Source organism: Falsiroseomonas sp. HC035 (assembly GCF_050563525.1).
GTDB lineage: Bacteria > Pseudomonadota > Alphaproteobacteria > Acetobacterales > Acetobacteraceae > Falsiroseomonas.
The window spans coordinates 55259-109883 of the sequence record NZ_JBNXUN010000007.1; the positions used below are offsets into that span (position 1 = coordinate 55259).

Genomic DNA, 54625 nt, shown 5'->3' on the forward strand with positions numbered 1-54625 from the left:
TGCGAACTGGAAGCTGCTGCCCTTCCTGGTCGCGATGCGCGCGGTGCATGACGAGTTGCGGACCAATCCCGCCTTGCAGGATGCGGATTACGAACCGCCCTTCTCGGACTTCAACCTGATCCTGGACAACCACGGCACCGCGGTGAACGTCACCGTCGCCAAGGCCACGGCGCAGATCAAGTTCCGCTACAGTGCCAAGGTGGACCCGCAGCCGATCCTGCACGCCGTGCGCCAGGCGGCCCGCGAGGCCGGCATCGACCTGGCGGAGCAGACGGAGGGGTTTCCGCCCGAACTGCCGACGACGCACCCCTTGGTCGGGCTGGCCGTGCAGTTGACCAACCGGGCACCGAAGACCGCGCCCTACGGCACGGATGCCAGCCAGTTGCAGGCGCTGGCGCCCTGCGTGGTGCTCGGCCCCGGCGATATCGGCACGGCGCATACGCCGCATGAATGCGTCCGCGCGCAGGACCTGCTGGATGCGGTGCCGGTGTTCGGGCGGGTGTTCGCGGCGGCGGTTCAGTAGGCGACCGCCAGCGCCGCCTCCGCGAAGCCCACGCGCCGCGCCGGTGGCACTGGAGACCTGCCGGCTGCACGCTCCAGCGCCAGCTTCGCATCGCCCATCCGCCCGGCCTTCATGGCGGAATCCACGAAAAGCTGCTCCAGCACGTCCTGCTGCGCGTGGCTGCCGCCCAGGCGGTGCAATGTGCCGAGCGCCGGGCGCAGCACGGCACAGGCCTCGTCGTAGCGGCGCTCGGCATGCAGCGCGACGGCGCGGGTGGCGGGCAGGGCCGCGTCGCGCAGTACGGCGGCATGCGGCGTATTGCCACGTGCGGCGTCCTCCAGCGCCGCCAAATGGCGCTTCGCCGCCTCGCCGCGCCCGGTCGCCGCCAGCGCCATCATCCAGTGCGGCTGGGTGAAGGCGGACAGCGTGTCGCCGATGCGCGCTTCCGCCTTGTCCGCCAGTTCGCGCCAGCGGTCGCCGACGGCGATGCCGCGCAGCTCCAGCCGGAACAGCATCGAGGCAGCATTCTGCATGTCGATGTAGAGGTCCGGCTGTGCCTGCGTCACCTTGGACAGTGGGTCGCGGAAGCGCCGGTCGTACAGGCCCAGCACCGCGTCGAAATCTCGGTTCTCCAGGTGGAACAACGCCTGGTGCCACCAGAGGTGGTGCATCAGGTTGTTGCCGCCGTCCCAGTTCGGCTCCAGCGCCGCGATCCAGTCCAGGCCCTCGCTGCGGCGGCCCTGCATTTCCAGCACATGCGCCACGCCATGCGCGGCCCACAGGTCGCCCTGGTCGATGTCGATGGCAGCGCGGCCCGCAGCCTCCGCGGTGGTGTAGAGCCCGGCTTCCTCATGCGCGAAGCAGAGGCAGGCGAGCACGCTGCCCCAGCCCGGAATCTCGGGCGACCAGCCGGGCATCACGCGCTCCACGGAGCCCACCATGCGGCCGGGGGCGCCCATCCAGAAGGCGCAGAAATGATGCAGCCGGAAGGCCAACAGGTCGCGCGGCGCCTCGGCGTTGATGCCCTCCCAGATCGCCAGCGCGCGATCCGGGCGCCCGTCGATCCAGGCGGCCAGGGCGGACATGTGCGCCCGTTCCCGCGCGGTGCCGCCGAGTGCCTCCGCGCGGCCGAGGCAGGTGGTGGCACGGGCGAGCATGCCGTGGTCGTAGGCCAGCATGGCGAAGCAGCCGGCCATCACCTGGCCGAGCGGCGCGGTGGGGTCCAGCGTCAGGAAGGCCTTCAGCCGCAGGCCAGTGTCGAAGCGGTACTTGAGGAACCCCTCGATGACATGGTCGTAGGCGCGTGCCGCCTCGGCGGAGGCGACGGTGAGGTCGTTGCCCTGGGCGTCCTGATACATCGGTGCTTCCTCAAAAAGTCTCGACCCACGGCCGCAGCTCGATCTCGGCGGACCAGGCGCTGCGGGGCTGGCGGATGGCGGCCAATGCCGCGGTGGCGATGGCGTCGGGATCCAGCAGGCTGTCCTGCTTCGGGTCCGGCCGCTTCTCGCTGCGGATGCCGCCATCGACCACGATATGCACGACATGGACACCCTGCGGGTGCAATTCACGGGCGAGCGACTGGCCCAGCCCGCGCAGCGCGAATTTTCCCATGGCGAAGGGGGCGGACCGGGCAAAGCCCTTCACACCAGCGGAGGCCCCGGTCAGCAGGATGGTGCCGGACCTACGCCTCAGCATGTGACGGGCAGCCTGCTGCGCCACCAGGAAGGCGCCGAAGGCGCAGACCTCCAGCGTGCGACGCACATCCTCGGGCTCCAGCTCCACCGTCGGGCCACGGACGCGGAAGGAGGCGTTGTACAGCACCACCTCGGCCTCCGAGGCCTCCGGCGCCGCGAACAGGGCGGCAACCTGGGCCGGGTCGCTGGCGTCGCAGGCATTCAGGCTGGCGCCGGTCTCGGCGGCGAGGTCCGCGAGCTTGGCGGTGTCCCGCGCCGCCAGCGCCACGGCGTAGCCCTCCGCCGCCAGCAGGCGGGCGAAGCTGGCGGAGAAGCCGGGGCCGGCGCCGACGATCAAGGCTCGCTGCATGATCCTCTCCTACCCGGGGCGCGGCGCGAACAGGATGAGACCCGCCCCCGCCAAACATACCAGCATGCCGAGCGCATCGTAGCGATCCGGCCGCGCGCCCTCCACCACCCACATCCAGGCGAGCGAGGCGGCGATGTAGACGCCGCCATAGGCGGCGAAGGCGCGGCCGGCGAAGGGGCTGTCGATCCGGGCCAGCAGCCAGGCGAAGACGGCCAGGCACGCCAGCCCCGGCAGCAGCCACCAGACGCTGCGCCCGTCCCGCAGTACCGCCCAGGCGGCGAAGCAGCCGGCGATTTCCGCCAGCGCCGCCAGGGCATACAGGCCGAGACTGGTCAGTCGATGCTCTCCAGCAGGCCGCACAGCGTGGTGCAGCGCGCCGAAAGGTCGCGCCACAGGATGTGCTCATGCGGGGCATGTGCCCCGGCGCCGGTGCAGCCCAGGCCATCCAGCGTCGGGATGCCCAGGGCCGCGGTGAAGTTGCCGTCGGACCCGCCGCCGCGATGCTGCTTCGGCAGGTCGTAGCCGGCGGCCGCGGCCAGGGCCTTCGCGCGGTCGTAGAGGCCCAGGATATCGGCCGATTCGGCGAAGGGCGGCCGGTTCATCCCGCCGGTGATGCTGATGGAAATGCCGTCCTGCTCGCCGGCCAGGCCCAGGATCAGCGCCTCCAGCCGCTCGCCCTCCGCGACAGTCGGCACGCGCAGATCCACCTCCGCACCCGCCTCGGGCGGGATGACGTTGGGGCGGGTGCCGCCCCAGACCGGCGCGACATTGGTGGTGATGCCGGCCTGCAGGTCCGTCAGCTCATGGATGCGCAGCACCAGGCGGGACAGCGCGACGACGGCGCTGCGGCCCTCCGCCCAGTTGCCGCCGGCATGGGAGGAGATGCCCTGGATCTTGATCTCGAAGCGACCGACGCCCTTGCGGGCGGTGACGCAGGCGCCGCCGGCGCCGGCCGGTTCCGGGATCAGTGCGGCGCGGGCGCCCCTGGCCGTCGCCTCGATGATGTCGCGGCTGGTCGGGCTGCCGACTTCCTCATCCGGGGTCAGCAGCAGGGCCAGCGGACGCTTCGTCGGGGTCTTCTGGCGCAGGATCTCCCGCACCGAATGGAAGGCCATGAAGCTGCCGGCCTTCATGTCGTAGATGCCGGGGCCATAGGCCTTGTCGCCATCCACGCGGAACGGCATCGAGGCGGCCAGCGTGCCATGGTCCCACACCGTGTCCAGGTGTCCCGCCACCATGACCGGCGCGCCTTCGCCGGGCGTGCGGCACAGCAGCGTGTCGCCGTAGCCATCCCGGCCCGGCATCCGCGTCACGGCCCCGCCCACGGCGCGGAGGTCGGTCTCGCAACGGTCCATGAGCTTGTTGACGGCGCCGGCATCGGTGGTCGGCGTTTCCTGCTCCACCCAGCCACGCAGTTCCTCCAGAAGCCGTTCCGGGGTGCCGATCTTCGTTGCGGGCATATCGGGTTCCATGCGCTTTGAGGGGAGTGTTGTGGCAACTGGGGCGGGCCTTGTCGATCCGACGGGGCACGGCTAACGCAGCCCTGTCGCAGCGCAGCAATCGGGGAAGATTTCGTGACCAGACCGAAGCGGGTGTGCGTGTTCTGCGGCTCCATGGTCGGTGCCCGGCCCGAATATGCCGAGGCGGCGCGGGAGCTGGGGCGGGAGGTCGCGCGCCGCGGCCTCGGGCTGGTCTATGGCGGCGGCGCCGTCGGGCTGATGGGCATCGCGGCCGATGCCGCCCTGTCCGCCGGGGCCGAGGTGATCGGCGTGATCCCGCATGGCCTGCTGAAGCGCGAGGTCGGCCATGGCGGCGGCGTGGAGATGCACGTCGTCGACACGATGCATGAGCGCAAGGCGATGATGGCGGACCTGTCCGATGGCTTCATCGTGCTGCCCGGCGGCTTCGGCACGCTGGAGGAAGCGGTGGAGGCGCTGACCTGGGCGCAGCTCGGCATCCAGGCCAAGGGCGTTGTGTTCCTGGACACCGAGGGCTTCTGGACCCCGTTCCTCAACGTGCTGGACTTCATGCTGGCCGAGGGCTTCGTGCGGGAGACGCAGCGGCCGCTGGCGATGCGGGCGACCACGGTGGCGGAGGCGCTGGACAAGTTGGCAGCATTTGCACCGCCACCCGGGACACAGCCCTGGCTGCGGCCGGAACAGGCGTGACGCCGATTCCGGTTCAGCAGCCGGCTGTCGTCCAGGACTGGCACGGCATCCCGCCCGGGCTGCGTGGCGCCACGGTGGCGCTGGGCAACTTCGATGGCGTGCATCTCGGCCACCTCGCCGTGCTGCGCGCCGCGCATGCGGCCCGGCCGGACCTGCCGCTCGCCGCCCTGACCTTCGAGCCGCATCCGCGCGAGCATTTCCGGCCGGAAGACCCGCCCTTCCGCCTGACGCTGCTGCCCGCCAAGGCTTCGGCACTGGGCGCGGCCGGCGTGCGAACCGTGTTCGCGCTGCCCTTCGACGCCAGGCTGGCGGCGATGCCGGCGGAGGCTTTCGTGGAACAGGTCCTGCACCGCGAACTCGGCGCGCTGCACCTGGCCTGCGGCGCGGACTTCGCCTTCGGCCATCGCCGCGGCGGCGATGTGGCCTTCCTGGCGCAGCAGGCGGAATCGCGCGGCATCGGGCTGACGGTGGTGCCCCCGGTGGTGGATGAGGGAGGGCCGATCTCCTCCACCCGCATCCGGCGCGCCCTGCAGGACGGCTATCCCGACCGTGCCGCCGCCGAACTCGGCCGCGACTGGGAGGTGCGCGGGGAGGTCTTCCACGGCGACAAGCTGGGCCGCGAGCTCGGCTGGCCGACCGCCAACATCCTGCTCGGCCGGCACCTGGAGCCGGCACGCGGCGTCTATGCGGTGCGGGTGGCGCTGGGCGATGGGCGTCTGCTGGCTGGCGTCGCCAATGTCGGCCGCCGGCCGACGCTGGGCGGCGATCCGGTGACGCGGCTCGAAACCCACATCTTCGACTTCGCGGGCGACCTGTATGGCCAGGAGATCGGGGTGCGGCTGGCGCATTTCCTGCGGGCGGACGCGACCTTTGCGGGCCTGGACGAACTGAAGACGGCCATCGCGGCGGACGCTGTTGAGGCACGGCGAGTTCTCGCGGCGTAATACACGCAAATGGTTGGCGCAGCGGTCCGGTTGCGCTAAGCGTAGTCCCAATTCGGTTGACGGGATACGCGACTTTGGAATGGCCAGGCGCTGTTGAGGGTATGCTTCGCGCCGCCGCCCGGGATCTTCCTGGGTCGTGAGGGCGGAGCCCTCCGCCGGGCCGGTCTTCGGCTCCCTTGTCGCGGCGCACGGGCAGCCGCGCCGCGTCGCGGCCCGGGCGACCGCGCCCAGCGCCGCCCCGCTGACGCCGGATGGCTCCGGCTTGCTGCCGATCGATTTCGTGGTGACCGCCATGCTGCGCCGGCGACTTCTGGCCGGCGCCTTCCTGCTGCCCTGCCTGGCGGGCCTGGCGGCCGCCGCGCTGGTCGAGACGCGTTTCAACGCCCAGGCTGTCCTGGTGGCGCTGACGGCGCGGGAGGGGGCCGGAACGCAGGGCCTTTCCGGCTTCGGGCCTTCCGTCGTGGCGGTCGAGATCACGAAGGCGGTGCGCTCCGAGGCCGAGATCCTGCGCAGCGTGCCGGTGGTGCAGGACGCGGTCGCGGCGGTCGGCCCCGCGCGGCTGTATCCCTCCATCGGCGAAGGCGGGCTGCTGTCCTGGCTACGGCCGGCGGCCGGAGAGGCGGAACGGGTGGCGCTGGCCGCCGAACGCTTCGCGCGCAACCTGCGGATCGACACGGAGACCGGCAGCAACGTGCTACGCATCAGCTTCCCCTTCCCCGACCGCGCCCTGGCGGTGGAGGCGCTGGAGGCGCTGCTGGCCGCCTACTACGAACGCCGCCGCGAAACCTTTGCCGAGGACGGCGCGCGGCTGGTCGGCGCGGAACTCGCCCGCCGCGACGAGACGCTGCGGGCGCTGGAGACGCGGATCCAGCAGGTGAAGACCGAATTCGGCGTGCTCGACATCGGCCAGGAGATCAGCCTGACCGCGGCGCGGCTGGATGGGCTGGGGCAGCGGGAGGACCGGGCGCGCGAGCAACAGGCGACCTCCTCTGCGCAGCTCGCCGCGGCGCGGACGCGGCTGGCGGCGCAGCCCGGCCGGGTGCTGGCCTCCGAGGATACCACCAACGTCCTGCCGAACGACGACGCCCGCAACCAGCTGACCCGGCTGCTGCTGGAGCAGCGGCAGATGGCCAGCAACTACCAGCCCGACTACGCGCCGCTGCGCGAGTTGGAACGGCGGATCGAGGTGGCGCGCAACACGGTCGAAAGCGCCGCCCGCACCAACCTGTTCACCCGCCGCCAGGTGCGCAACCCGACGGTGGAACTGCTGGCCGGTCGCGTCGCGGTGCTGGAGGTCGAGACCGATGCCTGGCGCGCGCAGGCGGGCGAATTGCAGCGCCAGCGGGCGGAGCTGGAGGCGCGGCGCCTGGCGCTGCTGGAAGCCGAGCGGCGGCTGCGCGCGCTGGAACGCCAGCGCGGCTCGCTGGAAGCGGTGACACGGCAATTTGTGGCGCGGGAGGCCGGGACGCGACTGGACGAGGCGGCGCTCAGCGAGCAGCCGCCGAGCGTGCGGACCGTGCAGGCGCCGACCGCGCCGTGGCAGGGGCAGAGTCCACGGCTGATGCTGGCGCTCGGCGGCGTGGTAGCCGGGCTGATGTTCGCCGCCGGCGTGCTGATCGCGCTGACGCTCGGCCGCCGCAGCCTGGCGACGCCCTCCGAGGCCGAGCGCGGCCTGCGCCTGCCGGCGCTCGGCGTGTTCGGACGGCTGGAGACGGCGCCGGCGCGCATCATCACCCGGCCAGAGGCGGCGGATTTGGCGGCGCTGCTGCTGGATGCACGGGTCGGTGCGCATCGGCCGCAGATCATCCGCTTCGTGGCGCCGGCCGGCACGGTGGACGAAGGCGCCGCGCTGCGCATGCTGGCGGTGGAATTCGCCCGCAACCGCGGCTTGCAGACGCTGCTGGTGGATTTGCAATCGGATGGCCGCGGGCACCTGGCGGCGCTGGGGTCCAGCCCGCTGGAGGTGGAGCGGGTTCCCGGCCAGGTGCTGACCTTCAGCACCGTGATCCCGAACCTCTGGGTCTCCTACGAGGCGCGCGAGTCCCGCCTGCTCGACCCGCAGGCGTCGCGGGAGCAGGTGGAGCTGCTGACGGCGCAGCTGCGGGATGCCTTCGACGTGGTGATGGTGCTGGGGCCGGATGGCGGGGAGGATACCTACGCCATGGCCCGGCTGAGTGCGCTGGTGGATGCGAACGTCATGCTGCTGCGATCCGAACAGACCAACGTGCAGGCGGCGCGCGCCGCGCGGGATTTCGTGCAGGATGCCGGCGGCCACCTGCTAGGCTTCGTGGTGACGGAACAGCGGCAGTTGGTGCCCGCCGCCCTGGGGCGGCTGCTCTGATGGACCGCCCTGGGGCGGCTGCTCTGATGGACCGCCCTGGGGCGGCTGCTCTGATGGACTGCCCTGGGGCGGCTGCTGTGATCCGGCGCACCGCCCTTTTGGGGCTGTTGGCGCTCGCCGGGTGCAGTTCCGCGCGCATCACGCCGGTGCCGCACCGCGCGGTGGAATTCCAGCCCTGGTCGGACGCGGCGCCGGCCTATCGCTTCGCGCCCGGCGACAAGGTGCGCGTGCAGTTCCTGCGCACGCCGGAGATGAACGAGGTGGCGCTGGTGGCGCCCGATGGCGCCATCGGCCTGCGCGCCGCCGGGCGGGTGCAGGCCGCGGGGATGACGGCGGAGGAATTGCAGGCGGCCGTCGCCACCGCATCGCAGCGCGTGCTGATCGCGCCGGTGGTCACGGCGTCGCTGGAAGAAGCCAGCGGATCGCTGGTGATGGTCGGCGGGTCGGTGAACCGGCCCGGCGCCTATCCGCTGGCCGGGCGGCGCGGCGCGCTGGAACTGATCCTGCTGGCCGGCGGCTTCGACGCCGAGGCGCGGATGGAGGAGGTGGTGCTGATCCGCCGCGGCCCGGGCGACCGGCCGATGGTCCGCACCATCGACGTGCGCAACTTCGTCCAGGGCGGCGACACCACCGGCGATGTTCCGGTGCTGCCCAGCGACATCGTCTTCGTGCCGCGCAGCCGCGTTGCGGAGGCCAACCTGTGGGTCGACCAGAACCTCAACCGGATGCTGCCGTTCAGCCGCAGCTTCGGCTACGCGATCAATTCGGGGCGGGTGAACGGGTTCTAGCAGGACCCCAACCCGCGGCAGATGGCGCCGGCCATCGCCGCGACGAAGGGCGCGCCGCGGCGGTCGTGCGGGGAGGCCATCTGCAGGCTGTAGAGCATCATCCCGCCGCTCTCCCGCGCCGCGCGCCGCGCCAGGCCCTCGACCTGCGCGAGGCGCTGGCTCGGCGGCAGCGCGGAGCCCTGCACCGAGACGCCGAGCAACAGCGGGCCGGGGAAGACGGCGCGATAGGCGCCGAACGCCTCGGCGGGGTTGTAGCGAGGGCCGGCGTCGTAGCCCATGATCGACACCAGGTCGATCTCGCGCGCCGCCGATGACCGCAGCAATGCCAGCGCCATGCCGGTGTAGGGGCTGCTGGGGCGGGCGTCGCGCCACGCGCCTTCGCCATAGGCCCCGACGCTCCACAGCGCCACCGTCAGCAAGGCGGGGCGCGGCAGGGCGCGGCGGAACGACTCGATGATGGCGATGAAGCGGGCGTCGGAGGCGCAGCGGATGCGGCCGGTGGACAGGCGGCAGGCCGGGTCGGCTGGCTCGAAATCCACGTCGACGCCATCGAGGCCGAGGTCGCGCACCAGCCGCGCCACCGCCGCCACGTCGAGCGCGGGCCAGTTCGGGTAGGTGGCGCCGCCGACCGAGAGCAGCACCTTCGTCCGCGGTGACCGCAGCCGCAGCGCCGCCACGGCATCCCGCGCCACGGCGCCGGCGAAGGGGAAGCCGAGGCCGATGCGGCGCAGATCGAGGCCGCCGGCATAGGCGAGGTCCGGCCGTGCGAAGGCCAGCATCACCAGGTCCAGGCCCGAGGGAAGCAGCGCCAGCCGCGTCGCCTCCGGATCGGTGGTCGCGGCCTCCGCCCAGGTCTCGTGGTAGCCGGCGAAGCGCGGGGGCTCGGCGGTGGCGGCGGCCATTGGCACCAGCAGCAGGGCAAACAGCAGTCGGATCATGCCGGCGCGGCCCGCGCCTGGCGTTGCAGGTAAACGAAGATGGCGAGCAGCGCGCAAACCTCGCCCGGCGCCCAGATCGCCGACAGCACGGGGGAGGCCAGCAGCATGTAACGCAACCCATCCGCCAGCGCCGGCACCAGCGCGTCCCGCGGCGCGGACGGCGTGCGCAGCCCCTCCCGCAGCGCGGCGAGATAGACGGCCAGGATCAGCACCGCGCCGAGCAGCCCATATTCGAAGACGATGCCGAACCAGCCGAGGTCGGCGAGGTAGAAATTGGCGTGGTTGAAGAATTCGTGGAAGCTGATGTCGCTCGCCCGCGTCAGCGCCCCCAATCCCAGCAGCCAACCCAGTGGGTTCTGGTTCAGGAAGCCGACAGCGAGTTCCAGCGTCAGTTCGCGCACCGAAAGCGACCCGCCCAGGAAGTCGAGGCTGAGCCCACCCTCGCGCATCGCCAGGGCCCCGGCGAGCACCGTGCCGGCGACGGCGGCGCCATAGCCAAGCACCACGCGCAGCGCCAGGCGCGCCTCGCTGAACAGGATCCAGCCGAGCACGGCGACCAGGCACAGGATGACGGTGCGCTGCTTGTAGGCGACCAGCAGCAGCAGCACGCCCAGCACCACCACCACCAGCCGCAGCACCTCCGCCCGCCGCATCGCCAGCCGGGCCTGGAGGAACAGGAACAGGATACCGAAGACCAGCGGCAGCACGATGCGGTTGCCGCGCTCAATATCCCAGAGGAACAGCAGGGAGGCCGCCTCCCCCGGGACGTTGGTGCGGTAGGCGCTGTCCGGCATTACCACCCACAGCACGGCCAGCAGCAGGAAGCTGGCTCCGCCGAGCAGGGTGAAGGCGCGCGCCAGATCCTCCGGCCGAGGCCGCAGCCAGCCAAGCAGCCAAAGGATGGAGAAATAGTAGGTGAAGGGCAGCACCTTCAGCGTGGCGGTGATGGCGGAAGGGTAGCCCTGGTCGAAGTAGATCATGCCGAACAGCGGCGCGACCAGCACGGTGTAGGCCAGCACGGCCACCAGCAGCCCTGCGTAGCGCGGCCGCTGCAACAGCCCGAGCAGCGCGATCGGCAGGGTCAGCAGCGGCCATGCCTTGGACAGGACATACAGCGGGTAGATGTCCGTGACGTAGTGGAAGCTCTGCAGGTACAGCGGCAGCAGCAGCAGCAGAACGGCCAGCGTGCCGGTCCGGCTGGCCTCGGCCGGACGCGGCGCGGCGCGGGCGCCGGCGGTGCCGAAGCTGATCACCGCACCGCGCCGGCCGCGTGGCGCGGGCGTGACATGGCTCCGCTCATCGGCGCCACGCCCGCCGCGCGATTTCGGGCGCCGCCAGCGCCAGCAGCGGCAGCGATTCCACGAAGACGCGGCGCCACATGCGGCGGGGCTCCTGCACCAGGCGGTGCAGCCATTCCAGCCCGGCACGGCGCATCCAGGCGGGCGCGCGGCGCCGGGCGCCGGTGATGAAATGCAGCGAGCTGCCGATGCACAGGCCGATGCCGGTGGCGCCGCCACGTGCCGCGATGGCGGCGGCGAGCCGTTCGCTCTGCGGTGATCCGGTCGCGAGGAAGGTGAAGCGCGCCGGGTGGAGCAGTGCGAAGTCGAGGCAGGCCTGCATCGCCGCGGGGTTCGCGGCCAGGCCCATGGGCGGGTTGTGGTGCGCGATACCGAGGCGTGGGACATGCGCGCGCAGGCGTTCGATCACCTCCGGCTCGCAGCCGATGACGGTGATGCGATCGCCCGGTTGCAGCACGCGGGCGAACAGCGCCGCCGTCAGGTCGCTGCCGGCACACAGCGGCAGCTCCTGTCCGGCCAGCGCCGCGAGGCGCCGCACCACCTGGCTGTCGCAGGTGCAGAGCCAGGAGTCGCGATGGTAGATCGGCGCCCATTCGGCTGGCGCGCGGTTCAGCAGCACCACGTGCTGCGCGTTCGGCGTGACGATGAAGGCGAAGGGCGCTGCCGGTTCGCGGGCAGCCGCCAGGGCGAGCGCATCCTCCAGCCCCACCGGGGTGAAGTCCACGCCGAAGACGCGGCGGCGAGGTGGTGCTGCGGTGGCGGGGATGGTGGCTGTCGCCAGCATGGGGAACCCTGCGATGGCCGGCGGGCGGCTCAGACGGCGTCGCGGCCCGACAGCAGCATGCCGATGGTCCGCCAGATGATGAGCAGGTCCAGGCGGATCGACCAGTTCTGGATATACTCGAGGTCCATGGACACCGCCCAGGCCGCCTTGTCCAGCGTGCGGATTCCACCGCGGGAGCCGTTGACCTGCGCCCAGCCCGTCATGCCGGGCTTCACCTTGTGGCGCTCGATGTACTGCGTCACGGCTTCCGCATAGCGGCGGTCGCCCACCCGCATGTTCACCGCCTGCGGCCGTGGGCCGACCAGGGACATGTCGCCCTTCAGCACGTTCAGCAGTTGCGGCAACTCGTCCAGGCTGAAGCGGCGCAGCACGCGGCCGGTGCGGGTGACGCGCGGGTCGTCCGGCAGGGTACCGCCGACGCCTTCCTGGTCCGGCGCATCGTTCGTCATCGTGCGGAACTTCAGCACGTCGAAGACCCGGTTGTTGAAGCCGATGCGCTGCTGGCGGAACAGCACGCCGCCCGGGCTGTCCAGCACGATGGCCAGGGCGATCAACGCCAGGAAGGGCGCGCCGAGGGTGAGGATCACCATCGCCAGGGTGATGTCGATGGCGCGCTTGGCCGCCTTGCCGAAGCCGGACATCGGCCGTTCGACCAGGCGGGACAGATGCGCGCCGGCCAGCCAGATCGCATCGCCGGACCCACGAAGGGGCTGGACCTCCGGCTCGAAGGCCGCCTCGTTCAGGATGACGATATCGACCGGCAGCGACCGCAGCCGCGCCGTCAGCTCGCTGATCCGGCCGGTGGCGCTGGAGGGCAGCGCCAGGATGATGTGGTCCAGCGGGTTTTCCCGCGCATAGGCGATCAGGTCGTCGACCCGGCCGCTGATGGTGAACTGCGCATCGTTCTCCCGCCGCCCGCTGCGATCGTCGAAGATGCCGAGCAGTTCCACCGGGCGCCGGGACTCGAACACCAGCTTCTGCGCCAGGCGGTCCGCCAGGTGGTTGGCGCAGACGATGGCCACGCGCTGCGGCACGGCGACGGATCGCCGGAGCGTGTTCCAGGCCGCGTCCATCCTGCGCAACATCGAGAACGCCTCTGCAGGAAAGGGATGGCCGTTGGGGTTGGCCTGCTGCACTCGCATGGAGATTGATGACCGATCCGGCACCCGGCGGGATCCCGGACACCATGACACCGCCAGAATATTGCGGCGGCATGCGTGTACGCTTGAGGTAAGAGACTGTCAATAATTTATGTTATAGTTGATTTTAAAGACACCCGAGACATTTCTGGACGATGCGGCTGGGTCTGCCGGGCGGTGCGACGCAGCCGGTGCCCCACGCGCCAAGGCTCGCCAGCCTGATCGTCCCGGGCCACTCTGGCGCAGGACAGCAAGGGACCAAGCGCCAAGACCCAGGACGTGATCGCCGCCGTGCAGGCCTGGCAGCCGGAGCTCGCCGCCATCCGGCAGGACATCCACGCCCATCCCGAGATGGGGATGGAAGAACACCGCACCGCCGCGCTGGTCGCCACCCGGCTGCGCGACTGGGGCGTGGAGGTGGCGGAGGGCGTGGGCCGGCTCGGCGTCGTCGGCACCATCCGCGGCACCCGCCCCGGCCAGCGTGTGATCGGCCTGCGGGCGGATATGGACGCGTTGCAGATCCCGGAAGCGACCGGAGTGCCCTATGCCTCCACCAATCCGGGCGTGATGCATGCCTGCGGGCATGACGGCCACACCACCATGCTGCTCGGCGCCGCGAAGTATCTGGCGGAAAACCGGGATTTCGCCGGCACCGTCCACCTGATCTTCCAGCCGGCCGAGGAAGGCCGCGGCGGCGCCCGGGCGATGCTGGCGGATGGGCTGTTCGAGCGGTTTCCCTGCGATGCCGTCTACGGCCTGCACAACAAGCCGACGCTCGCCGCTGGACGCTTCGCGACGCGCAAGGGCCCGGCGCTGGCGGCGACCGACAGCTTCGCCGTCACCTTCCGCGGCACCGGGGGACATGGCGGGTCGACGCCGCACCTCGCCACCGACATCACCATCGTGCAGGCGCATTTCGTCTTGGCCCTGCAGACCATCGTCGGCCGCAACGTGCCGGCGGTGGAGGCGGCCGTGCTCAGCGTCGGCTCGATCCAGGGCGGATCGCCGGTCTCGCCCAACGTCATGCCGGCCGAACTCACCGTCACCGGCACGTCCCGCAGCTATGCGCCCCGGGTGCGGGACCTGGTGGAGCGACGGATCGGCGAGCTGGCCACCGGCCTCGCCGCGGCGCATGGCTGCACGGCGGAGGTGACCTACCGCCGCGGCGTGCCGGCACTGGTCAACCACGCCGAGCAGACCGACCTGGCGGTGGCGGCGGCCGCCAGGCTGGTCGGCGGCGACGCGGTGGATGCGCAGTTCCCGCCGGTGACGGGCGGCGAGGATTTCGCCCTGATGCTGGAGGCGCGGCCGGGCGCCTTCATGTTCATCGGCGGCGGCAGCGGCCCGGACGGCACATCCCCCAACCTGCACACCCCACATTTCGACTTCAACGACGCGATCATCCCGATGGGCGTCGCCTACTGGGTCAGCGTGGTGGACCAGGAGCTGGGCGCGCAGCGGCCGGCTGCCGGGCGCTGAAGAAAAGGGGGTGCGGCATCCCGCCGCAATGCGCTAGCGTCAACGCCACAGGGGTTCGCGGGCAGCCGGGCGGTCGCAACAGACCCGGTGCCAGGTGGGCAGTTCGGCTTACGGGAGAGTTTCGGGATGAATGAAGACAACCTGCGCCAGTTGATCGGGCGCGTGCAGCGCGGCAGCCTCTCGCGCCGCGGCTTCGTGAAGCGCATGGCGGCGGTGGGGCTGACGGCGCCGATGGCGACGCAGCTTCTGGCGATGGCCGGTGCCGCGCCGGCCGCCGCGCAGACGGTCACGCCCTATCCCGCGCGGCGCGGCGGTGGCGCGCTGAAGGTGCTGTACTGGCAGGGTGCGACGCTGCTGAATCCGCATTTCGCGGTCGGCACCAAGGACCAGGACGGCAGCCGCGTCTTCTACGAGCCGCTCGCCGGCTGGGCGCAGGACGGCACGCTGGAGCCGGTCCTGGCCGCCGAGATTCCGTCCCGCGAGAATGGCGGCCTGGCCGAGGATGGCCGCTCCGTTACCTGGAAGCTGAAGCGTGGCGTGAAGTGGCATGACGGCCAGGATTTCTCGGCCGACGACGTCGTCTTCAACTGGGAATACGCCAAGGACCCGGCCACCGCCTCCGTCACCACCGGCAGCTACCGCGACGTCAACGTGGTGAAGGTGGACGACCACACGGTGCGGGTGGAATTCACGCGGCCGACGCCATTCTGGGCGGACGCCTTCGTCGGCTCGCGCGGGATGATGATCCCGAAGCACCTGTTCAAGGACTACACCGGCGCCAAGTCCCGCGACGCCCCGGCCAACCTGCGCCCGGTCGGCACCAGCGGCTACAAGTTCACGGATTTCCAGCCGGGCGACATGGTGCGCGGCGAGGCGAACCCGAACTACCACATGCCGAACCGGCCGTTCTTCGACACGCTGGAGGTGAAGGGCGGCGGCGATGCGGTGTCCGCCGCGCGCGCCGTGATGCAGACCGGCGAATTCGACTACGCCTGGAACATGCAGGTGGAGGATGAGATCCTCAAGCGATTGGAAGCCAACGGCCGCGGCAAGGTGAACATCGTGCCCGGCGGCGGCATCGAGTTCATCCAGCTCCACACCCGCGATCCCTGGACCGAGGTGGAGGGGGAGCGCGCGCATATCAGCACCACCCACCCGACGCTGTCCGACCCGGCGGTGCGGCAGGCCATTGCCCTGCTGTGCGACCGCAATGCGCTGGAGCAGTTCATCTATGGTCGTGGCGGCCCCGCCACCGCCAACTTCCTGAACAACCCGCCGCGCTTCCGGTCGGAGAACATGAAGTTCGAGTTCTCCATCGCCAAGGCGAACGAGATCCTGGACGCCGCCGGCTGGGTCCGCGCGCGCGACGGCATCCGCGCCAAGGACGGCAAGCGCCTGAAGTTCGTCTACCAGACCTCGATCAACACGCCGCGCCAACGCACCCAGGCCGTCATCAAGCAGGCGGCGCAGCGGGCCGGCATCGACATCGAGGTGAAGGCCGTCACGGCTTCGGTCTTCTTCTCCTCGGATGTCGCGAACCCGGACACCTACACGAAGTTCTGGACCGACATCCAGATGTACACCACGACGATGCCGCAGGCCGACCCGCAGCTTTTCATGAACCAGTACGTGTCGTGGGAGATGTCGACCAAGGCGAATTCCTGGCAGGGCCGCAACATCGTTCGCTGGAAGAACGACGAATACGATGCCGCCTACCGCGCCGCGGAAGGCGAGCTGGACCCTGTGAAGCGGGCCGCGCTGTTCATCCGCATGAACGACCTGATCGTGGGCTCCAACCACGTCATCCCGCTGGTCGGCCGGCCCACCGTCTCCGCCAGCCTGAACACGCTGCACCACAAGCTGAGCGCATGGGATCTGACCTTCGGCTTCCTGCACGACTGGCACCGCGCCGCCTGATCGTCGCACGGACGTGACGAACTACGTCGTTCGGCGCCTGCTGATCGCGATCCCGAGCCTGCTCGGGATCAGCCTCATCCTGTTCACCGTGCTCGCGCTCGCGCCCGGTGACCCGTTCGAGGAGCTGGCGAGCAATCCGGCCATCCCGCCCGACGTGCGGGCGGCGCTGCGGGCCAGCCTGGGGATGGATGACCCGGTCTGGACCCGCTACTTCAGCTGGCTGACGGCCATGCTGCGCGGCGACTGGGGCTTTTCCTTCGTCAGCCGCGTGAATGTCGACCAGCTGATCTTGGCGCGGCTGCCGACCACGCTGGCCATCATCGGCCTGTCGCAGCTGCTGGCGCTGGCGATCGCGCTTCCGGTCGGCGTGATGGCGGCGACGCGGCCCTATTCGGTATTCGACCAGGTGGCCAACACGCTGGCCTTCATCGGCTTCTCGCTGCCCACCTTCTTCTCCGGCCTGCTGCTGATCCTGCTGTTCTCCATCACGCTGGACTGGCTGCCCTTCGTCTATCGCGCCGACCTCAGTTCCACCGGCTTCACCTGGCTGTGGGAGCAGGCGCGGCAATCCATCATGCCCATCGCGGTGCTCGGCCTGTTCCAGGGCGCCGCCTGGACGCGCTTCGTGCGGTCCGCCGTGCTCGACGTGGTACGGCTCGACCACGTCACCACGGCGCGCGCCAAGGGCCTGCCGGAGGGGCGCATCACCACCCGCCACGTGGTGCGCAACGCACTGATCCCGGTGGTGACGCTGGTGGCGTTGCAGATGCCCACCGTGTTCGGCGGCGCCATCGTGACGGAGCAGATCTTCCGCATCCCCGGCATCGGGTCGCTGCTGATCAGCGCCATCCTGGCGAACGACACGCCGGTGATCATGGCGGTGACCTTCGTGTTTGCCTGCCTCGTCATCTTCTTCAACCTGTTGGCGGATGTGATCTATGGCTGGCTCGACCCTCGCATCAGCTACAGCTAGCGCACCCGCCGCCCCGCGGCCGCGGGTGACACCGGGCGGCGAGGCGTGGCGGCGCTTCCGCAAGCACAAGCTGGCTGTGGTGAGCCTTGCCGTGCTGAGCCTGCTGGTGCTGTCGCTGGTGTTCGGGCCGATGGTCTGGACACTGCCGATCGACGAGATCGATTTCACCGCGCGCCTGCAGGGGCCTTCCTGGGAGCACCCGTTCGGCACGGATGATCTGGGGCAGGACATCCTGGCGCGCGTGCTGCATGGCGGGCGCATCTCGCTGGCGGTTGGCGTCGCCGCCATGCTGGTCGCGGTGTTCGTCGGCGTGCTGGTCGGCGCCATCGCCGGCATGTCCCGTGGCCGCGTCGATGCCGCGCTGATGTGGCTGACGGACCTGTTCCTGTCGCTGCCCGAACTGCCGCTGCTGCTGCTGATCATCTACCTGTTCCGCGACGGGCTGGCCGCCATCGTGGGACCCGAGACCGGCGTCTTCATCATGATCGTCGTCGTCATCGGCGGCTTCCGCTGGATGCCGGTGGCGCGCCTGGTGCGGGCGCAGTTCTTCTCGCTGCGGGAGAAGGAATTCGTCGAGGCCGCGCGGGCGCTCGGCGCCTCCCGCCCCCGCCTGGTCGTGCGGCACATCCTGCCGAATGCATTGGGGCCGGTGATCGTGGCGGCCACCATCGACGTGGCGGCGGCGATCATCGCGGAAAGCACGCTGTCCTTCCTCGGCCTCGGCTTCCCGCCGGATATCCCGACCTGGGGACGGCTGCTGTTCGACGCCAAGGACAATCTCGATTTCGCGCCGCATTGGGCGCTGTTCCCGGGGCTCGCCATCTTCCTTACCGTCCTGACCATCAACTTCATCGGCGACGGGCTGCGCGACGCGCTCGACCCGAGGCGCATCACGTGAGTGGAAGGCTGCTCGAGGTCGAAGGCCTCAAGGTTCATTTCAAGACGGATGACGGCATCGTCCGCGCCGTCGATGGCGTCGACCTTGCCGTGGATCGAGGCGAGACGCTGTGCGTCGTCGGCGAATCCGGCTGCGGCAAGACCGTCACCGCCATGACCATCCTGAAGCTGGTGGCGATGCCGCCCGGGCGCATCGCGGCGGGGCAGATCCGCTTCCAGGGCCGCGACCTGGTGCCGCTGCCGCCGTCAGAGATGCAGAAGATCCGCTCGAAGGAGATCGGGTTCGTCTTCCAGGAACCGATGACCTCGCTGAACCCGGTCTATACCGTCGGGCACCAGATTGCGGAGACGGTGCGCCAGCACGAGGGCATCTCCCGCCGCGCCGCGATGGATCGGGCGGCGGAGATGCTGCGGCTGGTCAACATCCCGAACCCGCAGCGCCGCGTGAACGACTACCCGCACCAGTTCTCCGGCGGCATGCGCCAGCGCGTGATGATCGCCATGGCGCTGTCCTGCAACCCGAAGCTGCTGATCGCGGACGAACCCACCACGGCACTCGACGTGACGATCCAGGCGCAGATCCTGGACCTTTTGAACGAGATGAAGCAGCGCCTCGGCATGGCGGTGCTGCTCATCACCCACGCGATGGGCGTGGTGGCGGAAACCGCGCAGCGTGTCGTCGTGATGTATGCCGGCAAGGTGGTCGAGGAAGCGACGGTGGAGGAGTTGTTCGCCAACCCGCGCCACCCCTACACCCAGGGCCTGATCCGCTCGATCCCGCGCATCGACCTGGCGGCGACCACGCATCGGCGGCTGGAGGCGATTCCGGGCACCGTGCCGTCCCTGCTCAACCCACCGGTCGGCTGCCGCTTCGCCGCGCGCTGCCGCCACGCCATTCCGGACTGCACCGCGGCGGAACCGGCGCTCCGCGAAGTGGCGCCAGGCCACAAGGCCGCCTGCATTCTGACACCGGAGCCGGTCGCATGAGCACGGAACCGCTGCTCAGCGTGCAGAACCTTGAGAAGCGCTTCGCCGTGAAGGGCGGGCTGCTGCGCCGCACGATCGAGGAGGTGCACGCCGTCTCCGGCGTCAGCTTCGACATCGCGCAGGGCGAGACCCTCGGGCTGGTCGGTGAATCCGGCTGCGGCAAATCCACCACCGGCCGGCTGATCCTGCGGCTGATCGAGCCCAGCGGCGGCACCGTCCACTTCGAGGGTCGCGACGTCACGGCGCTGGACCGCAACCAGCTCGGTACGCTGCGGCGCGACATGCAGATCATCTTCCAGGATCCCTTCGCGAGCCTGAACCCGCGCATGACGGTGGGTGCGATCATCGGCGAGGCGCTGGTGATCCACAAGCTCGGCAGGACGCGGCAGGAACGCGAGGACCGGGTGGTGGAGCTGCTGGAGACGGTGGGCCTCAACGCCGACCAGATGCGGCGCTTCCCGCACGAATTCTCGGGCGGGCAGCGCCAGCGCATCGGCATTGCCCGCGCGCTGGCGGTCTCCCCCAAGCTCGTCGTCTGCGACGAGCCGGTCTCCGCGCTGGATGTGTCGATCCAGGCGCAGGTGGTGAACCTGCTGGAGGACCTGCAGCAGAAATTCGGCCTGACCTACCTGTTCATCGCGCATGACCTGTCCGTGGTGGAACACACCAGCGACCGGGTGGCGGTGATGTATCTCGGCCGGATCGTCGAGATCGCGACGGCGCGCGACCTCTACACCAACCCGCTGCACCCCTACACGGAAGCACTGCTGTCCGCCGTGCCGATCCCGGACCCGACGGTGAAGCGCCAGCGCATCATGCTGAAGGGCGATGTGCCGAGCCCGCTGAACCCGCCGAGCGGCTGCCACTTCCACACCCGCTGCCCGATCGCCAGGCCGGGGGCATGCCAGGAAGTGGTGCCGGAACTGCGGGAGGTGGCGCCGGGGCATCGGGTGGCGTGCCACTGGCGTGGTTAGAGCATTTTCAAGTCAGGCCTCTACGCCTGACCGCTCGGGAAATGCGCCAGATCGCCCTAGCGGCCGCCCAGGTGGTCGAAGGTCACCGCCTTCAGCAGCGCCCATACCGACATCCCCGGCACCAGCCCGAGCCGTGAGACGCTGTCCTGCGTAACCCTCGCCAGCACGATGCTGGGGCCGATGGACAGGCGCAGGAAGCGTTCCTGCGGGCCGCTGCCGGCGCTGATTTCCCCGAGCGTCGCGGGCAGGACGTTGCGCGTGGACAGGCCGCGGGGTTCCTCGGTCGCCACCGCCACGTCGCGCGCGCGGATGCGGATGCGCAGCGTGGTGCCGATGGGCTCGGGCCGGGATGTCGCCACCAGCGTGCCGCCGGCGAAGTCCAGGCGGGTCAGGCCGCCGTCCGCGTCATGCGCCGCCACGGTGCAGGACAGCAGCACGCCGGCATCGCGCCGCGCCGCCAGCGGCAGGTCGGTGCGGGCCGACAGCGCCTCCACCGCGCCCTCGGCCAGCACGCGCCCGTCGCGCAGCAGCACCAGGCGGTCGGCGAGCGCGTCCACCTCCTCCAGCGCATGGGTCACATACAGGATGGGCAGGCGCGTCGCGTCGCGCAGGCGGGCGAGGAAGGGCAGCACCTCCGCGCGTCGTGCCGCATCCAGCGCGGCCAGCGGCTCGTCCATCAGCAGCAGGCGCGGCCGCGTGAGCAGGGCGCGGCCGAGGGCGACGCGCTGGCGTTCCCCGCCCGAAAGCCCGGCCGGGCGGCGCGGCAGCAGGGGCGCGATGCCGAGCAGGTCTACCACCTCCTCGAAGCCCGGCCCTTCGGCGCCGGCGGGGGCGCGGCGCAGGCCGTAGCGCAGGTTGGTCTCGACGCTGAGATGCGGGAACAGCCGCGCATCCTGGAACACAACGCCGCAGCGCCGGCGTTCCGGCGGCAGGTCGATGTTTCCCGAACTGTCCAGCAATACGGCATCGTCCAGCTTGACGTGTCCCCAATCCGGCCGCAGCAGCCCGGCGACCGCGGCCAGGATGGTGGATTTGCCGCAGCCGGAGGGGCCGAACAGCGCGGTGACGCCGGCCTCCGGCACCTGGAACGCCGCATCCAGCGCGAAGCCATTTCGCCCGAGGCGGTGCCGCAGCGCGACATCCAGCATCTCAGGCGCGGCCGAGCAGCAGGTGCATGCGCCGCGCGATGAACTCGGCCAGCAGCAGCAGGACCACGGCCAGTGCGAGGGAGATGCCGGCCAGCCGCGCGGCCAGTGCTTCCCCGCCCGGGGTCTGCGTCGCGGTGTAGATCGCCAGCGGCAGGGTCTGCGTCTCGCCGGGGATGTTGGAGGCGAAGGTGATCACGGCGCCGAACTCGCCGAGGCCCGCGGCGAAGGCGGTGACGGCGCCGGCCAGGATGCCGGGCGTCATCAGCGGCAGGGTGATGGTCGCGAAGCGGTCCCAGCGCCCGGCACCGAGGGTGCGGGCGGCGGCCTCCAGGCCCGGGTCGATATTCTCCAGCCCCAGGCGGACCGCGCGGACGATCAGTGGGAAGGACATCACGGCGGTGGCCAGCGCGGCGCCCTCGGTCGTGAAGACCAGCCGGATGCCGAACCACTCGTGCAGCGGCGCGCCGATCGGGCCGCGCAGGCCGAACAGCATCAGCAGCGCCCAGCCGACAACCACCGGCGGTACCACCAGCGGCAGGTGCACCAGCGCATCCAGCAGGAAGCGTCCCGGCGGAAACCGACGGAAGCGGCCGCGCGACAGCAGCACTGCGACGGCCACGGCCGGCACAAGGCCCACCAGGACGGAACGCGAGGCGACCTCCAGGCTCAGCCGCACGGCCTGCCAGGCTTCGGCATCCATGCCCCTTGGCCTCAGCGCGCCAGGGCGAAGCCGAAGCGCTGCCAGGTGGCGGCCGCCTCCGGCCCGGCGAGGAAGGCGAGCAGCGTGGTGGCCTCGGCACCGGCACGGCGGGTCAGGGCGAAGGGGTAGGTGATGGGCGGGTGGCTCTCGGCCGGAAAGCTGCCGAGCACGGTGACGCCAGTGGAAGCGGCGGCGTCTGTCGCATAGACGATGCCGAGCGGCGCCTCCCCGCGTTCCACCAGCAGCAGGGCGGAGCGCACGTTGTCGGCGCGGGCCAGGCGCGGAGAAACCGCCTGCCACTGGCCCATCCATTCCAGCGCCGCCCGGGCGTAGCGGCCGGCCGGGACATGCGCCGGGTCGCCGGTGGCGATGCGGCCGCCAGCGGCCAGCGCCAGCAGGTCCGTGTTGCGCGCCGGGGTCACGGGCGGACGGGCTGGCGTGGTGGGGGCGACCAGCACCAGCGCATTGCCGACCGGGCTGACGCGGCTTTCCGGCCGGATCAGGTCGCGGGCCTGGAGGTAGTCCATCCAGGGCTCGTCGGCGGACAGGAACAGGTCGGCGCCCGCCCCCTGCTCGATCTGGCGCGCAAGGGCGGAGGAGGCGGCGAAGGACAGGCGCGGCGGCGAATGGCCCTCCGCCGCCCAGTCCCGCGCCAGGGCGCGCAGCGCATCCGTCAGGCTGGCGGCGGCGAAGACGGTGACCGGTTGCTGCGCGACGGCGCCACCGCCCAGCAGCAGGGCCGGCGCGGCGAGGATCAGGCGGCGATGCATGGGCGGACCCGGGCGTTATCTGTCGCCAACGATATCGTCCGTAGCGGATAGATCAAGCCGCGCATCCGTGGTTCCCTGCCGCCATGTCCGCCGACCTTCGCATCCGCCTGCTGCTGGCCGAGGGCCTGCCCTTCGGCCCCGGCAAGGCCGACCTGCTGGAGGCGATCCGCGACACCGGCTCCATCGCCGCCGCCGGCCGCCAGCTCGGCATGTCCTACCAGCGCGCCTGGGACCTGGTGACGGCGATGAACGGGCATTTCCGGGAGCCGGTGGTGACGCCCGCCAAGGGCGGCCCGCGCGGCGGCGGCAGCGCCCTGACACCCTTTGGCGCCGAGGTCCTGGCCGCCTACCGGGAGGCGGCGGCGGCGGCGGAGGCGGCCTGCGCCGGGAAGCTCGCCTGGCTGCGCAGCCACCTCGCCTGACGCGTCAGCGCAGCCAGGCCAGCGGCGCCAGCGCGAAGCCGCCCAGGATCAGTAGCCCCCAGGTCGCGCCGCCGCCGCCAGCCAGCGCGGCGCCGAACAGTGCCGGGCCGAGACAGGCGCCGCCATAGATCATCGTCATGGTGCCGGAGGTCGCGGCCGCCACCTGCCCGGCCGGCGCCATCCGCGCCGCCTCGGCCAAACAGATGCCGTTCCAGCCGAAGGCGGCGAAGCCGAACACGCCCGCCACCATGTGCACCGCCAGCGCCGGCGTGCCGGGCCCGAGCGCGAGGCCCGACAGGCAGGCCGCCGCCATCGCCACGCCCAACCCGGCCAGCACCCGCGCCGGCGCCACCCGGTCCGCCACCCAGCCCAGCGCCAGCCGGGCGGCGATGCTGACCAGCAGGCCGGTGGTCAGCACCACGCCGGCGGCGGCGATGGTCCAGCCGGCGACGCCGACCAGCACGGTCACCAGGAAGGCGGAGAAGCTGAACTGCACGCAGGCGAAGCACAGCCCGGTGGCCCCGAGTCGCAGCGGCGCGCCGCCCTCGGCCAGCGCCGTGAGCGGCGCCCACAAGGCGAGACGCGGCCCGGAGGCGGCGCCAGCGCCGGCATCCAGCCGCCGCCGCCAGGCCTGGATCACCAGTGCGGCCACGGCCAGCAGCAGCCCGAGGCCGGCGACACTCGCCTGCCAGCCGAAGGCCGCCGCCAGCACCGGCACCAGCACCCCGGCCGCGGCGCCGCCGATCGGCACCGCCACCTGCTTGATGGAGAAGACCCGGTTGCGCAGCCGCGCCGGCGCCAGCCTTGCCAACAGGGCGGAACTCGCCGGATTGGCCGGCCCGTAGGCGAGGCCGATCATCACCGCGCCGGGCAGCAAGGCCGCCGCCTGGCCGGAGGCGATCGCCAGCAGCCCCGATCCCGCGAAGGCCAGCATCGCCTGGTGCACCCGCACCGGCCCGAAACGGGCAACCAGCGGCGGCGTCACCAGGGTGGAAATGGCACCGGCGCCGAACAGCGCGGCCGCGTACCAGCCCAGCGCGGATTGCGGCAGCCCCATCGCCGGCAGCACCAGCGCGCCGATCACCGGCAGCACCAGGGAGGCCAGCACCACCAGCGCCTGTGCGCCGAGGGTGACCCCGACGGCGGCGGGCAGCAGGGTGGCGGGATCTGGCCTTGAATGTTGCGTCATCGCCACTCCGGAGCGTCCTGGCATGCCGGGAATGCGGGTCCGAGTCCACCGCCGCCGGGTTGGTCGGGGGTGGGGCCAGGCCTATACCGCCCGCCTTGCATCCCTTCCTGGCTCCGACGCCGGTCCTGGGTTGCCCTTCGGAGGATTCTCGTGGACGGCCATGCATCGCCTCGGCCGGGACCCGCTTCGCGTCTCGACTCCCTGCGCCCGAAGCTGCCAGGCCTGGCACTGTGCCTCGGCATCGCCGTCGCCGCCGTCTGGCTGCGCCGTGCCTCCGGCATCGCCGCGTTGAACCCGGTGGTGCTGGCGCTGCTGGCGGGGCTTGCGATCCGAGCGGCCTGGGGCCGGCAGACATTGCTCGACCCAGGCCTGTCCTCCGCCATCCGGCCGATGCTGCGCTTCGCCATCGTGCTGCTCGGCCTGCAGGTGACGCTGGCGGAGGTGCTGGCGCTCGGCCCGGGGGCGCTGGCGCTGGCGGTCACCGTGGTCGCGGTGACGGTGCCGGCGGCGGTGTGGCTCGGCGCGCGGATGGGGGTGCAGCCGGGGCTGGCGATGCTGCTTGGCATGGGCACCGGCATCTGCGGCGCCTCCGCCATCGTCGCCGCCAACCAGGTGGTGCGCGCGAAGGACGAGGACGTGACCTACGCGCTGGCCGTCATCACGTTGTGCGGATCGGTCGGGCTGGTGCTGCTGCCGGTGCTGGCGGCGCCGCTGGGCCTGACCGCGCCGCAATACGGCATCTGGGCCGGCGCCGCGCTGCATGAGGTGGTGCAGGCCGTGGGCGCCGCCGCGGCGGGCGGGCCGGAGGCGGCGCAGGCCGGCACCGTGACCAAGCTGGCGCGCGTGATGCTGCTGGCGCCGGCCATCATGGCGCTGGGCTGGTGGGTGGCACGCGGCGCGGCGGCGCAGGGCACCGCCACCAAGGTGCAGGTGCCGTGGTTCGCCTTCGGCTTCCTCGGCATGGTCGGCCTGGCCTCCACCGGGCTGGTCCCGGCGCTGGCCACCGATGCGTCGCGCTGGCTGGTGCCGCTGCTCATGGCGGCGAGCGTGGCGGCACTGGGCCTGGCGACAGACCTGCGGGCGCTGGGCCGGCGCGGGCTGCGGCCGCTCGGCCTCGGCATCGTGCTGTCGCTGCTGATCGCGGCGGTGGCGTTGGCCGGCGTCAGCCTGCTTTGACCGCAGGCCGGCCCTGAGCCGGCCTCAGCCCGCCTTCGCCCCGGCCTTCGCCCCGGACCTGGCACGATCCGGCTGCACCCGCCCGCCCCGGCCGCGCCAGGCGGCGTAGCCGCGCCGGATCAGCCGCTGCGCCGGGCGTTCCACCCACCACGTCAGCACGGTCGCGATCAGCAGGGACGCCGCCAGCGCCGCGCCGACGGAGGCATTCGCCGTCCAGCCCGCATCATCCTGCAACCGCAGGATCAGCGCGCGGCCGGCGAAATTATGCACCAGATACAGGCTGTAGGAGATGGCGCCGAGCCAGATCAGCACGGGCTGCCGCAGGAAGCCAGCGCGCCCGGTCAGGACCAGCGCGAAGGCCGCGATGGAGACCAGGGCGGCGCCCAGGAACTCCAGCGGATGCAGCACCGTGATGCAGGCCAGCGCCGCCAGGATGACCAGCATCGCCATGCGCGGACGTTCCTGCATGTAGATGCGGTACAGGCCGATGCCGATGACGAAGAATGGAATCTGGTTGAAGACCAGTTCGAAGGTGGTGGTCAGGTTCCAGCCCCAGAAGCCGCCGCCGCCCAGTTCTTCCCCGGCCCACCAGACCATCGCCGCGCCCAGGCCCACCAGCAGGAACGCCTCGATGTGGCGCAGCAGGCCGAGCGTGAACAGCGCGAGCACGGCGACGTAGAACCAGAGCTCGACATACAGGGTCCAGTAGGCCCCCTCGATGTCGTCGGCCGGGATGACGGACAGCTTCTGCAGCATGGTAAAATTCATCACCACGTCCAGCATCGGGCGCTCGTAGAAGGCCACGTCGAGCCCGCGCACCGTCAGCGTCGTCACGATGATCGCGACCCAATAGCCCGGATACAGGCGGGAGAAGCGGGAGACGACGAAATCCATCGGCCGCTGCGTCCGCTGCAGCGTCATGAAGATGACGAAGCCGCTGATGACGAAGAACAGCTGCACGCCGCGCGCGCCCCAGGGGATGTAGAACAGCGGCTCCGTCACATGGCTGTGCAATTCGTCGTAGCGGTCGAGGTAGTGGAACAGCACGACGGCAAGGGCGGCGATGCCGCGCAGGGCATCGAGTTCGCCGATTCGCGGGGAGGAATGCGGGGATCCGGGACGCTGATCTGCCATTCGCGAGTGACCTATTGAAACCAGACGAAAGCGAAAGCTTGCACGCTGAAGGGATCATTGAACTAAAGAGATCATTGAATGTCGGTGCGGCCTATGCACGAAGGTGCTAGCTCCGCGCCTCGTGTAGGCGGGGCCACCAGACGCGGCCGGGCGCGACTCGGCCGCCGGAGACCGCGGCGGCAACGGAGCCCGGCAGCAGCGTCACCAGCTGCGCCAGGACGATTCCGACCAGCACCGCCAACGGCGCGGCCAGCGCATCGAAGACGGCTTCGGGCGCCCCCATGGCGCGAAGCCCCAGGTCCAGGAACCGCAGCGTCCACCAGTGTGACAGGAAAATCATGAAGCTGTAGCCGCGGCCCCAGTCGGACAACCAGGCTTCCGGCCGCAGCCGCTGCGCCAGCCCGAGGACCAAGCCAGCGAAGACCACCAGCGTTCCGATCTCGAGCAGGGAGGGGTCGCCCCACCAGGTGCTGCCGAAGGCCCAGGCCGGCAGCACCGCCAGGGCTCCGAGCGCCAGCGGCAACGTCCAGCGGGCACAGGCGGCAAGCGCACCGGGAAACAGATGCAGGCCGATCCCGACCAGGAAGAACAAGGGAATGGTGTCGCGCAGGATGATGCGGCCATCGAAGCCGAGGACGTAGTTCGCCAGCACCACCGCGAAGACCACCGTGTAGCCGCCGGCGCTGGCGACAACGCGGCGCAGCAAGGTGAATGCCAGCACGCACAGGAACAGGTCGCGCAGGAAATACAGCGGTGCGTTGCCTGGCGCGCCATGGAAGGCGGTCAGGCTGTTGACCAGCCGGTAGGTGCTCTGCCGGGCCAGATCCCATTCCGGCCAGAAATGCCAGATCTCGTTCGCCACCAGCAGCAGCAGGACGGCGGCGGTGTTCCAGACCAGGAAGGGCAGGATCAGGCTGCGCGCCTTGCGGCCCACCAGGTCCAGCAGCTCGATCCGGCGGGAACTGACCAGCAGGTAGCCCGAAAGCACGCTGAGCGCCGGCACCGCCGCACGGGTCAGCGCGACGATGCCGCGTTCCAGCGCCGAGCCCTCGACCCGGACATCCTCCTGCATGATGAGGACGTGGTTCAGCACGACCAGCACGATCAGGATGAAGCGCCAGGCATCGAGATTGGCGCTGAAGGTCGCACTGGCGCGAGCAGGAACTCGCGGCGCTGGGTGGGGCGGTGCGATCTTCATCAGCAGCCAACGGTCGGGCTGGCCGCCGGGTTTGCTGCGGCGCGGCGGGATGAACGCCTTTACATCAGTTGCGTTTCTTCAACGGATCGTGACCCCAGTTCATCAGGCTGTACCGCCAGCGGGAGGATTCGACCCCCTCCGCCGGCCCGCCCTGGGTCAGATGGCGGTGCACGTAGCCGGTGACCTTGCGCATGTGGGCAAGGTCGTCCTCCGTCAGCTCCGCTTGGCGGCGCCGCAGGATCTCGACGATGCGGCGGCCGGATTGGTGGCCGACGGATTCCGTCTCGCCCTCATGCTGCCAGCCGACGGATTGGCTTTCCTCGGTAGCCAGCCAGCGTTCCAGTTCGGCCGTCGTCATGTTCACCGCATCGCGGAAGTCGCGGCGGATGGAGTCGGGATCGGGCTGCTGGGTCATGCCGGCGAAAAGCCCCAGCGCCGCGCGGGTTCCACTCGATGTTGACGCGGGATGCGCGGGCGGGGAATCTGCCGCGCATGCACGACGCACGCGAAACGGATGTCCTCGTCATCGGCGGCGGCCCTGCCGGGTCCACCGCCGCCGCGCACCTCGCCATGGCCGGCCGCCGGGTCGTGCTGCTGGAGAAGGGGGCGCATCCGCGCTTTCACATCGGCGAGAGTTTGCTGCCACGCAATCTCGATGTGCTGGAACGCCTCGGCGTGCTGGAGGAGGTGCGGCGGATCGGCGTGCACAAGCCGGGCGCCGAATTCGTCTCCGACCGCACCGGCCGCAGCGCGGCGTTTCCCTTCGCGCAGGCGCTGAACAAGGCGCGCACCCATGCCTGGCAGGTGAAGCGCGCGGATTTCGATGCGCTGCTGTTCACAAATGCGCGCAAGCGCGGCGCGACGGCGATGGAAAACACCAGGGTCACCGACGTCTCCTTCGGCGCAGCAGGCGAGCGTGCCACCGTCACGGCGCAGGATGCATCGGGTGCTTCCGTGCAGTTCCGCCCGCGCTACGTACTGGATGCGTCGGGCCGGGACACTTTCCTGGCCGGGCGGATGCGGGTGAAGGAGACGAACAAGTACAACAACACCGCCGCCGCCTACGCGCATTTCCGCGGTGTGCAGCGGCGGGAAGGCGAGTTGGACGGCTACATCAGCATCCACCTGGCGGAGGATGGCTGGTTCTGGCTGATCCCGCTGCCGGACGGGCTGATGAGCATCGGCTTCGTCGGCAACCAGGATGCCTGGAAAGGCCGCCGCGGCACCGCCGCCGAGCTGTTCGCCGCCCGCATCGCCGGTAGCCCGACCGTGGCCGCGCGGGCGCAGGGTGCCGAGATGGTGTCCGAGGTCTATTCCACCGGCAACTACAGCTACCGGGCGCGGCAGGGCCATGGCGAGGGCTTCCTGATGATCGGCGACGCCTTCGGCTTCGTCGACCCGATGTTCTCGACCGGCGTGCTGATGGCGATGACGGCGGGCGAACTGGGTGCCGAGGCCGCCGATGCCTGGCTGGATGATCCGATTCGCGGCCAGAAGCTGGCGGCGCGCACCAATCGGGAACTGGCGCGCGCGATGGACCGCATCGGCTGGCTGATCTACCGGATCAACGACCCGGTGATGCGGTCCCTGTTCATGGCGCCGCGCAACACGCTTTGGATGCGCGACGGCATCATCAACATGCTGGCCGGAAACCTGCGTGGCGATCCGCGCGCGGTGGTGCCGATCCTGTCCTTCAAGGCCGTGTTCCACGTGCTGTCGGCGCTGCACCGCTTCGGGCTGGGCCCGGCGATGCCGGAGAAGCGGCCGACGCCCGTTGCCGTCGCGGCCGAGTGAAGCAGCGGGTTCTGCCAACACCCATCACGGAGACTCCAGCACCATGCGCCCCATTCTGCTCGCCACCCTCTGCCTGGTGACGCTGGCCGCCTGCGAACGAAGCCGCCCGATGGCACGGACCGGAGAGGCGCTGGACCGTGCCGGCAGCCGCACGGGCGAGGCGGTGGGCCGCGCCGCCAACGACACCGGCGCCGCGGTCGGCCGGGCCGGCGACTGGGTCCGCAACCGCACGCAATGAAGTGTCCGGTCGCGTGATTCAGACTTTTCGGCCGTAACGGCCTCAAGTCATCACGCCCCCGCTTCAACCCAACCCGCCACCCACCGCGATGGTCTGCCCGCTGATGTAGCCGGCGCGGTCGGAGGCAAGGAAGCCCACCAGTTCCGCCACATCCTCCGGCCGTCCCGCGCGCCGTGCCGGCACCAGTTCCGCGATGCGGGCCGCGGTCATGGCGCTGGCCACGGCGGGGCTTTCGATGATCCCCGGCGCCACGACATTCGCGGTGACGCCGCGGGAGGCATATTCCAGCGACACGGACTTCACCGCCCCGATCAGCCCGGCCTTGGCTGCCGCGTAGTTCGCCTGGCCGCGATTGCCGAGCAGGCCGGAGATGGAGGAGATCGCGACCACGCGCCCCCAGCGCGTCGCGATCATCGGCAGGATCAGCGGGCGCAGCGCGGCGAAGAAGCCGTTGAGCGAGACATCCACCACGCCGCGCCACTGCTGCTCGGACATGCCGGCCAGCGGCACATCGTCATGCGTGCCGGCGTTGTGGACCATGATCTGAACCGGGCCGGCCACCAGCAGCGTTTCGAGGCAGGCCGCGGTGGCGGGCATGTCCGTCAGGTCGCAGGCGAAGGCGCGGGCCTGGCCGCCGCCGGCCTGGATGTCGGCGGCCAGCGCTTCGGCGCGGTGCAGGCCGGCATGGGCATGGATCAGCACCTCATGCCCTTCGGCCGCAAGGCGGCGGCAGATGGCGGCGCCGATCGGGCTGGCGCCGCCGCTCACCAGGGCGCGGCGGGGCATCATGCGGGGACCGCCAAGGGAGAGGACAGGATGATGGCGGCCTGGCCGTGCAGCAGGGCCGAGCCGGCATGGGAGATGGCGAAGCGGTAGATGAAGCCGCCGGATTCGGCGACCAGCGCCGCGGCCTCGATGCGCAGCGGGCCCGGCAGGTGGTCCAGCCGCACGGCCTCCAGCGCCACCTCGCGCAGGCTGCTGACGAAGCCCAGCGGCTGCGCGGCGCCGGCCGTCAGCGCGCCATGCAGCGCCATGGCCTGGAGGGCGAATTCCACGCCGCAGACTGCCGGCAGGATGCCGTCGCGGCGCAGCGGGTTCGCCGGGTCGCGGTGGCGGTCGGTTTCGCACAGGATGGACGTGGCGTCCCAGGACAGCGCGCGGTCGAGCAGACACATGGCGCCCTGGTGCGGCACCAGGCGCGCGATGGCGGCGTGATCCGGCATCAGCATGGCGTCACGCGCAGGTCCAGATGCGCGTCGGGCAGCAGCGACAGGCGGATGCGCGCGGCGCGGCAGGCGGCAACCGCGCGCATCAGCGGCAGGGCGCGGGCGGCGGGGTTGCCTGGGGCGAGCGCATCCAGCGCATCGGCGGGGGTCGGCTCCGGCGCCGGTTCGGCGACGTAGCGCAGGTCCAGCATCGCCTGCGCGCCCTCCGCCGCCGGGCGCAGCAGGCATGCGGTGGCGAACGGGAAGGCCGTAGTCCGCACGTCGGACAGCGGCGCGGTCATCGGCGTGTCGTAGGCGACCAGCAGCACCGGCCGCCCGCGCGTCGCCACCGCGCCCATCGCCGCCAGCAGCCCCGCCGCGAAGGCGCCGTCATGCCCGCCGAGGCTGACGGAGGGCATCGTGGAGCCCACCGCGATGTGCCAGTAGCCGGCCGCCGCATTGTGCACGGAGTTGTGGAACTGCGTCGGGGAGACCACGCCCTCCGCCTCGTGCAGCGCATCCAGGATGCCGCCCACCACCGCGCCATCGCCGTTGCCGCTGGCGAAGAAGGTTTCCAGCGCGGCACGGTCCGGCTCGGCCTCCGTGGCCTCGGAGGCGGCGGCCAGGGCGAAGCGGGTGGTGGCACCGGCGCGGCGGCGGTCGCCGGGGGCGAGGATGGCGGGCGCGGGCGGCAGCGCTTCCGCCATCGCCCAGGGTTGCGTCCCGGCCAGGATGGGCCGGCTAGCGGCCCAGCCGGGCAGGCCGGGACCGAAGACGGAGACGGCACCGAGGAAGCACCTCATCCGCCGCCGATCACCAGGCTGCAATTGCTGCCGCCGAAGCCAAAGGAATTGCTCATCACCCGGCGCACGGACGTGCGGCGGTTCGTGGTGGCGACGTCGCTGCGGAATTCCGGGTCGGCGGCGTCGATGCCGAGGCAGCCGGGCACCAGGCCGTCCTCCAGGCAGATGGCGGCGACCAGCGCCTCGATCGCGCCGGAGGCGCCGAGTGCATGGCCGGTCCAGCCCTTGGTGGAGGAACAGGGCACGCCGGCGCCGAAGACATGGTGCATGGCACGGTCCTCCATGGCGTCGTTGGCCCGCGTGCCGGTGCCATGCAGGTTGACGTAGTCGATCGCGCCGGGTGCCAGCCCGGCGGCCGCCAGCGCCGCGCGCATGGCGCCGACGGCGCCGAGGCCCTCGGGGTGCGGGGAGGACATGTGGTGGCCATCGCTGCTGGCGCCGGCGCCCAGCAGCAGCGGCCCGTCCGCCGCCGCGTCGGCGCGTTCCAGCAGGACCAGGCCGGCGGCCTCGCCGATGCTGATGCCGTCGCGATCCCCGGCGCAGGGCCGGCAGGGGCCGGCGCTGAGCAGTTCGAGCGAGGCGAAGCCGTGCAGCGTCAGGCGGCACAGGCTGTCCACGCCGCCGGCCACCGCCGCATCCACCACCCCTGCGGCAATCAGGCTCGCGGCTTCCATCAGCGACCGGGCGCCGGAGGTGCAGGCGGTGGAGACGCACAGCGCCGGGCCGCGCAGGCCAAGCCGGGCGCGCAGATAGGCCGGCAGCGCCTGCAGGTCGTGGGTGCGGGCGTAGTCGAAATCGGCCGGCAGGTCGGGCGCGCGGGCGGCAAAGGCCTGCTCGGTGCGCTCGATGCCGGCGGTGCTGGTGCCGACCACCACCGCGATGCGATCCGCGCCATGGCGGCGCACCGCGCCGGCGACCGCCCCGGCGAAGCCATCGCTGCGCAGTGCCAGCTCGGCCAGGCGGTTGTTGCGGCAATCAAAGCCAGCGAGGTCCGGCGGCGGCGCGGCCTGGTCCAGCCCCGCCACCGCACCGGTCCAGATGCCGGGCGGCGCACCCGGAAACCTGTTGGGCGCCAGCCCGCCGCGCCGCGCATGCAGCGCCGCGCGCATCGGCGCGATGCCGGCGCCAAGCGCCGAGACGGCGGTGCCGGCGCTGATCCGTAAGGGAAACATCATGCGCGCATCGTCCTGGGCGCCAGCGCCAGCGCCAGCAGGAAGGCGGCCGCGACGCCGGCGGCGACGGTCAGGCCGATGCCGTGCAGGACGGGCGTGGCGCACAGGGACAGCAGGCCGAAGGTCAGCAGGGTGGACACGGCGCAGTTCAAGACGGCTCCTGCGGATTCATCTTCGGACGCGACGAACAGGGCATAGTCGATGGCCAGACCCGCGAGCAACAGCAGCGCCGCCAGATGGAACAGGCTGATCGCCTCTCTCGCCATGGTCAGGACCGCCAGCGCCACCAGCACGGCGCCCGCGATCGGCGCCGCCACCGCCACGGCGCGGCGGGCGCTGCCGAGGCCGAGCGCCAGCAGCCCGGCCACCAGCACGCCCCCGGCCAGCGCCCAGCCCAGCGTCGCGCGGCCATAGCCGGCCAGCAGGCGGTCCATCTCCAGCTTCACGTCGAGGAACAGCACGCCGGGCAGGCCCAGCCCCGCGGCGGCCCGTTCCAGGGCCAGCGGATCGGTGACGCCGGTGGCCGGCGCGAGTCCCCAGACCTCGGCGCCGTGCCGGGTGATGAGCGGGTCGAGCCGCGCGGCGATGGTGGGCGCGCCGGCGGCCAGCGCGGCGAGGTCGAGCGGCGGCAGGTCGCGGCTCGCCGCCACCGCCTCGGTGAAGCGGCGGAAGGCGGTGTCGCGGAACGGCAGTCCGGCGGCGGCCTCGCGCAGCGCGGCGTCCAGCGTCGCGGAATCCGGCAGCGCGGCCTGGCGGGCAAGCTGCGTCGCTGGGCTGGGCAGGTAGCGGCTGGGCAGGTCGAGGCCGGTCAGCAGGCCCTGGGCGACCAGCGGCTGCACGGCGGCGGCCAGCGCCTCCGACAGGCGCAGCATTCCGGCCTCGGAAGTCGTGGGGCCGAGGACGAACAGGCTGCGCACATCGGGCGCGCCAAGCTGCCGGCGCAACTCGCCATCCAGCGCCTGCTGCGCGGCCGGCACCGGGCTGAGCGCGGCGAGGTCGCGTTGCGCCTGCGGGCCGCCGGTGGCCAGCAGAACAACAAGGGCCGCGGCCAGCGCAGCCCAGGCAAGGCTGCGGCGACCGCGCAGCGCGCCAAGTGCGGCCAGCAGCGCCGCCGGCAGCGGCCGCGCCAGCATCCGCGCGTTCTCCGGCACCAGGCGCGGCAACAGCCAGCGCGTGGTGGCGGCCGCGGCCAGCAGGCCGACGCCGCCGAACACCGCCGTCTGCACCAGGCCGGGCAGGCCGGAGCCCAGCATCGCCAGCAGCCCCGCCGCGGCGGCGGCCGCCGCCAGCCGCAGGGTCGGCCAGATTCGCGCGGCGGCCTCGCCCAGCGATTCGTCCGCCCGGCGCAGCGTCAGCAGCAGCAGCGGATAATCCACCGCGACGCCGAGCATGGTGACGCCGAAGCCGAGCGCGATGGCGTGGACATGGCCGTATATCGCGACGGTCGCCGCATAGCCCACCAGCAGCGCCGCCAGCAGCGGCACCGCGACCAGCGCCAGCAGCACGCCGGACCGGAAGCGCCAGAACAGGAATCCCGCCAGCAGCAGCGTCGCGGCGAGGCTCACCCGCGTCACGTCGCGCTCGATGCTCTCCGCCGCTTCCGCTGCGAAGACGCCGGGACCGCTGAGCAGCAGGCGGGCGCCGGGGGGTGGATTGGCAGCGGCGAAGGCGGCGTGGAAGGCGGCCATCGCCTCGCGCTGCGCCGGCGCATCCAGTCCGGCACCCTGGCCGCGCGCCACCAGCAGGGCGCGCGGCGGGTCGCCGGGCGCGAACCATGCGCCATCCACCGTGGCGACGCGGGATTCGCCAAGCCAGGTGGCGGCCAATCCCAAAAAGGCGCCGGTCGGGTCGGCGAAGCCGAAGCGCGCCAGCAGCGGCGACGCGGCGGACCGCAGCCCGTCCAACAGCGCCTCCAGCTTCGGCCGCAGGCCGGCAGCGCGAAAATCGGCATCGGCCAACAGGTAACGGTGGTGGAACAGGAAGTCCTGCTCCGCCTCACCCAGCGCCACGGACCCATCGCCGACGAAGGCAAACCGACCCGAAGCGCGCAGGCCGGCGGCCGTCTCACGCGAAACCCGGGCCAGTTCGGGGCGCGGGGCGCCCTCGATGGCGGCCAGCAGCAGGGTGGTGGCGGCGCCGGATTGCAGTTCGCGGAACAGGAAGCGGGTCGCCGGCGTCTCGCCCGGCGGCAGGAACTCGGCGAGGTCGGCGCGCGGCGGCGCGACCCAGGCCAGCGCGCCGGTCAGGCCCGCCAGCAGCAGCAGGACGGCCAGGATGCGGGTCACGGGGTGGGCATGATCCGCATGCGGGTGACGCCGCCTCCGCCCTCGGTATCCACGCCGCGAAGCTCCGCGCCCTCCCCGGTGATGGTGATGCGCTGCACCGCGCCGCGCAGGCGCAGCGCCTCCGGCGTCAGCACAAGGCTCCAGGCGGCGGGGGTGCCGCTGAACCCAACCTCGTAGTGCCGGCGCAGGGCGGGCAGGTCGCCGGCCAGGGTAGCGCGGATCGCCTCCACCAGCGCCGCCATCTCGGGCTGCTCCGCCAGGGCGAAGTCGCGCTGGGTGCCACGGTCGCGGCGTTCGTAGCGCAGGCGGCCGTCCTGCACGGCAAGGAACTCATCGATCGGCCAGGTGGTGTGCTTCTCCAGCCGGTCGGGCGCCAGCCACAGCAGGGTGCCCTCGTTGGGCAGGCCGATGTCGAGTTCCGGGATTACCTTCTCCTCGGTGAAGCGGGATCGCCGCTCGCGCACGGCGGCCAGGGCGCGCATCACCTCGCCCAGCGCGTCCTGGGCCAGGGCCGGGCCGGCCAAAGGCAGCAGCAGCAGGGTGCGGCGGCCGGAAATCATGCGTCCTGCCAGAACGGGTAGAAGTTGAACCAGTTGAAGGGATGCGCGCGGCACATCGCCTCCAGCTCGCGCGCATAGGCCTCGACGGAGGCGGCGACGGCGGCATCGCGGCCGGCGCGGCCACCGGGCGCCACCTGCTCGGCGAACGCCTGGAAGTGCACCTCGTAGCGGCGCTTGCCGGTGCGGAGGCCGAAGGCCAGCATCACCGGCACGCCGAGCACGGCGGCCAGCACATGCGGTCCGGTCGGCAGCGGCGCCGGGTGGCCGAGGAACTGCGCAGGATGCAGCCGCTGGCCGGCCGGGGCCCGGTCCGCCAGCAGCCCGACCAGCCCGCCGCGCTCCAGCACCTCCCGCACCCGCAGCATGGAATCCGGCGTGCCGAGCGGAATGATGGCGGCGGCGCGGCCGGGACCGCCCAGCGCGTCGAACACCGCCTTGACCCGCGCCGCATTCGCCTCATGCATCAGCACGGACACCTCGACCGGGCACCCAGCATCGGCGATGGCGCGCAGGGCTTCGAAGCTGCCGAGATGGGCGCCGAACAGCAGGCAGCCTTGACCAGCCTCGACACGGGCGCGCAGCGCATCCAGCCCGTGCACCGTGATGGCGAAATCCCGCGTCCGGCCGGAGGCCAGCCAGATGCGGTCCAGGATCGTGGCAGCGAAGGTGAAGTACAGCGCCCACAGATCGGCGAGGCGCGCAGGTCGGCCCAGCGCCCGGCCCAGATACTGCCGCGCCGAGGCCCGCTGCCGCGGCGAGAAGGCCAGGAAATAGGCGGTGATCGGGAACAGCAGCACATGGCCCGCGTGCCAGCCGAGCGCGCGGGTGATGCCGATCATCACCCGCAGCCAGAAATTGTTGCCGCGTTCCGGCGCGCGCACCCAATCTGGCGCCGGGTTCAGGGCGGCGTCGGCCATCCCAGCTCCCCCAGCAGCACGGTCGTGCCGGCGCATCGGCAGGTGAAGGCGACGCGATCGGGGCCACGCGGGTCGAGCGTGATCTCCACCTCCTCGCCAGGCAGGACGGGCGCCGGGAACTTGGCCCGCAGCAGCCGCGCCGGTGGCGATCTTCCGGCGTCCGCCACGGCCCGCAGCACAGCGTCCAGCAGCAGGACGCCGGGCACGATGGGGCGACCCGGGAAATGCCCGGGCAGCGCCGGATGGTCGGGCGGGACGCGGAAGGTCACGGCTCCTCCTGCACCAGCCGGGCCAGTGCCGCGCGCGGCAGTTTTCCCAAACTGTCACGCGGCAGTTCATCCACCATCTCCAGCCGGCGCGGCAGGAAGGCCGGGTCGAGCCGGCCACGCAAGGCGCCCAGGATCTCCGTGGCGGACCGGCCGGGGGCGACGACGATGGCGGCCAGCCGTGCCGCCGGATTGCGTTCCAGGTCGCGCGGCGCGAGGAAGACGCCATCCTGCACCCCGGGCACGGTGGCGAGCACGCGGTTGAGATCGGCCAGCGAAGCGCGCTTGCCGCCGAGCTTGACCAGATCCGCGACGCGGCCGAGCAGGCGGAAGCGCCCCTCCCCCACCGGCTCCACCGCATCCGACAGGGTGACGGCGCCGAGGCCGGGAATTTCGGCGAGGCCGGGCCGGATGGTGATGCCCTCATAGGGCAGCCAGGTGTCTTCCGTGGCGCTGCGGCGGCTCGCCATGGAGCCGGCCTCCGTCGCACCATAGATTTCCAGCATCGGCGCGCCCCAGTCGCGCTCCACCGCACCCGCCATCTCCCGCGACAGCGGTGCGGTGGCGGAGATGACGGCCAAAAGGTCGGGCGGGCGGCGACCCTCGGCCAGCAGCACGCGCAGGTGCAGCGGCGTGGTGATCAGGATGCGGCGCGGGGGCACGGCTTCCAGCGCGGCCAGCACGTCGCCGGGAAAGAAGCTGGCGCCGGCGTGGATGGCGACAGCGGCGTGCAGCGGCAGCATCAGCGTGGTCTCGAAGCCGTACATGTGCTGCGGCGGCACCGTGGCGACCAGGCTGGCGGGCGAGCCATCCTGCGCACGCAGCCCGAAGCGCGCGGCGGCGGCGGCGGCGCCCTGCACCAGGGAGCCCCAGGGTTTCGGGTGCGCCGTGGGGGCGCCGGTGGAGCCGGAGGTGAAGGCGATGGCGGCTATGCGGTCGGCCGGAATGGCGGGGGGCGCAAACGTGCCGGGGCCGCAGGCGAGGTCCACCAGGACCACCGGCAGCGTGGCGTCCGGCTGAGGCGCATCGGCCAGCAGGTAGGCGCCTTCGGCCTGGGTCGCCGCGCCGGGCCGGGCGCCGAGCAGCGTCGGGTGGCCGCGCCACAGCGCCGCGGCGAAGCCGACCAGGGCTGCGTAGCGATCGGCGCAGATGTTCACCGCCTGGCCGTGTTCCGGCAGCCGCGCGGCCAGCGTGGCCGCCTGCGCCAGGAACCGGCCCACCGTCACCGCCTCGCCGTCGCGATGGCAGATGATCTCCGTCACGTCGCGGGAGGTCAGCAGGTCAGGCGGCATGATAAGCCAGCACGGCGCGGCAGGTTCGCCACGGGGTTGCGCGGCCGAGTTCCGGCAGGCGACGGCTGCGCAGCGCGTGTTCGCCGAGGAACAGCGCGAGGCAGGCGGCGGATTGCCACAGCGACAGCGTGGCGGTGGTCCACCAGCCGAACACGGCAAGCGCGTGCAGCAACGCGAAGCCGGCCAGGACCCAGCACCAGAAGGCGGTCAGCGCGCGCGTGTAACCCTCTCCGTGCGGCGGAAGCCCGGCCACGTCGCACCGTGCGTAGCGGGTGATCAGTGGCACGCGGCCCGGGCGCAACGTCACCGCGAAGCGCAGCGCCACTGCCAGGTTCACCAGCACCGCGACCAGCGCCGGCCCCTGTTGCCCAGCCCACCAGACCAGCATGCCACCCGCCAGGATCTCCACCGCCACGGCCAGCAGCCACAGCGCCGACCCTGAAAGCAATTGGCGCGTGCCGGACGCCATCCGGCTCAGCGGGTCCGGTGCCCGGCGATGTGCGCGGCCAGGCTGCGCAGCGAGGCGAAGATGCGGTGGTTGCGCTCGTCGTCCGAGCGAAGCTGCACGCCGTAGGCCTTGGACACGGCCAAGGCGAGTTCCAGCGCATCGATGGAATCGAGGCCGAGGCCGGTGCCGAACAGCGGTGCCTCCGGCGCGATCTCCTCTGCCGCCGTCTCCAGCGACAGGGCGGTGACGATCAGCCGCGCCAGGTCGGCTTCCAGCGCCAGATCGGGTTCCACCACCGCCGTAACATTCATCACATTCATCCGGAATGCCTCCCCCCGATAGGATCGAAATCGATTTATAGATCAGTCTTCCGAATGATCAGAAACACGATGTCGAAATTCGCGCAGCAAGTTGAGATGGCGACTGATCAGTCATAGGGCTCCGCGCCTGACGTAACTGTGGCAGTGCTTCGGTACAGCGAGACGGAGATGCCGCCGACCAGCGTGGCGTTCCATTCGGACCGCGACAGCGGGCTTTCGTCATTGGCGGCGCCGGCGAAATTCTCCACCCGCCCACCGGTGGTGAGCGAGATGCGGTCGGTCACCGGCACGCGGTAGGAAAATTGCAGCCGCATCCCGAGATAGCCGCCCTCGGCTTCGTAGGCGGGGCGGCCCGGCCGCGCCTCGCTCGGCCGGACCCGGTACCAGTCATCCATCACCCTGCCGGTGGCGAAGACCGGGCCGAGGCCGATGCGGGCGCGGTCCGGGCTGCCTTCCGTCCGGAACAACCCGGTGCGTTCCAGCGACACCTCGGGCGCGAAGACGAAGCCGCGATGGCGGATGCGGGAGAAGTCGGTGGTGAAGGCGGCGCGCACCGGCGCCTCCAGCACCAGGCGGGTCAGCCGCGCGGTGTCGCGCCAGGCGACCCAGCGCAGTGAGGGGCCGACCTCGCCCATCGGGTCCAGGTCGTCCATCCCGTCGCGGGCGCCGCCGCCCGACCGGCTGCCGAGGGCGCCGTTGGCGTTGAAGGTCAGCTCGAAATCGGCGCTGCGGAACAGCCGGCCGCGCAAGCCGCGCTCGTCGCTCTGCAATATCTCGCCGCGATAGATCAGCCAGGGCAGCGCCAGGGCGCGCGGCTCGGCGCGGTCGGAGGCCGGGTAGTCCGGCAGCAGGCCGCCGCCGAGAAAGGCGCCGGCTTCCAGCAGCGGGCGGCGGACCTCCTGCGCCGAAACCGGCAGGGCGGCGAGCAGGCAGGCACCGATCAGAAAGGGTCTCAAGGCGCTTCGCGCTCCGCCAGCAGCATGACGTTGGGCAGCGGCGTCCAGCCCCAGCAGGGCGTGACGCTGGTGCGGAAACCCTGCGCCCGCAGCGGCGCGGCGATGGCAGCCAGGGGCAGCGGGCGGAAGGCGGAACCGTCCCGGCGCAGACGGCGGCCAGCTTCCTCCATGGCGCTGCCGAGCCCGGCGCGCCAGCCGCACTCCGGGTCGAAGGCGCGGATGACGATGCGGCGGCGGGCGGCGGCGGCCATGCGGGCGATCAGGCCACGCTGTGCATCCTCCGGCATCTGCAGCAGCACGTCGAAGATCAGCGCGGTGTCGCACGCCGGCACCTCGGCACGGCCGAGATCGGCGACGGCGAAGTCCGCCGGCAGGCCGGCGCCGGCGCGGCGGGCATCGGCGATCTTGCCGGGGTCCAGGTCGAGGCCGTGCACCGTCTGCGCCAGCCCCGCGGTCAGCAGCGCCAGCCCCACCTGGCCGCGGCCGCAGCCGAGGTCGGCCACCACGCCGAAGCCTCCGGCCTGCCGCGCCAGGCGCAGGATGGCCGGCGTCGCCGGGTCGGTCAGCAGCTTGCCGCGGACGAAATTGCGGGCGTAGCGGGAGGCGCCGGCATAGCGCGCCGCCACCTGCCCGGTCAGCGCCAGGAGGCCCGGCTGGTTCACCCCGGGCACCGGGCCGAATAGGCGCGCATCATGCCAAGCTCGGTGGCGCAGCCCACCTGCGCCAGCCCCGCCTCACCCAGGCGGGCGATGATCTCGGCGGGCGGCACGCAGGCCTCGATCGTGTCCCAGTAGTAGCGCATCAGCGTGGCCGACTCGCGGCCGGACAGGCGGCTCAGCGCAGGCACCACGGCGCCCATGTAGCCGCGCAGCAGCGCATGGGCGAGGCGGCCTTCCGGCCGGGCGATCTCCAGCACCAGCACGCGGCCGCCGGGGCGCAGCACGCGACGGAATTCGCCGAACAGCGCGGACAGGTCCGCGACATGGCGCAGCGCGTAGCCCATGCTGACGAAGTCGAAGCTGGCATCTGCGAAGGGCAGCGCCTCCGCCCGCGCCTGCACCAGGGTCAGGCCAAGCTGCCGGCGGGCCACGGCCAGCATGCCTTCGCTGAGGTCGAGGCCGACCAGGTCCCGCGTGCCGCCGAGGATCGCCGCCGCCTCCCGCGCCACCAGGCCGGTGCCGATGGCGACGTCCAGCGTCCGTGCCCCGGGGGCGAGGCCGGCCTGGCGGAGGGCGCGGCGCCGGTACCAGGGGCCGGAGCCGAGCGCGAAGGCGGCATTGATGCCGTCATAGGATTCCGCCGTGCGGTTGAACAAGTTTCGCACGAAATCGGAACGTTTCGCCGGCGCTTCATAATATTCCAGCAGCGGCGCGTGGGGTGGAACCGGCTTGTTCATCCGGGGTTGCTGGACTGGTTCACCGGCCATCCTGTAAACTTCGGTCCCGACTTCATCACGCGGCGGCATGACAATGACAAAGACCGAGGCCGGCGTCCAACCGGCCCCGGCGCGACCTGGGCAGCGGCCAGCACAGGGCTGGTGGCTCGCCGCCTACTACCGCGTCGCCTTCTATGTCTGCGTGCTGGTCTGGCTGCTGAGCTGCCTGGCCTGGAGCCTGCCGGCTTCCCTGCTGGTGCGCATCGTGCCGCGGCGGCCCGGGGAGCGCATCGGGCAATTCATGATCATGGCGGGCTTTCGCTGGTTCCTGTTCGTCATGCGGGCCACGGGCGTGCTGCGGGTGGACCTCAGCGCCCTGGACGCGCTGCGGCAGGATGGCGGCATCGTGATCGCGCCCAACCACCCGACAATGCTGGACGCGGTGCTCATCATCTCCCGCCTGCCGCGCGTGGTGTGCATCACAAAAGCCTCGCTGTGGGGAAGCTGGACGCTGGGCGGCGGCATCCGCATGGCCGGCTACATGCCGAACGACGCGCCGCTGCCGATGATCCGGCGGGCCGCGGACGCGGTGCGGGGCGGCAGCCAGTTGCTGATCTTCCCGGAAGGCTCGCGCACCGGACGCAAGCCGGTGGACCGGCTGCACCGCAGCTTCGCGCTGATGGCGCGCGCCGCCGGGGCACCCGTACAGGCGGTGCTGATCGAGGCCGACAGCCCCTATCTCAGCCGCGGCTGGCCGCTGTTCCGCCGGCCGGTGCTGCCGCTGGTCTACCGGGTGCGGCTGGGCGAGCGCTTCGAGGTGGGGGCGGATGCCGATGCCGGCGTGGCGCGGCTGGAACAGCATTTCCGCAGCGAACTGCCGCAGGCTCCACCCGCGTGACGCCGCCTTCCTGCCCGCCCCCCGATTCCCAGCGGCTGGTCCTGATCCCGAGCTACAATACCGGCCCGAAGCTGGTGGAGACGGTGCGCGCGGCGCGCGCCGCTTGGGCGCCGGTCTGGGTGGTGGTGGATGGCAGCACCGATGGCAGCGAGGTGCTGCTGCGCCAGGCGATGGCGGGCGATCCGCTGCTGCGGATCCTCTCGCTGCCCGTCAATGGCGGCAAGGGCGCCGCGGTGCTGGCCGGGCTGGTGGAAGCCCACGCCGCCGGCTTCACCCATGCGCTGCTGATGGATGCCGATGGCCAGCATCCCGCCGACAGCATCGGCCGCTTCATGCAGGCCTCGGTGGCGCAGCCGGAGGCGTTGATCCTCGGCCGGCCGGTGTTCGGGCCGGAGGCGCCGCTGCTGCGGGTGCGCGGGCGGCGGATTTCCAACTGGTGGGCCAACCTTGAAACCCTGGGCGCCGGCATCGGCGATTCTCTCTTCGGATTCCGGGTCTATCCGATCGCGCCGCTGCTGCGGGTGATGCAGCGCAGCCGCTGGATGCGGCGCTTCGACTTCGACCCGGAGGCGGCCGTCCGGCTGGCCTGGGCGGGGGTGCCAATCGTGAACCTGCCGGCGGCGGTGCGCTACCTCGCCCCGGCGGAAGGCGGCGTCTCGCATTTCAAATATGGCCGCGACAACGTCCTGCTGACGGCGATGCATATCCGGCTGGTGCTGGGGATGCTGGCGCGGCTGCCCTGGCTCATGCTGCGGCGGCCAGGGACACGGCGCTGAACCCCCCGGCACGGATGCGTGCCAGCAGCGGCGGCAGGGCCGACAGCGCCACCGGGCGGCCCCAGGGGTCGCGGGCCGTGTTGCCGTCATGCAGCAGCAGGATGTCCCGGCCGGCCATGCCGTTGGCCAGCCGGCGCAGCACGCGCTGCGGGTCGCGGATGCGGGTGTCGTAGCCGCGCCGGGTCCAGGCCGCCAGGTGTAGCCCTTGGCCGGCCAGCACCGGGTCCAGCAGCGGGCTGCGCAGGCCCATCGGCGCGCGGAACCAGCGCGGCGCTGTGCCGGTGATGCTGGCGATGGTGTCCTGCGCCTCCGCGACTTCCCGCCGCAGCGCCCACAGGCCGAGTGCGGCGAAATAGCCGGGATGGGTCTGGGAGTGGTTTTCCACCGTGTGTCCGCGCGCCAAGATCTGCCGCAGCAGCGCCGGGTGGCGGGCGGCGCGGGCGCCGATGACGAAGAAGCTGGCGCGGGCGCTGGCGGCATCCAGCAGGTCCAGCACGCGCGGCGTCACCTCCGGGTCCGGGCCGTCGTCGAAGGTCAGGGCGACGGCGTCGCCCTGACCTTCGGGCAGGCGGACCAGGTTCGGGCCGAGCAAGGTGCCGCGCGGGTGCATCAGGCCGGCCAGCAGCGCGTGGTTGCAGGCCAGCACGCCCAGCACCTGCGGCCAAAGCCCCGGCTGCACCGCCAGCGTGGCCGCGCCCAGCCCATGCAGCCACAGCGAGGCCCGTGGCAGCGGCGCGGGATGCCAGGCCCGCAAGCTCGCCACGACCGAGGGGTTGGGGGGACGCACGCCGTATCCTCCGCGGCGCCGATACGCCGCGCGCGATCTAAGGCGATCCCCAGCCCTGCGTCGACGGCCGGTGTCGACGGCCGGCATCGACGTCCTGCCCCCAGCCTTGCGGGAGTCCGTGGCTTGCTGGCAACTGGCGCCGGCTTCGGGTGGAGATCGCATGGCGTTCGATGTGCTGCCGGGACTTGGGGCGCCGCTGCGGCGGCTGGAGGATCCGCGTCTGCTGACCGGCGGCGGCCGGTTCACCGCCGGGCTGGCGGCGCCGGGGGCCCTGCAGGCGATGTTTCTGCGATCTCCGCACGCACATGCCCGAATCCGGCGCGTGGCAACGGAGGCGGCGCTGGCGCTGCCGGGCGTGGTCGCGGTGATCACGGGGCGGGACGTGGCGGGGCTAGGGCACAATCCGGCAGTGACGGAAATCCGCGACGCCGCCGGCCGCCGCCATGTGGAACCGCGGCGGCTGCCGATCCCGCAGGACCGCGTGCGGCATGTCGGCGAGATCGTCGCGATGGTGCTGGCCGAAACCCTGGCGCAGGCGCGCGATGGCGCGGAGGCGGTGGAGGTCGACTACGAGCCGCTGCAAGCCGTGGTGCGCGGCGACGATGCGTTGCAGCCCGGCGCACCGCTGCTGCATGAGGACGCCCCCGGCAACCTGGTCTGCGACTGGCAGCGCGGCGATGAAGCGGCGGTCGCCGCCGCCTTCGCCGGTGCCGCCCACATCGCGCGGCTGCACCACCGATCGCCGCGCATCCTGGCCGGCTACCTGGAAACCCGCGCGGCACTGGCGCAGTGGGATGCGGCGACCGGCCGCGTCACGCTGACCACGCCCTCCCAGGGCGTCCACCTGCTCGCCCGCGTGCTGTGCGACCACATCCTGCTCTGGCCGCGGGAGAAGCTGCGCGTGGTGACGCCGGATGTCGGCGGCGGGTTCGGGCCGAAGCTGCCGCCCTATCCCGAACAGGCGCTGGCCTGCTTCGCCGCCGCGCGCCTGCAACGCGACGTGCGCTGGGTGCAGGACCGCACGGAACACCACCTGGCGGACACTCACGCCCGCGACCTGGTGGCGGATGCGGCGCTGGCGCTGGATGCGGATGGGCGGTTCCTGGCGATACAGGTCCAGGGCGTGGCGAATTTCGGCGCCTGGGTCTCCACCGTGAACCCCACCATCCCGACCGGCGGCATGGCGAAGGTGCTGGGCGGGCTCTACGACATTCCCGCCGCCCACATCGCGCTGCGCTGCGCCTTCAGCAACACCGCACCGGTGGACGCCGTGCGCGGCGCCGGCAAGCCGGAAGCGCTGGTGCTGCTGGAGGGCCTGGTGGATGCGGCGGCGCGGCAGACCGGGCGCGACCCGGTGGACCTGCGGCGGCTGAACCTGCTGCGGCCCGACGCCTTCCCGTATCGCACCGCGCTCGGCTACCGCTACGACAGCGGCGACTATCCGGCGCTGCTGGATGCGGCGCTGCGGCTTTCCGACGAGGCCGGCTTCGCCGACCGGCGCGCCGCCTCCGCCGCACAAGGGCTGCGGCGCGGCCGGGGCGTCGCCTGCCACCTGCATGGCTCCGGCGGCTGGGGCGATGAGACATCGCTGGTCGAGGTGCTGCCGGATGGCCGCATCGCCGCACGCACCGGCACGCAAAGCCAGGGGCAGGGCCACGCCACCGCCTATGCGCAGGTGCTGGCGGCAACCCTCGGCGTCGATCCGGCGCGAATCACCGTCGAGCAGGGCGACAGCGACCGCATCCCGCGCGGCGGCGGCACCGGCGGGTCGTCCTCGACCATCATCTCCGGCACCACGCTGGTGCTGGCGGCGGAGGCTGCGATCGAGCAGGGCCGCGCCGCGGCGGCGGAGATGCTGGAGGCGGCCACCGTCGATGTCGCCTGGCGCGATGGCGCCTACGAGGTGGTGGGAACCGACCGGCGGATTGGCCTGGCGGCGGTTGCGGCGCGGCAGGGCGGGCTGGAGGGTCGCGCGGATTTCGCAGACACGGTCGAGACCTGGCCCGCCGGCGTCGCGGTGGCGGAGGTCGAGGTGGACCCGGAGACCGGGCTGGTGGTGCTGGACCGCTACGCCGCCGCGGTGGATGCGGGCACGGTGGTGAACCCGGTGCTGCTCGCTGGGCAATTGCACGGCGGCTGGGCGGCCGGCATCGGCCAGGCGCTGATGGAACAGGCCGACTACGACCCTGAAGGCCAGCTGCTGAGCGCGACGCTGATGGACTACGCGATGCCGCGGGCGGAGGCGGTGCCGGGCTTCGTGCATGGCATGGTCCCGGTGCCCTCGCCCAACAACCGCCTCGGCATCAAGGGGGTGGGGGAGTTGCCGACCAATGGCGCGCCGGCGGCGCTGGCCAATGCGGTGCTGGATGCGCTGGCCAGGGATGGGGTCACGCAGGTCGCGTTGCCGATGACGCCGGAACGGGTCTGGCGGGCGCTGAACGGCGGTTGATCAGGCCGAGCGGATCCAGGCAATGAAGACCAGGAAGCTGGCGACGCCGGCGATGGCGTGCAGCGCCAGGACCAGCTTCGCGCCCCGCCGGAGGTAGCGGTACGCGCTCCACCCGGCGGCGGCGGCGAGGCCCACCAGAAGCAGCGGCAGGGCGCGCGGCGGGCCGGTTTCGGCGGCGGGCGCGGTGACGGTCAGCAGCAGAACCAGCGCGGTGGCCGCGAGGGCCAGGACCAGGTGCGCGCGCACCACCAGCGGCTTGCGGATGCGCTGCAGCCATAGCAGCCCGGCGGCGACGCCGAGGGCGAGCGTGGCGAGCAGGGCCAGGAGGGCGGCCAGGTTCATGGGCAACTCCGTGCCGGGGGGGGGGGGCGGCTGCGGATCGGACCTCCCAGCCGCCGCCGCGTCAAGCGGCGCGGCGCCTTATCCGGTGATGAGCAGGCCCAGGCCGATCATGGCCAGCAGCAGCATGATCCCGGCCCGCAGCGCCGTCATCAGGTCCGCGCGTTTCGACGTGGCCTCGCCATCCTCGCTGTCCCAGCCGGAGGACACCACGGGATAATCCGGTCGCGCCGGCCGGCTCGGCGCCACCGGCTGGGAAGGTTGCGGGACAGGCTCCGGCAACGGGCTGGAGGCGAGGTCGGCGGGAGGCCGCAGCCCGAGCAGGCTGCGCGGCTCATCTGGGGTCCGGGCTTCGGTCATCATGAGGGCGAGTATCGTCCTGCCCCACCCACTCATCCACCACCCGCAAGTCGTATGCACTTCGAAATGTATCATATGCAGAAGAGAACCGGTGTGGCCTTCGCAACGTCCGGTAATCCTGATGGTCGCCGCTGCGCGCATATGGCAGGCGACGAGGCGCGTGAGACAGCAGGGCGCGCAGGGGCCATTGGCCGATGCAACCCTTGATCCGTTGGGGAAACGGCCTTCAACGGAGCGGGCGGGCCGGAACTCCGCCGATACGCGCGCCGGGCGTAACCTCCGCCGAAACGGCCGCGCCAGGCGCCACCAGCGCATCCTCCCCGATCGTGACCCCGGGCCGCACCACCGCGCCGGCCGCCACCAGGACACGCGCCCCCAGCGACACCCGGCCGCAGAGCACCGCGCCGGGGCCGAGATGGGCGGCCTCGCCGAGGGTGCATTCATGCTCGACGATCGCGCCGGTATTGACCAGCGCCAGCCGGCCGAGCGCCGCCTCCGGCCCCACCACCGCGCGCGCCATCACCTGCGCGCCGGCGGCGATGCTGGCGCTGGGGGAGACCAGGGCGGCGGGGTGCAGCAGCGGCGGCAGGGTGAAGCCGGCGGCCTCGCACAACGCGCCGAGGCGCTGCCGGGCGGCGTTGTCGCCGATGGCGATCACGGCCTCGACCAGACCTTGGGCCCGCAGCGCGGCCAGGAGGCCGGTGTCGCCAAGCCAGGCGCAGCCCAGCACCGGCCCGTGGTCGCCACCGTCATCCAGCAGCCCCGCCACCGCGGAACCGTTGGCGCGGATTGCCTCGATCACCGGGCGGGCGTGGCCGCCGGCGCCGAGAACCAGGACAGCCACGGCGCCATCAGGCCCCGGGCGCGACCACCATGCAGGCTCCGCGGCGCATGCGCTGGCAGGCCTGTTCGGCCGCGTCGCGGTCCGCGAGGCCGGTGACGCGCGCGCGGTACAGGATGGTGCGGCCCTGCGAGGCCGGCTGCACCTGGGCGCTGGTGCCGGCGGTGCGGAGCGTGCTGCGCGCCTCCCCGGCCGCGGCGCGGGCGAGGTTCTCCGAGGCGAAGGCGCCGACCTGGATGCCCCAGTTGCCGGCAGCCGCCCGCGCGGGTGCTGCGGCCTGCCGCGTTGCCGCGGGCAGCGTGCTGGCCTGGGCCTGGCCGATGATGGAGAAGCCACGCGGAGAAGGCTGGGCGAAGCCCGGCGGCATCACCGGCACGAAAGGCTGCGCCACGGCGGCGGTGCGGGCCGCCGGCGGGGCGGCTGGCGCCGGCTCGGCCCGGGCCGGTGCCGCGCCGACCGAGGCATAGCGAGCGAACTCAGCCGGCGGCGCCGGCAGGGATTCGACCTGGAAGCCGGCGCCGGGCGTGCCCGGGTCTCCGGGGCTGGTGATCGGCGCCATGGCCAGTTGGGTCGTCGCCGGCGGCACATAGGCCCCACCCTGCGGAAGGTCGCCGGGGCTGGTGATCGGCTCCATCCGGGTCTGGAAATCGCCGAGGCTGGCGACCGGTGCCATGGCAATGACGCTGCCCTGCTGGCGGGCCGGCGCCGCGGCGGAGGCCTGTGAGACGAAGCCGCCACCGGCCGAGGCCAGCTGCGTCGGCGCCGCATAGGAATAGGCTTGGCTGCTGCCGTCCGGAATCGGCTCCATCCGCACCACCGGGCCGGGCGGCAGGCTGGCGACCTGCACGCCGGGATCGACCGCGTTGCGCTGTTCGCGCAGCGCCAGCATGGTCGCGGTATCGCCACGGCGCGGGCCGGCCGGGATATTCAGCGGGATCTCGGCAGCGGCATAGACCTCCGGCGCCGCGCGGCGGTTCGGGCTGGCGCCCTGGATGCGCGGGCCGATGCGGGCGACGTAGTTGCGGGTCTCGGCCGGCAGGCCCCGATTCGACCAGAGGTAGTCCTCCAGCCGCCGCGGACCGGCATTGTAGGCGGCAAGGAACGCCGGGTTGCCGTACAGCTCGTACATCTCGCGCAGGTAGGCGGTGCCGGCCATCAGGCTGTCCCAGGGGTGGTAGGGGTCCGGGCCGAGGCCGTACTTTGCCTGCAATTCGCGGTAGGTGCCGGGCATCACCTGCATCAGCCCCATGGCGCCGACGCGGGAGGTGGCGCTGACGCGGCCGCCGGATTCCTGGCGCATCACCTCCCGGATCCAGCGCTCCGGGATATCGAATCGCTGCGAGGCCTGGGTGATGTAGGGGCCCCACGGGTCATGCGACGGGCCGGGCGCGTCGTAGGTGGAGGGCCGTGCGTAGTCGCCGGAGGAGATCCGCGCCGCATGGGTGGTTGCGCGCTGCGGCGTCTGGCCGCAGGCGGCAAGCGCACTCAGCAGCAGGCAGGCCATCACAGGACGCTGCCAGGCAGCGATCACGGGCCGCCTCCAGGATGGGTCCCGAGGCTGGGCCGTGCCCGCAGCGCTGGACCTGGTCATGAGAGGATGCTCCGTCGGTTGCGGGTGACGATCCCGAGGCCTGCCCCCCCGGCCCGTGCCTCGCCCCCATGCGATGCACCAGCCCAGGCCAACCCCGACTTCCGTCCCGTCGTTCAAGTCTGCCGGCAAGTCTGACCTGCAAACGCCTAACCTAAAGCGTGGGTCGGAGGCAAGGACGAGATCATGGCAGTCGCTGCCGTGATCATGCCTTGGTGGTGGATTACGTTTAGAGCCGACCCATCTCCAAGGCCACATCTTGCCAGAACCGCCGCGCAGCCGGCCGCCGAGGATAATCCAATGATCCGCCTCACCAACCGCCTGATCCCCGCCGTGGCGGCGCTGGCCCTGGTCGCGGCGCTGCCCGGCTGCGCACCGCGTGCCACCGGCAGCACGGTGGGCGCCCGCACCCTGGGCAGTGCCGCCTACGTGTCCTACGGCACCATCGTCGGCAGCCGGCCGGTGCAGGTGGCCGGCAGCGGTGGCGGAATCGGCACGGCCGCCGGGGCGGTGGCCGGCGGCCTGGCCGGCAGCTTCATCGGCGGTGACGTGCGGTCCAACCTGCTGGCCGGGCTTGGCGGCGCACTGATCGGCGGCCTGGCCGGCACGGCCGTGGAAGGTGGGCTGAGCCAGGGCAATGCCATTGAATTCATCGTGCGCGAGGATGGCGGCGGCGACATCGCCGTGGTGCAGACGAACGAGTCGGCCCTGCAGGCAGGCGACCGGGTGGTGATCACCCGCGGCGACCGGGTGCGGCTGTCGCGCGCCGCGGATGGCCCGCCGGCCGCAACACCCTACGGCACGCCGCACCAGGGTTATGCCCCGCCCCAGGGATATGCCCCGTCCCAGGGATATGCCCCACCCCAGGGTTATGCCCCGCCCCGGGACTACGCCCCACAGGGCTACGCGCCGTCGGCAGGTTTCGACTCGGCTCCGGTGCGCTATCGCGGCGAGCCGAAGTAGGCGCCTACCACTGGCTCGCCCGATCCGGTCGGGCTATGAGGCGCCGATGCTCGACCATACCGCAGCGCCGACACCGGCCTACCATGTCGATGCCTCCAATCCGCAGCGGGTCCGCCGGGCGATCGAGGATGTACGGCTGGGGCTCAGCCGCTGGCGCCTGGCCTCCACCCTGGCCTGGCTCGACATCCGCAACCGCTACCGCGGCTCCGTGCTCGGCCCGTTCTGGCTGACGCTCAGCACAGGCGCGATGCTGCTCGGGCTCGGCCTGCTGTACTCCACGCTGTTCCAGATGCCTCTGCGGGAATACCTGCCGCACCTGGCGGTCAGCCTGGTGATCTGGAACGCCATCTCCCAGATGGTGAACGAGGCCACCGCGAGCCTGACGGCGTCTGAGGGCATCATCCGGCAGATGCCGCTGCCCTACACCGTGCATTCGCTGCGCTGCGTGCTGCGCAACGGCATCGTCGCGGCGCACAACTTCCCGCTGATCCTGCTGGTGTTCCTGTTGTGCGGCCACCTGCCGGGGCCGGAGGCGCTGCTGGCCATCCCCGGCTTCGTGCTGATCGCGATCAACGCGGTGGCTGCGGCGCTGTTCCTCGGCATGCTGTGCGCGCGCTTCCGTGACATCGGGCCGATCATCGGCAGCGTGATGCAGCTGGCCTTCTTCCTGACGCCGATCCTGTGGAAGCCCAGGCTGCTCGGCGAATGGGAGGCCTGGATGCCGCTGAACCCGTTCTTCGCGATCCTCGAGACTGTGCGCGGCCCGCTGGTCGAAGGCGGCGGCCCGCCGCTCGCCTGGCTGGCGGCGGTCATCTACACGGCGCTGATGGTGGCGGTGGCGGCGGCCTTCTTCGTGCGCTTCCGCGGCCGCGTGGCCTTCTGGGTCTAGGGGAGGGTTCCGTGGCACTGATCGAAGCACGGGGCCTCTGCCTCGACTTTCCCTACTACCACCTGGGCGCACGGTCGCTGAAGAAGCGGCTTCTGGGCAATGCCCGCCTGCACACGGACCCGTCCAACCGCATCGTCGTCACCGCGCTGCGCAACCTGTCCTTCCGCATCGGTGTCGGCGAGCGCGTGGCCCTGGTCGGCCCGAACGGCGCCGGCAAGACCACCCTGCTGCGGACGCTTGCCGGGGTGTACGAGCCGGTGGCCGGCAGCCTGATGGTGCAGGGCCAGGTCGGCGCGCTGATCGACGTGGCGGCGGGCATCGACAGCGAGGCGACGGGCCGGGAGAACGTCATGCTGCGCGGGCTGTATCGCGGCCTGTCGGAGTCCGAATGCGCCGCCCTGACCGAGGAGGTGGCGGAATTCGCCGGCCTCGGCGAATTCTTCGACGTGCCGATCCGCACCTATTCCGCCGGCATGGGCATCCGCCTGTCCTTCGCCATGGCAACCGCGATGCAGCCGCAGGTGCTGCTGATGGATGAATGGTTCCTGGCCGGCGACGCCGCCTTCATGCAGAAGGCGGAGGAACGGCTGGCCACGCTGGTCGGCGGCGCCGACATCCTGGTCGTCGCCACGCATGATTTCAGCGTGGTGCGGCGCTGGTGCAACCGCGCGATCCGGCTGGAGGGCGGCGTCATCCTGGCGGATGGGCCGGTCGAGGACGTTCTGCAGGGGCTGGAAGCCGCGACCTGATACCGAACCCATCGTTCGGAAGCTGCGGCCGAATGGCCGCCGCCGCAACTGCCGCGAGCCAAGCGCAGCGCCGGCGCTTGAGGACAGATCGGTCGCGATCTGCGGGATTTGGCCCGAGGCCTAAACCAGACGCGCGATGAACGCGTCCAGGTCACCGCCCGGGAACAGATGCCCGGCGATGCCGGCGGCGGCGGCCGCCTTCAGGTCCGTCTCGCGGTCGCCGACCAGGAAAGACCGCGCCGGGTCCACCGGCCAGGCGGCCATCAGGTCCAGCAGCATGCCGGGCCGTGGCTTGCGCCTTCGGCAGTCGTGGCGGAAGGCCGGCAGCGGCGCCTCCGGGTGGTGCGGGCAATGTTCGAAGGCGTCGATCCGGGCGCCTTCGCGGGCCAGGTCGGCCTGCATCCAGCCATGCAGCACATGGACCTGCGACTCGGGATAGAGCCCGCGCGCCACGCCGGACTGGTTGGTGACGACGAAGACCAGCAGGCCCGCCATGTTCAGCCGCCGCACCGCCTGGGCCGCGCCGGGACTCCAGAGCACCCGGGCCGGGTCATGTGGAAAGCCGGTGTCCTCGATCAGCACGCCGTCCCGGTCGAGGAAGGCGGCGGGGCGCGCTTCAGGCATCCGCCATGCGCGCTTCCACCGCCGCGCAGAAGCAGTGGTACAGCGCCAGGTGGACCTGCTGGATCGCCGGCGTGGATCGCGACGGCACCGCGAACAGGTGGTCGCTGAGCGGCGCCAGCCTGCCGCCCCCCTCTCCGGTCAGGGCGATGGTCACCATGCCGAGCCGCCGCGCCGCCTCGAAAGCCCGCACCACGTTCGGCGAATTGCCGGAGGTGGACAGGCCGACCAGCACGCCGCCCTTCTCGCCATAGGCCTCGACCTGGCGGGCGAAGATCGTCTCGTAGCTGTAGTCGTTGGCCCAGGCGGTCAGCACGGCAGGGTTGGCGGACAGGCTGATGGCGCGCAGCGCGCGGCGTTCGCGCAGGAAGCGCCCGACCAGCTCGCCCACGATATGGTCCGCATCGGCGGCGGACCCGCCGTTGCCGCAGGCCAGCAGGGTGCGGCCGGCGGCCAGCGCCACGACAGTGGCCGCCACCGCCGCATCCATCGCCGCATCCAGCCCGCGCGCGCGGGTGGCGGCGAGAACCGTCTCGGCGTCGGCCAGCCAGGCATCAAGGGTGGTCATCGGCGGGCACCTTTCGGACCGGTGGGGCGGGCGCAGTTACCCCGGGGGCGCGACAGGGTCGAGCGCGTGGCCCGGGTTAACGACGGTTTCACGCCCCTTCCTGCATCATCGCGCCGCCCTGCCCCGCCAACGGAGCCAAGCTTGACCCTCATCATGCCTTCGGCCGCCGCCGCGGAGGTGACCGACAGCATCTTCACCTGGACCTTCACCGCCAACAGCGGCGATAGCTGGGGCGGCACGCTGGTGGAGGATACAGGCCGCTACGTCATCGGCTCCACCCTAGCCACCGCGCAGGGCCGCTACACCATCACCGGCGCCGTGGCGCAGGGCATCGACCTCAGTGAGGCGGGGTTCGCGGAAGGCTGGATCTCGGTCGGCTGGTATCGCGACAGCACCGGCGCCTGGATGCTGACCGAGCTGGGGGAGGCCGCGGCCGCCGGCAGCGCGGGCCTGGGATCGGAGCGTGACGCCGCCTGGACCGGCACGGGCTGGGACAGCTTCGGCCAGGGTGGCGCCGACCAGGCCGACCCGGGCGACCTGGCGGACAGCCTGTTCACCTGGACCTTCACGGCCACAAGTGGCGACGTGCTGTACGGCACGCTGCTGGCCGACACCGCCGACTGGAACATCGGCGACACGCTGGCCACCGCCCATGGCAGCTACCGCATCACCGGGGAGAGCGCCTATGGCCGCGACCTGGCCGAGGCCGGGGCGGAGGGCACGGTGCACACCACCCGCTACAGCGATGCGCAGTCGCGCGTCGATTTCCCGCTGGAGAGCGGTGGCGCCGGACCCACCGGATATGGCGGCCTGGGCAGTGAGCTGGACCGCGTCTGGACCGGCAGCGCCCTGGTGCCGGTTGGACAGGGCGGTGCGTTGCAGGCGGACCGGCTGCCGGACCGCATCTTCAACTGGACCTTCCAGGCCACCAACGGCGATACCTATTCCGGCCGGCTGGTCGGCCATTCCACCGCCTGGGCGCCGGGCGATACGCTGGCCACCGCGCATGGCACCTACACCATCAACACCGCAGCCGCGCTTGGCGGGCAGGTCATCGCGGATGGCACGGTGTGGACCACCACCGGCTATTTCGACGCCAGCGCCAACCAGGTTCTGCCGAGCTACTCGGCCACCGTCCTCGGTGGTGCGCCGAGCGGCAATGCGGGGCTGGGGTCCGAACTGGATCGGGCCTGGGACGGCGACGAATGGGATGATTTCGGGCGCGGCGGCCAGTTCCTGGCTTCGATCGAGCGCATC

General features: G+C 71.9%; 58 protein-coding genes (2 of these 58 cut by a window edge). 22 read left to right on the forward strand and 36 right to left on the reverse strand.

Going from position 1 to position 54625, the window contains the following annotated elements; genetic code table 11:
• Positions 1-523 carry the 3' portion of a M20/M25/M40 family metallo-hydrolase gene (locus tag ACLF3G_RS16225; protein ID WP_430670435.1) on the forward strand. Its footprint begins 584 nt before the window's first position, so 523 of the gene's 1107 nt are visible here — the last part of the coding sequence; its start codon lies off the left edge, out of view; its stop codon occupies positions 521-523.
• Here ACLF3G_RS16225 and ACLF3G_RS16230 read toward each other — a convergent pair.
• From ACLF3G_RS16230 to ACLF3G_RS16245, 4 genes are read right to left on the reverse strand one after another with little or no spacing between them, the layout of a single operon-like run.
• Positions 517-1860: a tetratricopeptide repeat protein gene (locus ACLF3G_RS16230; protein ID WP_430670436.1), complete on the reverse strand. Its 1344-nt coding sequence runs from the start codon at positions 1858-1860 to the stop codon at positions 517-519. The two genes, ACLF3G_RS16225 and ACLF3G_RS16230, sit on opposite strands and share 7 nt — an antisense overlap.
• 10 nt (positions 1861-1870) lie before the next feature.
• Entirely contained in the window at positions 1871-2545 is a 675-nt protein-coding gene (locus ACLF3G_RS16235; protein WP_430670437.1) for an SDR family NAD(P)-dependent oxidoreductase, read from the reverse strand.
• Positions 2546-2554: 9 nt separating this feature from the next.
• Positions 2555-2905 (reverse strand): YnfA family protein, encoded by a 351-nt coding sequence (locus tag ACLF3G_RS16240; protein WP_430670438.1) that lies wholly within the window; start codon positions 2903-2905, stop codon positions 2555-2557.
• A complete protein-coding gene (locus ACLF3G_RS16245; protein WP_430670439.1) occupies positions 2878-4005 on the reverse strand; it encodes a M20 family metallopeptidase in 1128 nt (375 codons plus the stop codon). The genes ACLF3G_RS16240 and ACLF3G_RS16245 overlap by 28 nt, the downstream gene beginning before the upstream one ends.
• A 114-nt stretch (positions 4006-4119) precedes the next feature.
• Here ACLF3G_RS16245 and ACLF3G_RS16250 point away from each other — a divergent pair, with 114 nt between their 5' ends.
• From ACLF3G_RS16250 to ACLF3G_RS16265, 4 genes are all read left to right on the forward strand, one after another.
• A complete protein-coding gene (locus ACLF3G_RS16250; protein ID WP_430670440.1) occupies positions 4120-4713 on the forward strand; it encodes a TIGR00730 family Rossman fold protein in 594 nt (197 codons plus the stop codon).
• On the forward strand, positions 4710-5657 hold the full coding sequence (locus tag ACLF3G_RS16255; RefSeq protein ID WP_430670441.1) for a bifunctional riboflavin kinase/FAD synthetase: 948 nt from the start codon (positions 4710-4712) through the stop codon (positions 5655-5657). The genes ACLF3G_RS16250 and ACLF3G_RS16255 overlap by 4 nt, the downstream gene beginning before the upstream one ends.
• Positions 5658-5793: 136 nt before the next feature.
• Positions 5794-7998: a GumC family protein gene (locus tag ACLF3G_RS16260; RefSeq protein WP_430670442.1), complete on the forward strand. Its 2205-nt coding sequence runs from the start codon at positions 5794-5796 to the stop codon at positions 7996-7998.
• A gap of 77 nt (positions 7999-8075) precedes the next feature.
• Complete coding sequence (locus ACLF3G_RS16265) at positions 8076-8786, forward strand: polysaccharide biosynthesis/export family protein (RefSeq protein WP_430670443.1); 711 nt, start codon at positions 8076-8078, stop codon at positions 8784-8786.
• Here the strand turns inward: ACLF3G_RS16265 and ACLF3G_RS16270 are convergent.
• From ACLF3G_RS16270 to ACLF3G_RS16285, 4 genes are read right to left on the reverse strand one after another with little or no spacing between them, the layout of a single operon-like run.
• Positions 8783-9724 (reverse strand): glycosyl hydrolase family 18 protein, encoded by a 942-nt coding sequence (locus ACLF3G_RS16270; RefSeq protein ID WP_430670444.1) that lies wholly within the window; start codon positions 9722-9724, stop codon positions 8783-8785. The genes ACLF3G_RS16265 and ACLF3G_RS16270 overlap by 4 nt on opposite strands.
• Entirely contained in the window at positions 9721-10977 is a 1257-nt protein-coding gene (locus tag ACLF3G_RS16275; RefSeq protein WP_430670445.1) for a hypothetical protein, read from the reverse strand. The genes ACLF3G_RS16270 and ACLF3G_RS16275 overlap by 4 nt, the downstream gene beginning before the upstream one ends.
• Before the next feature lie 43 nt (positions 10978-11020).
• Positions 11021-11806 carry a WecB/TagA/CpsF family glycosyltransferase gene (locus ACLF3G_RS16280; RefSeq protein ID WP_430670446.1) on the reverse strand — a complete coding sequence of 262 codons (786 nt, stop codon included), beginning with the start codon at positions 11804-11806 and terminating at the stop codon, positions 11021-11023.
• Between the two features lie 29 nt (positions 11807-11835).
• A complete protein-coding gene (locus ACLF3G_RS16285; RefSeq protein ID WP_430670447.1) occupies positions 11836-12879 on the reverse strand; it encodes an exopolysaccharide biosynthesis polyprenyl glycosylphosphotransferase in 1044 nt (347 codons plus the stop codon).
• 345 nt (positions 12880-13224) lie between these two features.
• Between ACLF3G_RS16285 and ACLF3G_RS16290 the strand changes: the two genes are divergently transcribed.
• From ACLF3G_RS16290 to ACLF3G_RS16315, 6 genes are all read left to right on the forward strand, one after another.
• Positions 13225-14424, forward strand: coding sequence for a M20 aminoacylase family protein (locus ACLF3G_RS16290; RefSeq protein WP_430670448.1), 1200 nt, complete (start codon positions 13225-13227; stop codon positions 14422-14424).
• A 126-nt stretch (positions 14425-14550) separates the two neighbouring features.
• Positions 14551-16341: a peptide ABC transporter substrate-binding protein gene (locus ACLF3G_RS16295; protein WP_430670449.1), complete on the forward strand. Its 1791-nt coding sequence runs from the start codon at positions 14551-14553 to the stop codon at positions 16339-16341.
• Between the two features lie 13 nt (positions 16342-16354).
• Positions 16355-17314 carry an ABC transporter permease gene (locus tag ACLF3G_RS16300; protein WP_430670450.1) on the forward strand — a complete coding sequence of 320 codons (960 nt, stop codon included), beginning with the start codon at positions 16355-16357 and terminating at the stop codon, positions 17312-17314.
• Between the two features lie 25 nt (positions 17315-17339).
• Positions 17340-18212: an ABC transporter permease gene (locus tag ACLF3G_RS16305; RefSeq protein WP_430670451.1), complete on the forward strand. Its 873-nt coding sequence runs from the start codon at positions 17340-17342 to the stop codon at positions 18210-18212.
• On the forward strand, positions 18209-19198 hold the full coding sequence (locus ACLF3G_RS16310) for an ABC transporter ATP-binding protein (RefSeq protein WP_430670452.1): 990 nt from the start codon (positions 18209-18211) through the stop codon (positions 19196-19198). The genes ACLF3G_RS16305 and ACLF3G_RS16310 overlap by 4 nt, the downstream gene beginning before the upstream one ends.
• Positions 19195-20172 carry an ABC transporter ATP-binding protein gene (locus ACLF3G_RS16315; protein ID WP_430670453.1) on the forward strand — a complete coding sequence of 326 codons (978 nt, stop codon included), beginning with the start codon at positions 19195-19197 and terminating at the stop codon, positions 20170-20172. Before ACLF3G_RS16310 ends, ACLF3G_RS16315 begins: the two co-directional genes overlap by 4 nt.
• Positions 20173-20228: 56 nt before the next feature.
• Here ACLF3G_RS16315 and modC read toward each other — a convergent pair whose 3' ends face one another.
• The 3 genes from modC to modA are packed head-to-tail and all read right to left on the reverse strand — an operon-like array spanning position 20229 to position 22790.
• On the reverse strand, positions 20229-21320 hold the full coding sequence (gene modC / locus ACLF3G_RS16320; RefSeq protein ID WP_430670454.1) for a molybdenum ABC transporter ATP-binding protein: 1092 nt from the start codon (positions 21318-21320) through the stop codon (positions 20229-20231).
• Position 21321: 1 nt separating this feature from the next.
• The gene (modB, locus tag ACLF3G_RS16325) at positions 21322-22020 is read right to left on the reverse strand and encodes a molybdate ABC transporter permease subunit (RefSeq protein ID WP_430670455.1); all 699 of its coding nucleotides are present in this window, start codon (positions 22018-22020) and stop codon (positions 21322-21324) included.
• Between the two features lie 11 nt (positions 22021-22031).
• Positions 22032-22790 carry a molybdate ABC transporter substrate-binding protein gene (gene modA, locus ACLF3G_RS16330; RefSeq protein WP_430670456.1) on the reverse strand — a complete coding sequence of 253 codons (759 nt, stop codon included), beginning with the start codon at positions 22788-22790 and terminating at the stop codon, positions 22032-22034.
• Positions 22791-22873: 83 nt separating this feature from the next.
• Between modA and ACLF3G_RS16335 the strand changes: the two genes are divergently transcribed.
• Positions 22874-23212 (forward strand): winged helix-turn-helix domain-containing protein, encoded by a 339-nt coding sequence (locus ACLF3G_RS16335; protein WP_430670457.1) that lies wholly within the window; start codon positions 22874-22876, stop codon positions 23210-23212.
• Between the two features lie 4 nt (positions 23213-23216).
• Here ACLF3G_RS16335 and ACLF3G_RS16340 read toward each other — a convergent pair whose 3' ends face one another.
• Positions 23217-24401 carry an MFS transporter gene (locus tag ACLF3G_RS16340; RefSeq protein ID WP_430670458.1) on the reverse strand — a complete coding sequence of 395 codons (1185 nt, stop codon included), beginning with the start codon at positions 24399-24401 and terminating at the stop codon, positions 23217-23219.
• 150 nt (positions 24402-24551) lie between these two features.
• On the opposite strand from ACLF3G_RS16340, the gene ACLF3G_RS16345 reads away from it, so the two are divergent.
• Entirely contained in the window at positions 24552-25577 is a 1026-nt protein-coding gene (locus tag ACLF3G_RS16345) for a YeiH family protein (protein ID WP_430670459.1), read from the forward strand.
• 24 nt (positions 25578-25601) lie between these two features.
• Here the strand turns inward: ACLF3G_RS16345 and ACLF3G_RS16350 are convergent, their stop codons facing one another.
• The 3 genes from ACLF3G_RS16350 to ACLF3G_RS16360 form a co-directional block, all read right to left on the reverse strand.
• Entirely contained in the window at positions 25602-26711 is a 1110-nt protein-coding gene (locus ACLF3G_RS16350) for an acyltransferase family protein (RefSeq protein WP_430670460.1), read from the reverse strand.
• Between the two features lie 106 nt (positions 26712-26817).
• A complete protein-coding gene (locus ACLF3G_RS16355; RefSeq protein WP_430670461.1) occupies positions 26818-27909 on the reverse strand; it encodes an acyltransferase family protein in 1092 nt (363 codons plus the stop codon).
• Positions 27910-27973: 64 nt separating this feature from the next.
• Positions 27974-28324, reverse strand: coding sequence for a DUF3140 domain-containing protein (locus tag ACLF3G_RS16360; RefSeq protein ID WP_430670462.1), 351 nt, complete (start codon positions 28322-28324; stop codon positions 27974-27976).
• Positions 28325-28401: 77 nt separating this feature from the next.
• On the opposite strand from ACLF3G_RS16360, the gene ACLF3G_RS16365 reads away from it, so the two are divergent.
• Complete coding sequence (locus tag ACLF3G_RS16365; RefSeq protein WP_430670463.1) at positions 28402-29703, forward strand: NAD(P)/FAD-dependent oxidoreductase; 1302 nt, start codon at positions 28402-28404, stop codon at positions 29701-29703.
• A 43-nt stretch (positions 29704-29746) separates the two neighbouring features.
• The gene (locus ACLF3G_RS16370) at positions 29747-29941 is read left to right on the forward strand and encodes a hypothetical protein (protein ID WP_430670464.1); all 195 of its coding nucleotides are present in this window, start codon (positions 29747-29749) and stop codon (positions 29939-29941) included.
• Positions 29942-30004: 63 nt separating this feature from the next.
• On the opposite strand, the gene fabG is transcribed toward ACLF3G_RS16370, so the two are convergent.
• The 14 genes from fabG to ACLF3G_RS16440 form a co-directional block, all read right to left on the reverse strand.
• The gene (fabG, locus tag ACLF3G_RS16375) at positions 30005-30730 is read right to left on the reverse strand and encodes a 3-oxoacyl-ACP reductase FabG (protein ID WP_430670465.1); all 726 of its coding nucleotides are present in this window, start codon (positions 30728-30730) and stop codon (positions 30005-30007) included.
• Positions 30727-31170: a phosphotransferase gene (locus ACLF3G_RS16380; protein WP_430670466.1), complete on the reverse strand. Its 444-nt coding sequence runs from the start codon at positions 31168-31170 to the stop codon at positions 30727-30729. Before ACLF3G_RS16380 ends, fabG begins: the two co-directional genes overlap by 4 nt.
• A complete protein-coding gene (locus tag ACLF3G_RS16385; RefSeq protein WP_430670467.1) occupies positions 31164-31949 on the reverse strand; it encodes a beta-ketoacyl synthase chain length factor in 786 nt (261 codons plus the stop codon). Before ACLF3G_RS16385 ends, ACLF3G_RS16380 begins: the two co-directional genes overlap by 7 nt.
• On the reverse strand, positions 31946-33124 hold the full coding sequence (locus ACLF3G_RS16390) for a beta-ketoacyl-ACP synthase (RefSeq protein WP_430670468.1): 1179 nt from the start codon (positions 33122-33124) through the stop codon (positions 31946-31948). The genes ACLF3G_RS16385 and ACLF3G_RS16390 overlap by 4 nt, the downstream gene beginning before the upstream one ends.
• Positions 33121-35406, reverse strand: a complete 2286-nt coding sequence (locus tag ACLF3G_RS16395) for an MMPL family transporter (RefSeq protein WP_430670469.1) — start codon at positions 35404-35406, stop codon at positions 33121-33123. Before ACLF3G_RS16395 ends, ACLF3G_RS16390 begins: the two co-directional genes overlap by 4 nt.
• Positions 35403-35966 (reverse strand): LolA-related protein, encoded by a 564-nt coding sequence (locus tag ACLF3G_RS16400; RefSeq protein ID WP_430670470.1) that lies wholly within the window; start codon positions 35964-35966, stop codon positions 35403-35405. Before ACLF3G_RS16400 ends, ACLF3G_RS16395 begins: the two co-directional genes overlap by 4 nt.
• Positions 35963-36883, reverse strand: a complete 921-nt coding sequence (locus tag ACLF3G_RS16405) for a hypothetical protein (protein ID WP_430670471.1) — start codon at positions 36881-36883, stop codon at positions 35963-35965. Before ACLF3G_RS16405 ends, ACLF3G_RS16400 begins: the two co-directional genes overlap by 4 nt.
• Complete coding sequence (locus ACLF3G_RS16410) at positions 36865-37152, reverse strand: hypothetical protein (protein WP_430670472.1); 288 nt, start codon at positions 37150-37152, stop codon at positions 36865-36867. The genes ACLF3G_RS16405 and ACLF3G_RS16410 overlap by 19 nt, the downstream gene beginning before the upstream one ends.
• The gene (locus tag ACLF3G_RS16415; protein WP_430670473.1) at positions 37149-38441 is read right to left on the reverse strand and encodes an AMP-binding protein; all 1293 of its coding nucleotides are present in this window, start codon (positions 38439-38441) and stop codon (positions 37149-37151) included. The genes ACLF3G_RS16410 and ACLF3G_RS16415 overlap by 4 nt, the downstream gene beginning before the upstream one ends.
• Complete coding sequence (locus tag ACLF3G_RS16420; protein ID WP_430670474.1) at positions 38431-38910, reverse strand: hypothetical protein; 480 nt, start codon at positions 38908-38910, stop codon at positions 38431-38433. The genes ACLF3G_RS16415 and ACLF3G_RS16420 overlap by 11 nt, the downstream gene beginning before the upstream one ends.
• 5 nt (positions 38911-38915) lie before the next feature.
• Positions 38916-39209, reverse strand: a complete 294-nt coding sequence (locus ACLF3G_RS16425; protein ID WP_430670475.1) for a phosphopantetheine-binding protein — start codon at positions 39207-39209, stop codon at positions 38916-38918.
• A 107-nt stretch (positions 39210-39316) separates the two neighbouring features.
• A complete protein-coding gene (locus tag ACLF3G_RS16430) occupies positions 39317-40165 on the reverse strand; it encodes a MipA/OmpV family protein (RefSeq protein ID WP_430670476.1) in 849 nt (282 codons plus the stop codon).
• On the reverse strand, positions 40162-40827 hold the full coding sequence (locus ACLF3G_RS16435) for a class I SAM-dependent methyltransferase (RefSeq protein ID WP_430670477.1): 666 nt from the start codon (positions 40825-40827) through the stop codon (positions 40162-40164). The genes ACLF3G_RS16430 and ACLF3G_RS16435 overlap by 4 nt, the downstream gene beginning before the upstream one ends.
• The gene (locus tag ACLF3G_RS16440; protein WP_430670478.1) at positions 40824-41561 is read right to left on the reverse strand and encodes a class I SAM-dependent methyltransferase; all 738 of its coding nucleotides are present in this window, start codon (positions 41559-41561) and stop codon (positions 40824-40826) included. The genes ACLF3G_RS16435 and ACLF3G_RS16440 overlap by 4 nt, the downstream gene beginning before the upstream one ends.
• A gap of 73 nt (positions 41562-41634) precedes the next feature.
• Here ACLF3G_RS16440 and ACLF3G_RS16445 point away from each other — a divergent pair, with 73 nt between their 5' ends.
• Positions 41635-42438, forward strand: a complete 804-nt coding sequence (locus ACLF3G_RS16445) for a lysophospholipid acyltransferase family protein (protein WP_430670479.1) — start codon at positions 41635-41637, stop codon at positions 42436-42438.
• Positions 42435-43214, forward strand: a complete 780-nt coding sequence (locus ACLF3G_RS16450; RefSeq protein ID WP_430670480.1) for a glycosyltransferase family 2 protein — start codon at positions 42435-42437, stop codon at positions 43212-43214. Before ACLF3G_RS16445 ends, ACLF3G_RS16450 begins: the two co-directional genes overlap by 4 nt.
• Here ACLF3G_RS16450 and ACLF3G_RS16455 read toward each other — a convergent pair.
• Positions 43183-44001 carry a polysaccharide deacetylase family protein gene (locus tag ACLF3G_RS16455; RefSeq protein WP_430670481.1) on the reverse strand — a complete coding sequence of 273 codons (819 nt, stop codon included), beginning with the start codon at positions 43999-44001 and terminating at the stop codon, positions 43183-43185. The two genes, ACLF3G_RS16450 and ACLF3G_RS16455, sit on opposite strands and share 32 nt — an antisense overlap.
• A gap of 160 nt (positions 44002-44161) precedes the next feature.
• Between ACLF3G_RS16455 and ACLF3G_RS16460 the strand changes: the two genes are divergently transcribed.
• On the forward strand, positions 44162-46450 hold the full coding sequence (locus ACLF3G_RS16460) for a xanthine dehydrogenase family protein molybdopterin-binding subunit (protein WP_430670482.1): 2289 nt from the start codon (positions 44162-44164) through the stop codon (positions 46448-46450).
• On the opposite strand, the gene ACLF3G_RS16465 is transcribed toward ACLF3G_RS16460, so the two are convergent.
• From ACLF3G_RS16465 to ACLF3G_RS16480, 4 genes are all read right to left on the reverse strand, one after another.
• Positions 46451-46792, reverse strand: coding sequence for a hypothetical protein (locus ACLF3G_RS16465; protein ID WP_430670483.1), 342 nt, complete (start codon positions 46790-46792; stop codon positions 46451-46453).
• 78 nt (positions 46793-46870) lie between these two features.
• Positions 46871-47152, reverse strand: a complete 282-nt coding sequence (locus ACLF3G_RS16470) for a hypothetical protein (protein WP_430670484.1) — start codon at positions 47150-47152, stop codon at positions 46871-46873.
• A 223-nt stretch (positions 47153-47375) separates the two neighbouring features.
• Entirely contained in the window at positions 47376-47993 is a 618-nt protein-coding gene (locus ACLF3G_RS16475) for an acetyltransferase (RefSeq protein WP_430670485.1), read from the reverse strand.
• Positions 47994-48000: 7 nt separating this feature from the next.
• Positions 48001-49521 carry a transglycosylase SLT domain-containing protein gene (locus tag ACLF3G_RS16480; protein ID WP_430670486.1) on the reverse strand — a complete coding sequence of 507 codons (1521 nt, stop codon included), beginning with the start codon at positions 49519-49521 and terminating at the stop codon, positions 48001-48003.
• Positions 49522-49878: 357 nt separating this feature from the next.
• Between ACLF3G_RS16480 and ACLF3G_RS16485 the strand changes: the two genes are divergently transcribed.
• Genes ACLF3G_RS16485 through ACLF3G_RS16495 form a run of 3 tightly spaced genes read left to right on the forward strand, consistent with a single transcriptional unit; the run spans position 49879 to position 52179 of the window.
• Complete coding sequence (locus ACLF3G_RS16485) at positions 49879-50541, forward strand: glycine zipper 2TM domain-containing protein (protein WP_430670487.1); 663 nt, start codon at positions 49879-49881, stop codon at positions 50539-50541.
• A 46-nt stretch (positions 50542-50587) separates the two neighbouring features.
• A complete protein-coding gene (locus ACLF3G_RS16490) occupies positions 50588-51430 on the forward strand; it encodes an ABC transporter permease (protein WP_430670488.1) in 843 nt (280 codons plus the stop codon).
• Positions 51431-51441: 11 nt separating this feature from the next.
• Positions 51442-52179, forward strand: a complete 738-nt coding sequence (locus ACLF3G_RS16495; protein WP_430670489.1) for an ABC transporter ATP-binding protein — start codon at positions 51442-51444, stop codon at positions 52177-52179.
• 120 nt (positions 52180-52299) lie between these two features.
• On the opposite strand, the gene ACLF3G_RS16500 is transcribed toward ACLF3G_RS16495, so the two are convergent.
• Both ACLF3G_RS16500 and ACLF3G_RS16505 read right to left on the reverse strand, forming a co-directional pair.
• Positions 52300-52803 carry a D-glycero-alpha-D-manno-heptose-1,7-bisphosphate 7-phosphatase gene (locus ACLF3G_RS16500; protein ID WP_430670490.1) on the reverse strand — a complete coding sequence of 168 codons (504 nt, stop codon included), beginning with the start codon at positions 52801-52803 and terminating at the stop codon, positions 52300-52302.
• The gene (locus tag ACLF3G_RS16505) at positions 52796-53368 is read right to left on the reverse strand and encodes a D-sedoheptulose-7-phosphate isomerase (protein ID WP_430670491.1); all 573 of its coding nucleotides are present in this window, start codon (positions 53366-53368) and stop codon (positions 52796-52798) included. Before ACLF3G_RS16505 ends, ACLF3G_RS16500 begins: the two co-directional genes overlap by 8 nt.
• 141 nt (positions 53369-53509) lie before the next feature.
• On the opposite strand from ACLF3G_RS16505, the gene ACLF3G_RS16510 reads away from it, so the two are divergent.
• Positions 53510-54625 carry the 5' portion of a hypothetical protein gene (locus ACLF3G_RS16510; RefSeq protein WP_430670492.1) on the forward strand. Its footprint extends 720 nt past the window's final position, so the window shows 1116 of its 1836 coding nt (coding positions 1-1116); the start codon lies at positions 53510-53512; its stop codon lies off the right edge, out of view.

Bases quoted from the DNA above. Each gene is read 5' to 3' on its own strand.
- ACLF3G_RS16415 (WP_430670473.1), bottom strand. From the start codon at position 38,441: ATGCCGCCTGACCTGCTGACCTCCCGCGACGTGACGGAGATCATCTGC.
- ACLF3G_RS16295 (WP_430670449.1), top strand. From the start codon at position 14,551: ATGAATGAAGACAACCTGCGCCAGTTGATCGGGCGCGTGCAGCGCGGC.
- modB (WP_430670455.1), bottom strand. From the start codon at position 22,020: ATGGATGCCGAAGCCTGGCAGGCCGTGCGGCTGAGCCTGGAGGTCGCC.
- ACLF3G_RS16460 (WP_430670482.1), top strand. From the start codon at position 44,162: ATGGCGTTCGATGTGCTGCCGGGACTTGGGGCGCCGCTGCGGCGGCTG.
- ACLF3G_RS16420 (WP_430670474.1), bottom strand. From the start codon at position 38,910: ATGGCGTCCGGCACGCGCCAATTGCTTTCAGGGTCGGCGCTGTGGCTG.
- ACLF3G_RS16245 (WP_430670439.1), bottom strand. From the start codon at position 4,005: ATGCCCGCAACGAAGATCGGCACCCCGGAACGGCTTCTGGAGGAACTG.
- modC (WP_430670454.1), bottom strand. From the start codon at position 21,320: ATGCTGGATGTCGCGCTGCGGCACCGCCTCGGGCGAAATGGCTTCGCG.
- ACLF3G_RS16505 (WP_430670491.1), bottom strand. From the start codon at position 53,368: ATGACCACCCTTGATGCCTGGCTGGCCGACGCCGAGACGGTTCTCGCC.
- ACLF3G_RS16390 (WP_430670468.1), bottom strand. From the start codon at position 33,124: ATGATGTTTCCCTTACGGATCAGCGCCGGCACCGCCGTCTCGGCGCTT.
- ACLF3G_RS16235 (WP_430670437.1), bottom strand. From the start codon at position 2,545: ATGCAGCGAGCCTTGATCGTCGGCGCCGGCCCCGGCTTCTCCGCCAGC.
- ACLF3G_RS16385 (WP_430670467.1), bottom strand. From the start codon at position 31,949: ATGAGGTGCTTCCTCGGTGCCGTCTCCGTCTTCGGTCCCGGCCTGCCC.
- modA (WP_430670456.1), bottom strand. From the start codon at position 22,790: ATGCATCGCCGCCTGATCCTCGCCGCGCCGGCCCTGCTGCTGGGCGGT.
- ACLF3G_RS16470 (WP_430670484.1), bottom strand. From the start codon at position 47,152: ATGATGACCGAAGCCCGGACCCCAGATGAGCCGCGCAGCCTGCTCGGG.
- ACLF3G_RS16400 (WP_430670470.1), bottom strand. From the start codon at position 35,966: ATGATTTCCGGCCGCCGCACCCTGCTGCTGCTGCCTTTGGCCGGCCCG.
- ACLF3G_RS16270 (WP_430670444.1), bottom strand. From the start codon at position 9,724: ATGATCCGACTGCTGTTTGCCCTGCTGCTGGTGCCAATGGCCGCCGCC.
- ACLF3G_RS16465 (WP_430670483.1), bottom strand. From the start codon at position 46,792: ATGAACCTGGCCGCCCTCCTGGCCCTGCTCGCCACGCTCGCCCTCGGC.
- ACLF3G_RS16485 (WP_430670487.1), top strand. From the start codon at position 49,879: ATGATCCGCCTCACCAACCGCCTGATCCCCGCCGTGGCGGCGCTGGCC.
- ACLF3G_RS16445 (WP_430670479.1), top strand. From the start codon at position 41,635: ATGACAAAGACCGAGGCCGGCGTCCAACCGGCCCCGGCGCGACCTGGG.
- ACLF3G_RS16370 (WP_430670464.1), top strand. From the start codon at position 29,747: ATGCGCCCCATTCTGCTCGCCACCCTCTGCCTGGTGACGCTGGCCGCC.
- ACLF3G_RS16365 (WP_430670463.1), top strand. From the start codon at position 28,402: ATGCACGACGCACGCGAAACGGATGTCCTCGTCATCGGCGGCGGCCCT.
- ACLF3G_RS16315 (WP_430670453.1), top strand. From the start codon at position 19,195: ATGAGCACGGAACCGCTGCTCAGCGTGCAGAACCTTGAGAAGCGCTTC.
- ACLF3G_RS16440 (WP_430670478.1), bottom strand. From the start codon at position 41,561: ATGAACAAGCCGGTTCCACCCCACGCGCCGCTGCTGGAATATTATGAA.
- ACLF3G_RS16405 (WP_430670471.1), bottom strand. From the start codon at position 36,883: ATGGCCGACGCCGCCCTGAACCCGGCGCCAGATTGGGTGCGCGCGCCG.
- ACLF3G_RS16285 (WP_430670447.1), bottom strand. From the start codon at position 12,879: ATGGACGCGGCCTGGAACACGCTCCGGCGATCCGTCGCCGTGCCGCAG.
- ACLF3G_RS16355 (WP_430670461.1), bottom strand. From the start codon at position 27,909: ATGAAGATCGCACCGCCCCACCCAGCGCCGCGAGTTCCTGCTCGCGCC.
- ACLF3G_RS16490 (WP_430670488.1), top strand. From the start codon at position 50,588: ATGCTCGACCATACCGCAGCGCCGACACCGGCCTACCATGTCGATGCC.
- ACLF3G_RS16340 (WP_430670458.1), bottom strand. From the start codon at position 24,401: ATGACGCAACATTCAAGGCCAGATCCCGCCACCCTGCTGCCCGCCGCC.
- ACLF3G_RS16425 (WP_430670475.1), bottom strand. From the start codon at position 39,209: ATGAATGTGATGAATGTTACGGCGGTGGTGGAACCCGATCTGGCGCTG.
- ACLF3G_RS16350 (WP_430670460.1), bottom strand. From the start codon at position 26,711: ATGGCAGATCAGCGTCCCGGATCCCCGCATTCCTCCCCGCGAATCGGC.
- fabG (WP_430670465.1), bottom strand. From the start codon at position 30,730: ATGATGCCCCGCCGCGCCCTGGTGAGCGGCGGCGCCAGCCCGATCGGC.
- ACLF3G_RS16360 (WP_430670462.1), bottom strand. From the start codon at position 28,324: ATGACCCAGCAGCCCGATCCCGACTCCATCCGCCGCGACTTCCGCGAT.
- ACLF3G_RS16230 (WP_430670436.1), bottom strand. From the start codon at position 1,860: ATGTATCAGGACGCCCAGGGCAACGACCTCACCGTCGCCTCCGCCGAG.
- ACLF3G_RS16335 (WP_430670457.1), top strand. From the start codon at position 22,874: ATGTCCGCCGACCTTCGCATCCGCCTGCTGCTGGCCGAGGGCCTGCCC.
- ACLF3G_RS16380 (WP_430670466.1), bottom strand. From the start codon at position 31,170: ATGCTGATGCCGGATCACGCCGCCATCGCGCGCCTGGTGCCGCACCAG.
- ACLF3G_RS16500 (WP_430670490.1), bottom strand. From the start codon at position 52,803: ATGCCTGAAGCGCGCCCCGCCGCCTTCCTCGACCGGGACGGCGTGCTG.
- ACLF3G_RS16280 (WP_430670446.1), bottom strand. From the start codon at position 11,806: ATGCTGGCGACAGCCACCATCCCCGCCACCGCAGCACCACCTCGCCGC.